The organism is Actinomadura sp. 9N215 (assembly GCF_044326345.1).
Taxonomy (GTDB): Bacteria; Actinomycetota; Actinomycetes; order Streptosporangiales; family Streptosporangiaceae; genus Spirillospora.
Genome location: NZ_JBIRBA010000004.1, coordinates 115,064 through 171,972, shown reverse-complemented (window position 1 = coordinate 171,972; position 56,909 = coordinate 115,064). Strand labels below are relative to the sequence as shown.

At 70.2% G+C, this 56,909-nt stretch carries 54 protein-coding genes and 1 pseudogene (2 of these 55 running past the window's edge); 31 read left to right on the top strand and 24 right to left on the bottom strand.

Going from position 1 to position 56,909, the window contains the following annotated elements; translation table 11 throughout:
- Both lanKC (ACH34T_RS09055) and lanKC (ACH34T_RS09050) read right to left on the bottom strand, forming a co-directional pair.
- On the bottom strand, positions 1-20 hold the 5' portion of the coding sequence (gene lanKC, locus ACH34T_RS09055) for a class III lanthionine synthetase LanKC (protein WP_395991543.1). It extends 2,623 nt beyond the left edge of the window; only the first 20 of its 2,643 coding nucleotides appear in the window; it begins with the start codon at positions 18-20; the stop codon falls past the left edge of the window.
- 185 nt (positions 21-205) lie between these two features.
- Complete coding sequence (gene lanKC / locus ACH34T_RS09050) at positions 206-2,770, bottom strand: class III lanthionine synthetase LanKC (protein WP_395991542.1); 2,565 nt, start codon at positions 2,768-2,770, stop codon at positions 206-208.
- A 178-nt stretch (positions 2,771-2,948) separates the two neighbouring features.
- Here lanKC (ACH34T_RS09050) and ACH34T_RS09045 point away from each other — a divergent pair, with 178 nt between their 5' ends.
- Positions 2,949-3,854, top strand: coding sequence for a response regulator transcription factor (locus ACH34T_RS09045; protein ID WP_395991541.1), 906 nt, complete (start codon positions 2,949-2,951; stop codon positions 3,852-3,854).
- A 15-nt stretch (positions 3,855-3,869) separates the two neighbouring features.
- Here the strand turns inward: ACH34T_RS09045 and ACH34T_RS09040 are convergent, their stop codons facing one another.
- The 11 genes from ACH34T_RS09040 to ACH34T_RS08990 all read right to left on the bottom strand — a co-directional run bounded on the left by ACH34T_RS09040 (position 3,870) and on the right by ACH34T_RS08990 (position 15,694).
- Positions 3,870-4,337, bottom strand: a complete 468-nt coding sequence (locus ACH34T_RS09040) for a hypothetical protein (RefSeq protein WP_395991540.1) — start codon at positions 4,335-4,337, stop codon at positions 3,870-3,872.
- Positions 4,338-4,497: 160 nt separating this feature from the next.
- The gene (locus ACH34T_RS09035; protein ID WP_395991539.1) at positions 4,498-4,683 is read right to left on the bottom strand and encodes a hypothetical protein; all 186 of its coding nucleotides are present in this window, start codon (positions 4,681-4,683) and stop codon (positions 4,498-4,500) included.
- Between the two features lie 213 nt (positions 4,684-4,896).
- Entirely contained in the window at positions 4,897-6,600 is a 1,704-nt protein-coding gene (locus ACH34T_RS09030) for a discoidin domain-containing protein (RefSeq protein ID WP_395991538.1), read from the bottom strand.
- A 2-nt stretch (positions 6,601-6,602) separates the two neighbouring features.
- The gene (locus tag ACH34T_RS09025; protein WP_395991537.1) at positions 6,603-8,114 is read right to left on the bottom strand and encodes an alkaline phosphatase D family protein; all 1,512 of its coding nucleotides are present in this window, start codon (positions 8,112-8,114) and stop codon (positions 6,603-6,605) included.
- A gap of 479 nt (positions 8,115-8,593) precedes the next feature.
- Complete coding sequence (locus ACH34T_RS09020; protein ID WP_395991536.1) at positions 8,594-9,346, bottom strand: CHAP domain-containing protein; 753 nt, start codon at positions 9,344-9,346, stop codon at positions 8,594-8,596.
- Positions 9,343-9,480 carry a hypothetical protein gene (locus tag ACH34T_RS09015; protein ID WP_395991535.1) on the bottom strand — a complete coding sequence of 46 codons (138 nt, stop codon included), beginning with the start codon at positions 9,478-9,480 and terminating at the stop codon, positions 9,343-9,345. Before ACH34T_RS09015 ends, ACH34T_RS09020 begins: the two co-directional genes overlap by 4 nt.
- A gap of 238 nt (positions 9,481-9,718) precedes the next feature.
- A complete protein-coding gene (locus tag ACH34T_RS09010) occupies positions 9,719-11,284 on the bottom strand; it encodes an amino acid adenylation domain-containing protein (RefSeq protein WP_395991534.1) in 1,566 nt (521 codons plus the stop codon).
- A 38-nt stretch (positions 11,285-11,322) separates the two neighbouring features.
- The gene (locus ACH34T_RS09005) at positions 11,323-11,595 is read right to left on the bottom strand and encodes an acyl carrier protein (protein WP_395991533.1); all 273 of its coding nucleotides are present in this window, start codon (positions 11,593-11,595) and stop codon (positions 11,323-11,325) included.
- A complete protein-coding gene (locus ACH34T_RS09000) occupies positions 11,588-12,754 on the bottom strand; it encodes an acyl-CoA dehydrogenase family protein (RefSeq protein ID WP_395991532.1) in 1,167 nt (388 codons plus the stop codon). The genes ACH34T_RS09005 and ACH34T_RS09000 overlap by 8 nt, the downstream gene beginning before the upstream one ends.
- Positions 12,755-12,773: 19 nt before the next feature.
- Positions 12,774-14,120: an NAD(P)/FAD-dependent oxidoreductase gene (locus ACH34T_RS08995; RefSeq protein ID WP_395991531.1), complete on the bottom strand. Its 1,347-nt coding sequence runs from the start codon at positions 14,118-14,120 to the stop codon at positions 12,774-12,776.
- Positions 14,121-14,266: 146 nt separating this feature from the next.
- A complete protein-coding gene (locus ACH34T_RS08990; protein ID WP_395991530.1) occupies positions 14,267-15,694 on the bottom strand; it encodes an NAD(P)/FAD-dependent oxidoreductase in 1,428 nt (475 codons plus the stop codon).
- 933 nt (positions 15,695-16,627) lie between these two features.
- On the opposite strand from ACH34T_RS08990, the gene ACH34T_RS08985 reads away from it, so the two are divergent.
- From ACH34T_RS08985 to ACH34T_RS08955, 7 genes are all read left to right on the top strand, one after another.
- Positions 16,628-18,073 (top strand): ATP-binding protein, encoded by a 1,446-nt coding sequence (locus tag ACH34T_RS08985; RefSeq protein ID WP_395991529.1) that lies wholly within the window; start codon positions 16,628-16,630, stop codon positions 18,071-18,073.
- Between the two features lie 4 nt (positions 18,074-18,077).
- Complete coding sequence (locus ACH34T_RS08980) at positions 18,078-18,500, top strand: roadblock/LC7 domain-containing protein (protein WP_395991528.1); 423 nt, start codon at positions 18,078-18,080, stop codon at positions 18,498-18,500.
- Positions 18,497-18,871, top strand: a complete 375-nt coding sequence (locus tag ACH34T_RS08975; RefSeq protein WP_395991527.1) for a DUF742 domain-containing protein — start codon at positions 18,497-18,499, stop codon at positions 18,869-18,871. The genes ACH34T_RS08980 and ACH34T_RS08975 overlap by 4 nt, the downstream gene beginning before the upstream one ends.
- Positions 18,852-19,463, top strand: a complete 612-nt coding sequence (locus ACH34T_RS08970) for a GTP-binding protein (protein ID WP_395991526.1) — start codon at positions 18,852-18,854, stop codon at positions 19,461-19,463. The genes ACH34T_RS08975 and ACH34T_RS08970 overlap by 20 nt, the downstream gene beginning before the upstream one ends.
- A 10-nt stretch (positions 19,464-19,473) precedes the next feature.
- Positions 19,474-20,928, top strand: a complete 1,455-nt coding sequence (locus tag ACH34T_RS08965; RefSeq protein WP_395991525.1) for a cytochrome P450 — start codon at positions 19,474-19,476, stop codon at positions 20,926-20,928.
- A gap of 99 nt (positions 20,929-21,027) precedes the next feature.
- On the top strand, positions 21,028-21,606 hold the full coding sequence (locus tag ACH34T_RS08960; protein WP_395991524.1) for a dihydrofolate reductase family protein: 579 nt from the start codon (positions 21,028-21,030) through the stop codon (positions 21,604-21,606).
- A 344-nt stretch (positions 21,607-21,950) separates the two neighbouring features.
- Positions 21,951-22,436: a hypothetical protein gene (locus ACH34T_RS08955; protein ID WP_395991523.1), complete on the top strand. Its 486-nt coding sequence runs from the start codon at positions 21,951-21,953 to the stop codon at positions 22,434-22,436.
- Between the two features lie 81 nt (positions 22,437-22,517).
- On the opposite strand, the gene ACH34T_RS08950 is transcribed toward ACH34T_RS08955, so the two are convergent.
- The 6 genes from ACH34T_RS08950 to ACH34T_RS08925 are packed head-to-tail and all read right to left on the bottom strand — an operon-like array spanning position 22,518 to position 27,885.
- Entirely contained in the window at positions 22,518-23,186 is a 669-nt protein-coding gene (locus ACH34T_RS08950; protein WP_395991522.1) for a flavin reductase family protein, read from the bottom strand.
- 8 nt (positions 23,187-23,194) lie between these two features.
- On the bottom strand, positions 23,195-24,028 hold the full coding sequence (locus ACH34T_RS08945; protein WP_395991521.1) for an ABC transporter ATP-binding protein: 834 nt from the start codon (positions 24,026-24,028) through the stop codon (positions 23,195-23,197).
- Positions 24,028-25,041, bottom strand: a complete 1,014-nt coding sequence (locus ACH34T_RS08940) for a branched-chain amino acid ABC transporter permease (RefSeq protein WP_395991520.1) — start codon at positions 25,039-25,041, stop codon at positions 24,028-24,030. The genes ACH34T_RS08945 and ACH34T_RS08940 overlap by 1 nt, the downstream gene beginning before the upstream one ends.
- Positions 25,038-25,916, bottom strand: a complete 879-nt coding sequence (locus tag ACH34T_RS08935) for a branched-chain amino acid ABC transporter permease (RefSeq protein WP_395991519.1) — start codon at positions 25,914-25,916, stop codon at positions 25,038-25,040. The genes ACH34T_RS08940 and ACH34T_RS08935 overlap by 4 nt, the downstream gene beginning before the upstream one ends.
- A 45-nt stretch (positions 25,917-25,961) precedes the next feature.
- A complete protein-coding gene (locus ACH34T_RS08930; RefSeq protein ID WP_395991518.1) occupies positions 25,962-27,119 on the bottom strand; it encodes a branched-chain amino acid ABC transporter substrate-binding protein in 1,158 nt (385 codons plus the stop codon).
- A 34-nt stretch (positions 27,120-27,153) separates the two neighbouring features.
- A complete protein-coding gene (locus ACH34T_RS08925; protein ID WP_395991517.1) occupies positions 27,154-27,885 on the bottom strand; it encodes an ABC transporter ATP-binding protein in 732 nt (243 codons plus the stop codon).
- Between the two features lie 363 nt (positions 27,886-28,248).
- On the opposite strand from ACH34T_RS08925, the gene ACH34T_RS08920 reads away from it, so the two are divergent.
- The 17 genes from ACH34T_RS08920 to ACH34T_RS08840 all read left to right on the top strand — a co-directional run bounded on the left by ACH34T_RS08920 (position 28,249) and on the right by ACH34T_RS08840 (position 47,467).
- The gene (locus tag ACH34T_RS08920; RefSeq protein WP_395991516.1) at positions 28,249-28,974 is read left to right on the top strand and encodes a GntR family transcriptional regulator; all 726 of its coding nucleotides are present in this window, start codon (positions 28,249-28,251) and stop codon (positions 28,972-28,974) included.
- A gap of 160 nt (positions 28,975-29,134) precedes the next feature.
- Entirely contained in the window at positions 29,135-29,611 is a 477-nt protein-coding gene (locus ACH34T_RS08915) for a (2Fe-2S)-binding protein (protein ID WP_395991515.1), read from the top strand.
- Positions 29,608-31,950, top strand: a complete 2,343-nt coding sequence (locus tag ACH34T_RS08910; RefSeq protein WP_395991514.1) for a xanthine dehydrogenase family protein molybdopterin-binding subunit — start codon at positions 29,608-29,610, stop codon at positions 31,948-31,950. The genes ACH34T_RS08915 and ACH34T_RS08910 overlap by 4 nt, the downstream gene beginning before the upstream one ends.
- Positions 31,947-32,909, top strand: coding sequence for a methylmalonyl Co-A mutase-associated GTPase MeaB (gene meaB, locus ACH34T_RS08905; RefSeq protein WP_395991513.1), 963 nt, complete (start codon positions 31,947-31,949; stop codon positions 32,907-32,909). Before ACH34T_RS08910 ends, meaB begins: the two co-directional genes overlap by 4 nt.
- Before the next feature lie 92 nt (positions 32,910-33,001).
- Positions 33,002-35,128, top strand: coding sequence for a hydantoinase/oxoprolinase family protein (locus tag ACH34T_RS08900; RefSeq protein WP_395991512.1), 2,127 nt, complete (start codon positions 33,002-33,004; stop codon positions 35,126-35,128).
- A 2-nt stretch (positions 35,129-35,130) separates the two neighbouring features.
- Positions 35,131-36,858 (top strand): hydantoinase B/oxoprolinase family protein, encoded by a 1,728-nt coding sequence (locus ACH34T_RS08895; RefSeq protein WP_395991511.1) that lies wholly within the window; start codon positions 35,131-35,133, stop codon positions 36,856-36,858.
- Positions 36,859-36,860: 2 nt separating this feature from the next.
- Entirely contained in the window at positions 36,861-38,270 is a 1,410-nt protein-coding gene (locus tag ACH34T_RS08890) for a (2Fe-2S)-binding protein (protein WP_395991510.1), read from the top strand.
- Entirely contained in the window at positions 38,263-38,544 is a 282-nt protein-coding gene (locus ACH34T_RS08885) for a (2Fe-2S)-binding protein (protein WP_395991509.1), read from the top strand. Before ACH34T_RS08890 ends, ACH34T_RS08885 begins: the two co-directional genes overlap by 8 nt.
- On the top strand, positions 38,534-39,733 hold the full coding sequence (locus ACH34T_RS08880) for an NAD(P)/FAD-dependent oxidoreductase (RefSeq protein WP_395991508.1): 1,200 nt from the start codon (positions 38,534-38,536) through the stop codon (positions 39,731-39,733). The genes ACH34T_RS08885 and ACH34T_RS08880 overlap by 11 nt, the downstream gene beginning before the upstream one ends.
- Before the next feature lie 10 nt (positions 39,734-39,743).
- A complete protein-coding gene (locus tag ACH34T_RS08875; RefSeq protein WP_395991507.1) occupies positions 39,744-41,273 on the top strand; it encodes a class I adenylate-forming enzyme family protein in 1,530 nt (509 codons plus the stop codon).
- Positions 41,270-42,904 (top strand): methylmalonyl-CoA mutase family protein, encoded by a 1,635-nt coding sequence (locus ACH34T_RS08870; protein ID WP_395991506.1) that lies wholly within the window; start codon positions 41,270-41,272, stop codon positions 42,902-42,904. The genes ACH34T_RS08875 and ACH34T_RS08870 overlap by 4 nt, the downstream gene beginning before the upstream one ends.
- Positions 42,880-43,335 carry a cobalamin B12-binding domain-containing protein gene (locus ACH34T_RS08865; RefSeq protein WP_395991505.1) on the top strand — a complete coding sequence of 152 codons (456 nt, stop codon included), beginning with the start codon at positions 42,880-42,882 and terminating at the stop codon, positions 43,333-43,335. The genes ACH34T_RS08870 and ACH34T_RS08865 overlap by 25 nt, the downstream gene beginning before the upstream one ends.
- Positions 43,332-44,510: a thiolase family protein gene (locus ACH34T_RS08860; RefSeq protein ID WP_395991504.1), complete on the top strand. Its 1,179-nt coding sequence runs from the start codon at positions 43,332-43,334 to the stop codon at positions 44,508-44,510. Before ACH34T_RS08865 ends, ACH34T_RS08860 begins: the two co-directional genes overlap by 4 nt.
- Positions 44,501-44,914: a Zn-ribbon domain-containing OB-fold protein gene (locus ACH34T_RS08855; protein ID WP_395991503.1), complete on the top strand. Its 414-nt coding sequence runs from the start codon at positions 44,501-44,503 to the stop codon at positions 44,912-44,914. The genes ACH34T_RS08860 and ACH34T_RS08855 overlap by 10 nt, the downstream gene beginning before the upstream one ends.
- A 3-nt stretch (positions 44,915-44,917) precedes the next feature.
- On the top strand, positions 44,918-45,838 hold the full coding sequence (locus tag ACH34T_RS08850; protein WP_395991502.1) for an aminotransferase class IV: 921 nt from the start codon (positions 44,918-44,920) through the stop codon (positions 45,836-45,838).
- A gap of 4 nt (positions 45,839-45,842) precedes the next feature.
- Entirely contained in the window at positions 45,843-46,613 is a 771-nt protein-coding gene (locus ACH34T_RS08845; protein WP_395991501.1) for an SDR family NAD(P)-dependent oxidoreductase, read from the top strand.
- An 8-nt stretch (positions 46,614-46,621) separates the two neighbouring features.
- On the top strand, positions 46,622-47,467 hold the full coding sequence (locus tag ACH34T_RS08840) for an FAD binding domain-containing protein (protein ID WP_395991500.1): 846 nt from the start codon (positions 46,622-46,624) through the stop codon (positions 47,465-47,467).
- Positions 47,468-47,733: 266 nt separating this feature from the next.
- Here the strand turns inward: ACH34T_RS08840 and ACH34T_RS08835 are convergent, their stop codons facing one another.
- On the bottom strand, positions 47,734-48,000 hold the full coding sequence (locus ACH34T_RS08835) for a hypothetical protein (protein WP_395991499.1): 267 nt from the start codon (positions 47,998-48,000) through the stop codon (positions 47,734-47,736).
- 35 nt (positions 48,001-48,035) lie between these two features.
- A complete protein-coding gene (locus ACH34T_RS08830) occupies positions 48,036-48,545 on the bottom strand; it encodes a MerR family transcriptional regulator (RefSeq protein WP_395991498.1) in 510 nt (169 codons plus the stop codon).
- Positions 48,546-48,596: 51 nt separating this feature from the next.
- Here ACH34T_RS08830 and ACH34T_RS08825 point away from each other — a divergent pair, with 51 nt between their 5' ends.
- Complete coding sequence (locus tag ACH34T_RS08825; RefSeq protein WP_395991497.1) at positions 48,597-49,487, top strand: aldo/keto reductase; 891 nt, start codon at positions 48,597-48,599, stop codon at positions 49,485-49,487.
- A gap of 216 nt (positions 49,488-49,703) precedes the next feature.
- Here the strand turns inward: ACH34T_RS08825 and ACH34T_RS08820 are convergent, their stop codons facing one another.
- Together ACH34T_RS08820 and ACH34T_RS08815 are read right to left on the bottom strand one after the other, a co-directional pair.
- Positions 49,704-51,134 carry a WD40 repeat domain-containing protein gene (locus tag ACH34T_RS08820; protein ID WP_395991792.1) on the bottom strand — a complete coding sequence of 477 codons (1,431 nt, stop codon included), beginning with the start codon at positions 51,132-51,134 and terminating at the stop codon, positions 49,704-49,706.
- Positions 51,025-53,295, bottom strand: coding sequence for a protein kinase (locus ACH34T_RS08815; RefSeq protein ID WP_395991496.1), 2,271 nt, complete (start codon positions 53,293-53,295; stop codon positions 51,025-51,027). The genes ACH34T_RS08820 and ACH34T_RS08815 overlap by 110 nt, the downstream gene beginning before the upstream one ends.
- 435 nt (positions 53,296-53,730) lie before the next feature.
- Here ACH34T_RS08815 and ACH34T_RS08810 point away from each other — a divergent pair, with 435 nt between their 5' ends.
- From ACH34T_RS08810 to ACH34T_RS08790, 5 genes and pseudogenes are all read left to right on the top strand, one after another.
- Complete coding sequence (locus ACH34T_RS08810) at positions 53,731-54,306, top strand: DUF6221 family protein (RefSeq protein ID WP_395991495.1); 576 nt, start codon at positions 53,731-53,733, stop codon at positions 54,304-54,306.
- Positions 54,303-54,671 (top strand): hypothetical protein, encoded by a 369-nt coding sequence (locus ACH34T_RS08805; protein WP_395991494.1) that lies wholly within the window; start codon positions 54,303-54,305, stop codon positions 54,669-54,671. Before ACH34T_RS08810 ends, ACH34T_RS08805 begins: the two co-directional genes overlap by 4 nt.
- A 40-nt stretch (positions 54,672-54,711) precedes the next feature.
- Positions 54,712-55,155 carry a hypothetical protein gene (locus ACH34T_RS08800; RefSeq protein ID WP_395991493.1) on the top strand — a complete coding sequence of 148 codons (444 nt, stop codon included), beginning with the start codon at positions 54,712-54,714 and terminating at the stop codon, positions 55,153-55,155.
- 89 nt (positions 55,156-55,244) lie between these two features.
- Positions 55,245-55,547: pseudogene (locus tag ACH34T_RS08795) on the top strand (hypothetical protein); the annotation flags it as partial.
- Between the two features lie 12 nt (positions 55,548-55,559).
- On the top strand, positions 55,560-56,015 hold the full coding sequence (locus ACH34T_RS08790) for a hypothetical protein (RefSeq protein WP_395991802.1): 456 nt from the start codon (positions 55,560-55,562) through the stop codon (positions 56,013-56,015).
- Between the two features lie 224 nt (positions 56,016-56,239).
- Here ACH34T_RS08790 and ACH34T_RS08785 read toward each other — a convergent pair whose 3' ends face one another.
- Positions 56,240-56,909, bottom strand: the 3' portion of a protein-coding gene (locus tag ACH34T_RS08785) for a helix-turn-helix domain-containing protein (RefSeq protein ID WP_395991492.1). It continues 137 nt past the right edge of the window; only the last 670 of its 807 coding nucleotides appear in the window; its start codon lies off the right edge, out of view; its stop codon occupies positions 56,240-56,242.

The window sequence follows — 56,909 nt, the reverse complement described above, 5'->3', positions numbered from 1 at the left end:
AGGAACAGTTCGGCCAGCATTTCCCCTCCGTGGCGATTGGCCGGTGCCGGCCGGCGCGGTGAGAGCACCGGCCGGCACCGGGGTCGGCTATCTGACGCCTAGCGTCAGAAGGCGGTGTTGCTGGACGTCCAGCTCACGCAGTTGGACGGAAGGAAGACGGTGTCCTCCTCCAGCTCCTGCAAGGCGAGGATCTGCTCCACGGTTCTCACCTCCCTCCCTCGGCGGTGGCGGTCATTGCGGTCCGCGAATCGAGGTGGGGGAGGAGCCCCGTGCACTCCCCGAACGCGGCGTTGAGGGCGAGCAGCACGCCCGCGGATCCGGTCGCCAGGTCCATGGCCAGCCGGCGCATGCGGAAGCCGGGGAAGGCGAGGTGCCCGCGGTGCCGCCTGGCGTGCCACGCGAGCCGCCTGGCCTGGTCGGCGATGGCCGGGCGGTCCGCGGCGAAGCCGAGCCCGGCCAGCGTCGCGATCATGCCGGCCCGGCCGCGGAACAGCCCCGCGTTGTGGACGCAGGCCGGCCTGCACGCGCGCCGGACGCCGTCGAGCGCCGCGCGCAGGACGGGGTCCGGACGGTGCCGGAGCCGGTTCCGCAGGACGAAGGCCAGGCCGTTGCTCCCGCCGTGCAGATACGTCAGGTAGCGGACGCCGTCGAACAGGTGCAGCGTCCCGTCGGGACGGGTCACGCACCGGTCGAGGTCGTGCCGCAGGGCCGCGTCGGCGAGGTCCAGGTAGCGGGACTCGCCGGTGTCCGCGTGCAGGTGCTGGAAGAGCAGGGCGGGCCCGGTCGGGCCGTGCAGCAGGCCGAACGGCTCCGGCCCGCCGGGGGCCGCGGTGAGCCCGTCCCGGACGCGTCCGGCGACGTCGTCGCCGAGGCGGACGGCCCGTGCCCGCATCTCCTCGTCACCGGTCACCCGGGCGAAGTGGAGGAGGTTCAGCGCGATGCCCGCCACACCGCCGTTGAGATCCGCCGAGCGGGCCGTCTCGTCCAGCGGACGCGAACGGTCGAGGACGGTGAGCGCCGCCTCACGGTGGCCGAGGTGGTCCAGGACGAACGCCACGCCGTGCAGCCCGTCGTAGAGGCCGGGCGACGGCGCGGGATCGTCGAGGGCCGCCTTCGCCAGCCACTCGACGTACTCGTCCGGGATCTCGGCGCCCGCCTGGGCGAGGGCGTAGAGGACCCCCGCCGCCCCGTACCCGAGCGCGTGGCCGCCGATCGTCGTGGGCGTCGTCGGCGTCCCGGGGAACAGCCGGTCCCGCCGGTCCGGGCTCGCGACCGCGTGGATGCCGCCGATGAGGGAGGCCCGGATCTCCGGCCAGTTCGCCTCCGGCCTGGCCAGCGCGTCCCCGGCGGTGTCGGGTTCGGAGGACCCCAGCACGCGCACCAGGTTCGCGCCGAAAGCGGGCGCCACCGGGTAGTGCTCGACGACGGCCTCGGCCAGCGTCCGCACCTTCGCCCGCTCGTGATACGGCAGCGGGAGGAACAGCCACAGCCCGAGCCTGCTGATCAGATGGTCGTGCGCCGCGCCTCCGCGGACACCCGCGGGGACGCAGAACTGCGGGTCGTCGGCCGCCGGCGCGCGGTCGTCGCTGAGCGAGGTCGCCGATTCGAGATCGACCAGCGCGACGCGCCCGTCCGGGCGGAGCAGCACGTTCTCGGGATCGAGCTCGCCCAGCCGGATGCCGAGGGCGAGCAGCTCGTCCATCGCGTCCCGCAGCTTGTCCAGGACGTCCATCGCCCATTTCGTGTACGTGGCGGCGTTCCCGGAATCGTGTACGGCCTCCTGGCGGGTGAGCAGCGGGAGGGTGGCGAGCGCGACCTCCGTCAGCGACGTCCCCTCGACGAACTCCTCGATCAGGAACCGGTGCCCGCCGAACGACCGGTGGCCGAGCAGTTCCGGCACGCAGTCCAGGCCCGCGGCCCGTTCCAGAGCGGCGCGGTGCCGGTCGAGCCGGGTGACCGCGTCCTCCGCGCGGTCGTCCAGGCCCGCGTGCGGCCGCGCCTCGCGCAGCACCACCCGCGCGCCGGTCCGCCGATCGGCCGCCAGGTAGGTGCCGCCCGCGTTGCCGATGGCCAGCGCCCGTTCGATCCGGTACGGGAACGCGTCTCGCGGAGCCTCCCGCATCGCGCGGAGGTCGGCGGTCAGCACGTCCGGAACCGGCGCCCAGTCCGGTGGGCGGAACACGGGGGCACGGTCTTCCGCGACCCGGCGGCCGTCCGGGCGGCCGAGCATGCGCACCCGCTCGCCGTGCGCGCCGGTTCCGGTGGCCTGGCCGAACGAGCCGTACCGGGCGTAGAGCGGGCCGGATCCGTGGCGCAGCGCGCCGAGGACGTAGGGGCCCGGCATGCCGCTCAGCAACGCGTCCAGGTCACGCAGCACGGTCGTGAACCGGGCCTCGTCGACCGGATGGATCGTGATCAGCCGGCCGCTTCTCCCGCGGTCGGCGCGCTTGGCGTTCAGCGCCCGGGCGGCCGGTCGGCTGCGGATGCCCTCGAACGCGATCGAGTGCTTCAGGCAGTACCCGCAGGCGATCTCGACGGCGCGCCCCACCAGGGGCTCGACGACCGACACGTGGATCATCCACCCCTGCTCGGGATCCGGCCCGGCGGCCGGACGCAGCCGGACCCACCATCCGTCCTCGTCCCGCCGCCAGCCCGCCGGCGCCGCCGACAGGAGCGGAAAACGGCCGTGCCCATCGCTGATCCTGTCCGGCGTCTCGAAGAAGTCGGGATCGGCGACATAGAACGGCTCGTAGTCGTGGATGTTCTTCACAGTTCTTGAGACTGGCCGAACCGGGCGGTGCGGTTGTATCCCCAAGTTTTGGGATGGCCGGCGCCGCGGCCGGCCGGTAACGGCGGCCCGGCGGCCTGGTATTCCGTTGTGATCTTGGCCGGGGAGGTGTCAGGCTGGGGCCGTGACGGTTACTGTCAGTGAACGGTTATTCGGTGAGTTGAGTGAGGCCGCCGACCCCGGCGCGAGCGCGGCGGACCTGGGAGAGGCGCTGTCGCGCGCCATCGCGCCCCTCGTGGCCCACGATGCGGTGAAGCTGCTGGGCACCAGCCCGAACGCGGGGTCCGCGCTCTGGTCCTTCGGCTTCTGGCACGCGTACGACCCCGACTTCTGCCGACCCCGGCCACGCACCGGCACCGGGCCAGGAAATGGCACCGGGAGCGAGATGCGGCTGCTGCTCCGGGACGCCCGCGGCCGCTGGGGACAGCTCGGCCTGGTCCGGGCCGAACGCGGCAGGCCGTTCGACGAGACCGACGTCAAGCGGGCGGCCCAGCTGGCCCCGACGCTGATCGCGTTCCTGCGCGCCTACGTCACCGCCGGCCCGCTGGCCCCGTCGGTCCCCCCGCCGCCGCCGGGCGTGTTCGTCATCGGTCCCGACGAGGCGGTCCGGACGGCCACCCCGCAGGCGTACCAGTGGCGGCAGCAGCTCGAAGACCACGCCAGCGCCCCGCGCTTCACCAGCGACGCGTCCACCACCGGGCTCGCGGCGCAGACGCGCCGGCACGCCCGCGACCCGAACGCCGATCCGCCGCTGATCGTCGGCCCGTCCGCCGTCTACGGCCGCTGGGTCGCCGCGCACGGACAGGTCCTGGACGGCACCGACGACGTGGCGGTCATCATCCAGGCGGCGAGCACCCAGCAGCTGCTGCCGGCCTTCTGCGGCTGGTACGGCATCTCCGCGCGCGAACGCCAGATCATCGCCCAGCTGCGCGAGGCCAGGGCGCCCAAGCAGATCGCGCGGTGTCTCGACCTGTCCGTGCACACCGTCAACGATCACCTCAAGGCGGTGTTCCGCAAGACCGGCGCCAGCGGCCGGGACGAGCTCCTGGCCGCCTTCACCGCCTGACCCGGCCGTGCGATGTCAGCAAGGCGATGGAAGGACCACTTCCGACCAGTCGCCCGTGAACGTGGGAATCGTGACCTCTCCTCGCTCCCGGGCGTCCTGCCCACACGACAACGCACGCGGCGGCGCGAAATACGACTTCTCCTCCCCCGCCTCGATGGTGTCCGAGTCGGTGGTGTCGGGCGCCCAAGCACCGGCCGCATAATCCCAGCGCTCCAGCGTGAGGGAGAAGTCGGCTTCACTTATGCCCCGGTTGGACGCGAACAGGATGCCCTGTGCGCTGTACTGGTCGCCCGGTCCCGTCCAGGTCACTTCGCTGCACGCTTTGTAGACCACTGGGCCGGCCTCCAATTCCGGCCCGCACGCATAGTTCACGACGGGGGCCGGGCCGGCGGCCGCCGCCGGCTGCGCGGCGAAGCCGAGCATTACTACGGCGCCGGCCAGCGGCATGACCCAGCGATTGCGGCGTGAGCTCAGAAAATTCATGTCGTCCCCTTTGCTTCCCCTGGTGCTACGCGATCACCGGTGGATGATCGTTCGTATCGACGGTAGAAGCCTCGGGCCGCGGCGGACGATCCAGCCCACGCGTCCATTCTTGGTGCAGCAAGCCGTACCACGCCGCGCCTCTGCAAAGGGGGACGCCAGCTCACGCGATTGTCGAACTGACGGCGGCGACACGATGGGCCAGATCGCCGGCCGGGATGTCGATGAGCTCGTAGCCGAACGCGCGATAGCTCTGTTCGTGAATCCTTTCGAATACCAGCGACTCCAGGAAACTGATCCGCCGGGCCGGGGTGGGCTCGCAGAAACCCAGATTGCGGATGAAGAGCACCTGCCGCTCGTAAATCCCCCTCGGAGACGATCCGTTCGAGTTCGGCCGCCAGCGCCCGAGACACCGGCCGTCCCAGGTAAGTGGCGAGCGCATGAGTGCAGACCGCCGCACTATTCAAAGCCTTTCGTGGGTGCTTCGAGCCGCCGGCCTGGGACCAGGGTATGTGGCCTGGCCCGGGGCACTCGGAAGTGCTCCGGGCCAGTTCAGGTGAGGTCAGCGGACGGTGATCTCAGCGGCCGAGGCGTACGCTCCGCCGCCCGACCGGCTTGAGGTGAGGCGGACGAGTTCGGCGTCGACGGGGTCGAAGGTGACGGTCTTGGCGGCCTTGTCCGCCGCCCAGGTCCCCTTCGCCACCTCGGTGAAGGTGATTCCGTCGGTGCTCACCTCGATGGTGTGGTCGAGGATGTCGCCGTTGGGGCTGCCGTCCTGCCTGGGCAGGTACTGCAGCGAGCTGATCTTCCGGACCCCGTCCAGGTGGACGGTGATCGACTGCGGCAGGGTGACCGGCGGGCTCCATTCGGTGTGCCAGAACGTGCCGGGGTTGCCGTCCACGGCCTTTTCGGGCTCGTTGCCCAGGTGCCAGCTGGTCGCGAACGCCGGGGCGTAGTGGCACTCCTTGGGCACCGTCACCGGCACCTGGACGGACTGCTCGCCGAAGAACACCGTGACGCGGTAGTCGGCGGGCGGTGCCGTGATCGGCGCGGTGATCGGGATGTACAGGTCACGTGCCTCACCTGCGGGAACGGTGAGGTCGCGTGCCTTGCCGTCCACCCGCAGCGGAGCCTGGGCCTCGGCGCGGACCGCCGTGGTCGTCTCCTTGCCGGACGCGTTGACGGAACGGGCGGCGACCGCGGAGACGCGGCCGGTGCCGGGCTCACACTGGTCCAAGGTGATCCGGGCCGGGAACACCGACTGGCGTGATTGCGCGTCGGGTTGCAGGCGTGCCCAGGTGAAGGGCTGGTCGGCGTAGTAGTTGCCGCAGGCGGCCCCGGCCCTGCGCGAGTCGCCCCGGTCGTATGCCGCCTTGCAGGCAGCCAGGTTCGGCACGGCGGTGTCGTACTCGACGTCCATCGCGGCCTCGGCCACGCGGCCGCGCGCGAACAGGAAGTTGGTGTACTGACGGTTGGAGACCCGGGCGTCTCCGATGAACGCGGCTTCGTCGTAGGCGCTGGTCTGGGTCAGGTACGACCAGAAGGGCGCGAGCGCACAGCCGAACTTCTGGGCCTGTGCGCAGCGGAGGGCGGAGAAGTCCGCGCCCAGGACCGCCATCCCGCTGTCACCGGCGCGCTTGCGCAGCGCGGTGTCGAGCTCGGCGGCGGCGGCCTGCGCGACGGGCGCGGCCACGGCGCCCACGCGGCCGCTCAGCAGGTGGGTCTCCTGGGACGAGCCGCGGCCCACCACCGTGAGCTGCGCCTGGTCCTCGCCCTGGACGCGCACGAAGCCCGCGCCGCCCCGTGCACTGACGGTGTCGGAGTTGATCAGGATCGCGCTGGCACGGACGCCTCCGTCGTCGAGGAACGGGGTGCGCCCGGGCGAGACCGCGACACGGTAGTCGTCGCGGGTGCTCCGGCTCAACCGCCTGGCGAGGTGGACGGCGCCCGGTCCGAGAACGTCGGTCAGCAGCAGGACGTCGGGCGCCTTCGGAGTGCTCTTGACGACGCGGCTCGCGAAGTGGTCGAGGTCGGCGGTGTCCGCCGCGTCGGCGGGACGCATCGCGTCCTGCAGGTTCGCCTGGACGACCACCAGGCCCGTGGAACGTTCCCCGGGCGCGGCGAACGCGGGCGCGGCGAACGCGGAACGTTCGTTGCCGAAGGCGCCTGCCGTGAGCAACCCGGCCAGCAGAGCGCCGACCATGAGCGTGACGACCGTCGCCATCGCCGGGACGGGCCCCGGGCGGCCGATCAAGTTCTTCGCCATGTTCATGCTCCCGCTCCCGCTCCCGCGTCCTGCAGGCCGGGACGGCCCGCCTCCACGGCGAACCGGCGGCGCACCGACACCACGCCGCTCTGGTCGGTGATCTTCGAGATCACGTTGTAGTCGGTCTCCCAGGTCTTCGCGGCCACCCGGCAGGCGACGTAGCCGCGCAGGTTGTTGACGAACTTCAGATGCGGGTTCGCCCGCAGCTGGAGACGGCTGCCCTCGGTCATGTCCACGCCGTTGCCGCCGCTGGTGATGGACGTGCCCATGAACTCGACCCCGATGGTGGGCGAACCTTGGTCGTTGAAGTCCGCCTTCAGGTCGGCGGCCGCGCTCCAGTGCGCGTCACCGGTGATCACCACCGGGTTGGCGACCCGCCGCCGCTGGATCCCGCCGAAGAGGCGCCGCCTGGCCGCCTCGTACCCGTCCCAGATGTCGGGGTGGAACTGCTCGATGCCGCCGTCGGCGGTGAAGCGGTTCTGCTGGTACATCTCCACCTGGTTCGCCAGCATGTTCCAGGTGGTGCGGGACCTGCCGAGACCGTCGAGCAGCCAGCGCTCCTGCCCGGACCCCAGCATGCTGCGGTCGGCGTCGAAGCGGCGCGCGAAGTCCTGCGCACTGCGGTACTGGCGGCCGTCCAGGACGAAGAAGGACGCCAGCCTCCCGTACCGGAACCTGCGGAAGATCTGCATGTCGGGCCCCTGCGGCATCGAGGACGGCCGCAGCGGCAGGTTCTCGTAGTAGGCGCGGAAACCGGCGGCCCGCATGCGCAGGACGTTCTCCGGGCTGATCCCCGGCACGCTCTCGTCCGCCCAGTCGTTGATGATCTCGTGGTCGTCCGGGGTCACGATCCACGGGGCGATCCTGTGCGCGGCCTGGAGATCGGGGTCGCTGTTGGTCAGGGAATAGCGGAGGCGGTACTGCGCAAGGGTGAACAGCCTCGCGTTGTGCGCGGCGGACAGGGGCGTGTTGCGGGCGCCGCCGGTGGGACCGTAGGCGCCCTCGTAGATGTAGTCGCCGAGGTGGAAGATCACGTCCAGGTCCTGGGCCGCCATGTGCCGGTAGACGGTGTAGAAACCGTCCACCCACTGCTGGCAGGAGGCGAACGCGAGGGTGAACGGGACGGCCGCCGACGGGTCCGGGGCGGTGCGGGTGCGCCCGATCGGGCTCTCCTCCCCGCCCGCGGAGAACCGGTACCAGTACTCGCGGCCTGGCCTGAGGCCCTTGACCTCGACGTGCACGGAGTGCGCGAGCTCCGGCGCGGCCAGGACCGAACCGCGCTTCACGACCCGGCGCATCGCGTCGTCCTCGGCCACCTCCCAGCGGACGGGCACGTCCTTGCCGGGCATGCCGCCCAGGCCGTCGTCGGCCAGCGGGGTCGTCGCCAGCCGCGTCCACAGGACGACGCCGTCGGGCCACGGGTCGCCTGAGGCCACACCGAAGGTGAAGGGGTATCCCGCAAGCCGGGGGGACGCCTGCGCGGGATCCGGGGTCAGCCGGCTCAGGGCCACCATGCCCGCCACCCCGAGGCCTCCACCAAGGAGGCCGCGGCGGCTGACGGCGAATCCACTGCCACGTGCATTCACTTTTCTTCTGCTCCTCTGTCGGGGGAACACGTGCCGGGCCCGAGCACTCGGTAATAGAATCGGGTCGGCGATGCCCGCCGCGCCCTCCAGATGGCAGCACGAAATCAGCCCGGCAGCCCCGTCGTGGATCGGCGATCGGCCGTACTTGACGAGAACTGCCGGTTAACGTGTCACGAAATGCGAACGGCCGAATCGGAGAGCACCTGGAGAGCACTGGCCAGGGCACAGATCGAGATTAAAGATCGCACCGCCGGGGGTACAGGTACAGGCCGATGGCCGCAAGATGAAGATCATCGATTGGCTCGATGAATAATCCGGCCGGAATTGCGCGCGATAAATGCGGCCCGGCATGACCGCGGCCCGCCACCGAGGGGGTGGCGGGCCGCAGGGTAAGGACGCCCGTCCGTTCACTTGCCTCCCTGCACGCGGGCGATGGCCGTGAACAGCTGCGCGTAGGCCCAGCCGTCCACCTGGTCCCCGAACCCCGGCTTCGCCGACGAGCCCACGGACTTGCGCACCAGCCGCAGCGCCTCCGCCGTCTTCGCGCCGTACTCGCTGTCCGTCTCCCCGAGCGCCGCGCCCTGCCCGGCCGCCCGGATCAGCTCCTGGAGCGCCTTGACGGCCTCCCCCTTGTCGCCCTTCTTCAGCCCGATCAACGGATCCTCCTCCTGCGACGACGACCCGTCGGACGACGAGCCGTAGGCCGGGCGCCCGTACCCGGCGATCACACCGGCGGCCCGGACGCGCCGGCGCACCGCGTCCCCCGTGTTGGCCTCGATGGTCTGCACCCGCCCACCGCCGAGGACCTTCTCGACCACGCCGACGTGGTCGATCGCCCCGATGGAGTCCGTCGCGCCCCAGTCGAAGAACACGATGTCGCCGGGCTTCGCCCGGTTGACGCTCGCGGCCGAGCCGCCGTGCCAGCGGCCGATCTTCTGGAAATCCTGCGCGTGCCACACCGTGAAAGCCCTGTCCCCGCCCGGCAGGACGGACCCGGCGTTCCCGCTGTGCCGCGCCCAATACGTGACAGCCATATCGCACCACTCGGCACGAAGAAACGCGTTCCCGTGCCGGGACGAGTACTCGCGGCTAATCGTGTTGGGACGGCCCGACATCCCGATCGTCTTGCGCGCCTCGGCGATCATTCCCGCGGCGCTCATCCAGCGTCCGTCCCGTGGAAGAACCCATCGGCGTCAGGCTCGCCGTACAACTCCTGGAGAACCTTCTCCTCATCGGCCTCAGTCACGCCGGCACCGTTTTTCGGCACTGGCGGCATCGGCTCCGTCTCGTCCATACAACCCCTCTCGACTGGTCGCCGCGGTCGGCCGCCCATTGAGCCGCCCACCCCATCCCGCCACACTGCACCGCTCCAACATCGAAATCCCGGAGTTCGACGACCGTTTTCCCACCGTCCCACCCCCCTTCATCCGGCTTTCTTCGCGCGCGTCCATTAGGAGCGAGTAAGGGCGATCGGCGTCCTATCCGCCGCCCCCGATCGACCGTCTGGCCCTGCCTCGCCCTGGCCGCCGACCTCAACGGGGCTCGGCTGCCGCGGCCAAGTCCCGCAGGGCGCGGCGGTCGGTCTTGCCGGTGGAGGTCTTGGGAAGTGAGTCGAGCAGCTCGAAGCGGTGCGGAACCATGTAGGGCGGCAAGCGTCGCGCGCAATGCCTGGCGAGTTCCGCCGCCGAGACCCCGGGAGCCACGACGGACCCGACGATCCTGTTGGTGATGTCCGGGTCGGGGACGGCCAGGACCGCGCATTCCGCGACCGAGGGATGGCCGTGGAGCACGATCTCGACCTCGCCGAGCTCGATCCGGTGTCCGGCGCTCTTGACCTGGTCGTCGCGCCGTCCGTGGAAATGGTGGACGCCGTCGCCGTCCACCCGGACGAGATCGCCGGTGGCGTAGAAGACGCCTTGGGCGCCCGGCAGGCGGACCAGGGCCCGCTCCGTGCGGTCCGGATCGTTCCAGTACCCGCGCATCACCGTGGGACCCCGTACGTACAGTTCGCCGACCTCGCCCGCCCGCACCGGCGTTCCGTCATCGCCGATCACGGTGGTCGACACGCCTGGGACGGGCCGGCCGATCGGAACGGGAGTGCCCGGGTCGATCGGCCGCCGGACCTGCGTCCATGTGCACACGTTGGTCTCCGTCGGCCCGTACAGGTTCGCCAGGCGGGCGTGTGGCGCGAGGTCCGCCAGCTCCGCCAGACGCGGCGCGGGGAACACCTCGCCGGCGAAAAGGATCACTCTGAGCCCGGCCAGGTCGCGCGGGACGGGACGGCCGTGCCGCAGGAGCAGGGTCAGGGCCGACGGCGTCGAGTACCACACCGTGATCTCCCGGCTCCGGACGAAACTCGCCAGCTCGGCGGGGAAGACCGAGACGCGGCGTGGGACGAGGACGAGGGTGGCCGCCGCCGCGGCCGAGGCGAAGACGTCGAAGACCGACAGGTCGAAGTGCAGCGGGGCGAAGGAGGCCACCCGGTCGGCGCCGGTGACGGCGAACTCCTCGGCCGCCCAACGGACGAACGCCAGCCCGTTGCGGTGGGTGAAGGCCGCCCCTTTGGGGACCCCGGTCGAACCGGACGTGTAGAGGATGTAAGCGAGGTCGTCCCCGCCCGCCTTCGCCCGCACGTGGTCCGCGGACACCGATTCCGCGGACGCCGAGGATGTCGCGGCCTCCCCGGCGCACACCTCCGCGACACTGAGGACGCGTGTGTTCCCGGCCGGTTCCCCTCGCGGCGTCCCGGCCGGTTCCTCGCGTAGCGTCTCGGCATCGTCCGGGTCCCGGCACAGCAGCAGGCGTGGGGAGCAGTCCGTGATTATCCGCCGTCGCCTCGCGGGCGGCGCCTGCGGGTCGAGCGGCACGTAGGCCGCGCCCGCCGCCAGCACACCGTAGATCGAGACGATCGCCTCGGCGGACTTGTCCAGCAGGATGGCGACGCGGTCACCCCGCCCCACCCCGGCTTCGCGCAGGACGCGGGCGAGCCGGTTCACCGCGCGGTCGAGTTCGGCGTAGGTGAGGACACGGTCGCCGTCGACGAGCGCCGCCTTGCCGGGATGGCCGGCGGCGGCCTCGCTCAGCAGCCGGTGCAGCACAGGGCCCTCCTCACGGCGTACTCCTCACGGCGTGCTCCTCATTGGGTCTGGGCCTCGGCCTGGTTCGCCAGCTTGCGCGCCACGAACCCGGCGATCTTGTTGAGGGTCTCGAAGTTGTCGGCGACCAGCTCCGCCGGGTCGACCTCGATGAGGAAGCGCCGCTCCAGGAACGAGGCGACCTCCAGGACCCCGAGGGAGTCCAGAACCTGCTCGTCGATGAGCGAGCCGTCGGCGTCGAGGCCCTCCCGCAGGCCCGGCCGCCTCATCCGTCCGAGGATGAAGTCCCGCACCACGGTGGCAACGTCATTCATCGTCATGCCGTCCTATCTGCGTGCCCACGCCCATCAGGCGGGCGATCTCGTCACGCATGATCTCTGAGGTACCTGAGTGCAGCCGACCGGCCACCGCGTCGCGCAGGTCGCGTTCCAGCCCGTACTCGGTCAGGTAGCCGTAGCCGCCGTGCAGCTGCACCGCGTCCAGCCCGGACGCGACCATGCTCTCCGCGAGGTGGAGCTTGGCCATGGCCGACTCCAGCCGGGCCGGCCGGCCCTGGTCGATCAACCACGCCAGGCGGTACAGGAGGAGGCGCGCGGACTCCTGGCGCAGGCGCATGTCGACCAGGCGGTGCGCCACGCTCTGGAACGCGCCGATGGGCTGCCCGAACTGCCGGCGTTCCCGCGCGTGGACGAGGCACCGCTCCAGGTTCCGGCGCATGGTGCCGACCGGTCCGGCGAGGATGAAGGCGCGCTCGCGCTCCATCGCCCAGGTGAAGATCGGCATTCCCGCCCCGGCGGGGCCGAGGAGCTCGGCGGGGCAGCCGTCGAACGAGACCTCGGCCATGGGGGAGGTCCGCAGTCCCATCTTGGCCAGGGGCTCGCCGACGTGGACGCCCGGGGCGTCCCCCTCGACCAGGAACGCCGAGACCCCCGCGAAGCCGCGGCCGCGGTCGGTGCTCGCGAAGACGAGGAACAGACCGGCCATCGGCGCGTTGGTGACGAAGGTCTTGCTCCCGTCCAGGCGGAAGCCGTCACCGTCCTTGCTCGCCACGGTGCGCAGGGCGAACGCGTCGGAGCCCGATTCGGCCTCGGACATGGCGTGCGCGGTGATCAGCGACCCGGCGCAGATCGGGGGCAGGTACCGTTCGCGCTGCTCGGGGCTGCCGAACCGCGCCAGGGGCGCGGTGCACGCCCAGAGGTGCGCGTTCAACGAGAAGATCAGGCCGTTGTCCCGGCAGCCGTAGCCCAGGGCCTCTAGGGCCACGACGATGCTCGTGGCGTCCGCCTCCGAGCCTCCGTAGACACGCGGGACCGGCAGTCCCGTCAGACCCAGTTCGGCGCATCTCACCCAGTTGCGCGCGGAGAACAGGCTCCGCTCCTCGCGGGATGCGAGGTCGTCGTTCAGCTCCGCCCGCGCGAACTCGGCGATCGACTCGCGCAGTTCGCGCTGTTCCCCGGAGAGTTCGAAATCCACCGGCTCTCCCGTCCGCCGCTCAGAACCCGGGTTCCATCGCGGGAGCGCGCAGGCTGCCGAGATGGCGGTGCCACAGATGCCGGGGGTTCTCCTCGACCTGCCGGGTGACGGCACGCATCTTCGTCAGCGCGGCGGGTTCGTCCTCCTCGTAGAAGCAGCCCTGGAGCATCTGGATCACGTCCAGGCGGTAGCGCGGGTCCTGGACGAACGCCGTGTACAGGACGTTGAGCCGGTAGTAGATGGAGATGAACTCGTACCAGTTGCGCATCGCGCGGCGCATCAGGGTCTCGTAGTTCGCGAAGCTCCGCTTGGTGAAGCCTCCCGTCTCCGCCGCCGCGATGATGTCCTGAGCGGCCAGCCGGGCGCCGTTGAGGGCGACGCTGACGCCGCTGGAGAAGATCGGATCGACGAACCGCGCCGCGTCGCCGACGGCGACCCAGCCGTCGCCGCAGATCTGCCGCACCCCGTAGCTGTAGTCGCCCTCATGGCGGAACGGGCGGACCCGCTCGGCGCCCTTCAGCGCTTCGAGGAGTTCGGGCCGGCTGCCCACGCATTCCCAGAAGAACGCCTCCCGGTCGGAACGCGAGGCCGCGAACCGGGACTTCTGGGTGACCACGCCCACACTGGTGATCGTCTCGGTGATCGGGATCTGCCACACCCAGGTGTCGATCAGCGGAAGGAAGTGGATGAAGATGAACGTGGCCTTGTCCTTGGTGACGGCCACCGCGGTCCGGTCCAGCCCGTCGAACCAGGTGTGGATGGCGTACTGGTTGAAGACCGGGTCCGGGACCTTGAGCCGGAGCCTGTTGCCCAGGAACGTGTCGCGGCCGCTCGCGTCGACGACCACGCGGGCCGTGAGGTCGACGTCGCGGCCGCCGCCCATGGCGACCTTCAGCCTCTTGCTCGTCCCGGACAGGTCGACGCCGCGCACCCGCGCTCGCTGGTGGACCTTCGCGCCGAGCGAGGCCGCGTGTTCGAGGAGCAGCAGATCGAAAGCGCCGCGGTCCACGTGGTAGGTGTAGTCCTGATGGACGCCCGGCTGGTCGCGTTCGCTGAACCGGGTGCTCGCCTCACGGAACCCGTGCGGCAGGTCGAAATCCAGGGTCGGCACGTCCTGGGAGACCGCCGAGGTCCAGGCGGCCCCGTACTTGCGGGGGAATCCGGCCGTGTCCACGGCGGGCAGCGCGCCGATCTCGTCCAGCACCGGGGTGGTGGCCGGCACCAGCGACTCCCCGACGTGCGGCCGGGGGAACTCCGCGCTTTCCAGCACCGTGCAGGACAGCCCGGCCTTGGCCAGGTACGAGGCGGTGGTCGAGCCCGCGGGCCCCCCGCCGATGATCGCCACATCGAAGTCGGTCGTTGCCATGGCGCCCTCCTGGACGTGTCACGGTTTCGGACGAGCTTGGATCCGGGGGAGGACGCCGATTCGGGCGCCCGTCCCGTCTGGACGACGCGCGGGAGGCGACGGGATCGAGGCCATGTCGAGCGGGATCAAGGCCATGTCGAGGAGGCTCATGCCGGATCGGTGCGAGCCAGCCCGAGCCGCGGGTCCGTCACCAGGCGCAGCCCCGTGGCCGGATCGAAGATGGACCGCACGGCGGCGCCCGCGTCATGCCCCTGCGCCGCCGGGTCCTGCGCCGCCGGGTTCTGTGCCGCTGGGCCCGGTGCCGCCGGGTCCGGTGGGGCCGGGTCCGGTGCCGCGGCGACGTTGTCCGGCCCCGCCCAGCCCGGGGTGTAGCCGGTGTCCTGCAGATCGCTGAGCCCGGAGATGATCCGTGCGAACGCGCCGACCGGCGCGTGGTATCTCTCGCCGTCCTTGACCAGCCGCTGGGCCTGCCAGAAGTAGGTCTCCTTGCCCCGATACTGCTGGTACATCAGCGACACCAGCCGCAGGAAGCGGTCGTAGGCCCGCCGGTAGGAATGGTCGAAGAAGCCGAGGGCCTCGTCCTCCGGCACCGTGCCGTCCAGCGTCGCGGTGACCGCGGCCGCTCCCATCAGGGCGCTGAACATCGCCAGGTGCGTACCGGTGGACAGCAGGGGATCAAGGAAGCATGCCGCGTCCCCCAGGACGACATGTCCTGGCCCGCAGAAGCGGTCCGCGACGTAGGAGTAGTCCTGCTCGACCCTGGCCGGTGCCTGAAACCGTCCCATGGACACGAGCTTGCTGACCGTGTCCGACTCCCGGACGAAGGCCAGCAGCAGTTCCTCAAGCGTCGGGTAGTCGCGCCTGCGCGTCTGGAAGATGTCCCGGTGGGTTACGAATCCCACGCTGAGCCGCTTGCCGGCCAGCGGGATCACCCAGTACCAGCCGTCCGGGGAGGAGATGGCGTTGAGCCCGCCCTCCGGCGATCCAGGCAGGGTCTCACCGCCCTGCCAATACCCCCAGATCGCCACGTTGCGGAACACCTCGTGCGGTGTGCGGTCCCGGTGGTACCGGGTCGACAGCAGCCCGGCCCTGCCGGAGGCGTCGACCAGGAAGTCGCCCTGGGCGGTCATCTGCTGGTTGTCGCCCTGGCGCGTCCAGACGAGTCCCGTCGGCCGCGGCCCGTCGAACAGCACCTGCCGGACGTGCGCCCCCTCGATGACCTCGACTCCCTGAGCTCGGGCGTTGTCCAGCAGCAGCCGGTCGAATTCGCCGCGGTCCACCTGCCACGAATAGACCTGCGTGCCGAAGTTGCCGGACCAGTCCACGCCCCAGTCCTCGGCGCCCCACCGGAACAGGCCGCCGCGTTTGATCTGGAATCCGTGATCGGCGACCGCGGGCCCGGCCCCGGACAGTTCCAGAACCGCACGGCACGACGGGGCGAGCGATTCTCCGATGTGATAACGGGGGAAGGCCTCGCGCTCGAAGAGGCGGACCCGCAATCCCGCCCGGGCGAGCAGCGCCGCTGCGGTGCTGCCGGCGGGGCCGCCACCCACGACCAGCACAGTCTTGCCCATGTTCCCGACCTTTCAGCATGGCCGCCGCCAGCACGGCAAGGACGCGGGACCGCACGAACGTGCACCGATCGAATCCCACCAGAAGGGTTAAATCAGGCACTTCGGGCTTGGTGCTGTCACATGCTGTCGTAGCACTTTAAACCCGCCTATATCCGGCTGGTGACATCCCTGAGCAGTCTCGTCAGCATCCCCTGTGGTCGGACGGAACTCAGGCGTCCGGGATGCGGACCCGGGCGCCCCACCACCCTGAACCGCGCTTCAGCCCCCCGCGTCCCGACCGGCCAGAGTTTCCCCTGCTCATCACGGTGACCGCTGCACAGAACGGCCCCAGCAGCCGCCCAGTCCGTCGGTCAGGCACCGCGCAAGCCGGCGGGCCCGGCCGAGGTGAAGGATCTTCTGCTGACGAACGTTCAAGCATGTCCTAATACCACTGGGACCCGGTGCGAAGACTTCCCTTTATCCAATTAAACGCCGACCGAATCGGTCGCGCGTCGCCTCATCGAACGCAAGTCCGAACACTCGTGATCTTCGTCGGCGTCGCCGACCCGCCCGCGGCCGCCGACCCGCCCGCCGGCGCGTTGATCAAATGGTGGCGGCCGCATGATATTCGGGTGGACGGCACGTGATCGATCGCCTAATGCAGGTGGTCGAGTCAATTACCACCACAAAACGCCGCAGACCGCCCGCCATTGAAGGGATACGATCGCTTGCGTAGTGTTCTGCTCGCAGATAGGATCCATGCCCGATTACAGGCGTCATGGGAGCCCCCGGGGAATGGCGCTTGCGAAATGCTTATGTAAGCATTTGCGCCTCTATGTCCTATTCAGGGCGTTATTTTCTTCCACAGCGACTGAGGATGTGTCAATGGCACGATCCGGTTCATCGCCAGGAAGCTGGCCTTCCACCACTTCCCTCTGGCTGTCTCCTGTACTCGTGCTCCTCGTGGGCGCGGTCGCGGTGTGGCCGCTGGCGGGCGATGCGCAGGCGATCGGCGCGGTCTGCTGCGTGGCGGCCTCCTGCCTCGTCCTCTCGGCGGAGATCCGCAGGGAACGCGCGGTCTCCCGAGTTCGCCGCGACCACGCGGCCAAGGAGGCGGCCCTGCAGAGACGGCTGGCCGCTCAGGAGAAGGAGAGCCTCCTGCTGGCCACGGAGCTGCTGCCCGCGGCGATGGAACGCCTCCAGAAGGGTGCGCTCGCGGGGGAGGCGCTGAGCGGGCTGAGCCACGACCCCCGGTTCAGCCGGGAGCTGGGAGCCGCCCACGAGGCGGTGCTGAGTTCGGTGATCGACGCCGTGGAGGCTCAGGAGAGCCTTCGCGACTCCGCCCAGCGCGCCTTCGTGAACATCGCCCGCCGCGTGCAGGCGATCGTCCACCAGCAGGCCGCCGACCTGCGGGAGATGCAGGACAAGCACGGCGGGAACCCCGACGTCTTCGGCGACCTGCTCCACGTGGACCACGGCACCGCGCTGATCGGCCGGCTCGCCGACAGCATCGCCGTTCTGGGCGGAGCGCGGCCGGGACGCCAGTGGCTCCAGAATGTGCCGCTGTTCAACGTGTGCCGGGGAGCCATGTCGCGCATCACCGACTACAAGCGCGTCGACCTGCACTCGGTGGCCGAGTTCGCGATCGTCGGGGCGGCGGTGGAGCCGCTGATCCACGCGCTCGCCGAACTCCTGGACAACGCGACCCGCTACTCGCCGCCGCAGACCCGCGTGTACCTGACCGCGATCGAGGTCCAGTCCGGTGTGGCGGTCGAGATCGAGGACGCCGGGATCGGCCTGACCGAGGAGGCCCGCGCCCGGGCCGAGGAGGCGCTCGCGCAGGCCCAGGCGCCGGCGTCGGCGAACCTGGACCTGGACGACCTCGGTGAGACACCGCGGCTCGGCCTGGCCGTCGTCGGGCGGCTCGCGCGGATGAACGGCTTCACGGTCGCCCTTCGTCCCTCCGTCTACGGGGGTGTCCGCGCGGTGCTGACCGTCCCGAAGGAACTGATCACCGTGGCCCCCGATTCCGGCGGCCGGATCGCACGCGCCGCGACCCTGCCGCCACCGCGGTCGGGCGCGGCGGGCCTCACCGGCCCGAGCAAGGCCGTCGGCATGGACGCGCAGGCCGGCGAGTTCTCGCGCAACGCCAACGGCCTGCCCCAGCGCCAGAGCAGGCGCAGGGCCCCGGCGCCCGCGGGCGCCCAGCCCACCGGCACGCCTCCCGCCCGGGCGCCCCGGCGGTCCGAGCAGCCTGCGACGCCGCCGGAGGGATCCGCGGCGGCGCCGGTGGAACCCGGAATGTGGCTGGCCGCGTTCCAGGACGGCATCTCCGGAAACTCCTCCGCGGGAGACGCCGAGAGTCCGAAGAGTGACACGTCACTGGGCAAGGACGAATGAGCGCATGACACAGCAGCGGCTGAACCTGGACTGGCTCCTCAAGGACCTGGCGACCAGCGTTCCTCAGACACGCCACGTCGTCGTGCTGTCGTCCGACGGGCTGAGCATCGCGGAACTGGGCGCGGTGAAGGAGCCGGACGGCGGCACGGACACCGCCGACCGCGTCGCGGCGGCGTGCGCCGGGCTGCAGAGCCTGGCCGCGGCGATCGCCCTTGAGTTCCCGCACGGCGAGGGCCGGATGCGCCTCGTGGTGATCGAGCTTGACGGCGGCTTCTTCTACCTGATGGCGGCGGGTCAGGGCGCCTACCTGGCGGTGCTCGCCGACGAGGGGGTCGACTCAGGGCTGATGGGGCAGCGCATGCGAGATCTGGTGGCCCGTATCGGGGAGCATCTGAGCAGCGCGCCACGGTCGGACGAGCCCATATGAGCGGACCCGACGGGAAAGCCTGGCAAGACTGGGCCAAGGGCAGCCCGGAACGGCTCTACGTGGTCACGGCCGGCCGTACCCGCCCGGCCGCCGAGCACGCCCTGTTCGATCTCGTCACATTGATCGTGTCGCGAAGCGGTCCAGGGCCGGGCATGCATCCGGAACACGCGGCCATTCTCGATATCTGTACCAATCCACTGTCGATAGCCGAGATCTCCGCCCACCTGTCCCTGCCGGCCAGCACGGTCACCGTGCTCGTCGGGGACCTGGTGGACGGCGGACACGTGGAGGCTCGGGCCCCCGTACGGGCCACGACCCACCCCGACGTCGCACTTTTGGAGGCGGTGATGGATGGGCTTTCCAGCATCTGACACCCGGGCCGGGCCGGCGAAGCGGGACGCCCTGCCCGCGTCGACCTCGGCGGCGGTCAAGGTCGTGATCGTCGGGGGTTTCGGGGTCGGGAAGACGACCCTGGTCGAGGCGGTGAGCGAGATCCGGCCGCTGACCACCGAGGAGACCATGACCCAGGCCGGTGTCGGCGTGGACGACACCGTCGGCGTCGAGAACAAGACCGTGACCACCGTCGCGATGGACTTCGGCCGGATCACCCTGAACAAGGAACTGGTGCTCTACCTGTTCGGCACACCTGGGCAGGAGCGTTTCTGGTTCTTGTGGAAAGGGCTGTTCGAGGGCGCGCTCGGGGCCGTGGTCCTGATCGACACCCGGCGGCTGGAAGCCAGCTTCGACGTCCTGGGCCGGCTTGAGGAACTCGATATGCGGTTCATCGTGGCCATCAACCGCTTCCCCGACTCGTCGCCCCACCCGGTGGACGAGATCCGCGCGGCCCTGGACCTGCCCGAGTCCGTCCCCATCGTCGAGTGCGACGCCCGTGACCGGGCATCCAGCCGCGACACCCTGATGGCGCTGATGCGCTACCTGTACACGCTCAGCACCGTGACCTAGGAGCGAACCAGTGACCCCGGACCCCCACACCGCCTCAGAGCTGAACGCCGACGCCGCCGTCCCGCCACCCCAGTGCCCGGCGCATGCGGCCCACGGAGAAACCGGCCTCGTGAACCTGTTCTCTCCCGAGGTCGTGGCGGACCCCATGCCCACCTACGAGCGGCTTCGGGCAAAGCACGGGCCCGTGGCGCCGGTCCTGCTGGACGGCGATCTCCCGGCCTGGCTGGTCCTGGGCCACCGGGAGAATCTGGAAGTCGCCCGTACGACCACCCGCTTCAGCCGGGACTCCCGGATCTGGACCCTGTTCAAGGAGGACAGGGTCCCCGCCGACTCGCCGTTGCTGCCGACGACCCAGTGGAGCCCCACCGTCCGGTTCACCGACGGCGACGAGCACCGCAGGCTGCGGGCCGCCTTCAACGACAGCCTGGGCCGTCTGAACCGCCGCGGCATCCGCCGTCACGTCACCCGGATCGCCGACGACCTGATCGACGGGTTCTGCGCCAAGGGAGAGGCCGATCTGGTCCTCCAGTTCGCCCAGCACCTGCCCATCTTCGTCATGGTGCGGCTCCTCGGCATGCCGGACGGGGCAGGTCCGCTCCTGGTCAAGGCCACAGAGGACATCGTGACCGGCGCGAAGACGGCGGTCGAGAGCAACAAGCAGATCGTCTCGGTGCTGACCCAGGCCGTGACGGCCAAGCGGTCCGCCCCCGGCAACGACATCATTTCCTGGTTGCTGGGCCACTCCGTCGGTCTCAGCGACGCGGAGGTGATGCAGAACCTGCGGCCCACCCTCATCATCTCGAACGAGACCACGGTCAGCCTGCTCGCGAGCACGGTGCGGATGGTGCTCACCGATCCCCGTTTCCGCGCCTCCCTGGCGGGCGGCCACATGACGCTGTCCGACGCCGTGGAGCAGATCCTGTGGGACGAGCCGCCGTTCAGGGTCGTCCCCGGACGGTGGGCCATCGCCGACACGGAGCTGGGCGGACAGAAGATCAAGGCGGGGGACATGCTCCTGCTCGGCCTGGCCGCCGGCAACAGGGACCCCGCCGTCCGGCCCGATGTGCTCGCCCCCCTGTTCGGCAACCGCTCCCACCTCGCCTTCGGCGGCGGCTCGCACGAGTGCCCCGGCCAGGAGATCAGCCGGGCCATCGTCGAGACGGGGATCGACACCCTGCTCACGCGCCTGCCCGATCTGAACCTCGCCGTGCCCGAGGACGAGCTCCGCTGGGACACGGCCTGGATGACCCGCCGCCTCGCCGGGCTTCCCGTCACCTTCACTCCCCGGCGTCCCTCGTCCGGCAACCGCCCGGCACCGGAAACGGCCGCCCAGCCCCCCATCACCGAGCCCGCGACCGGGGCCGGGGAACACACCGCCGACCTGCCGGACAGAGGCCCCCGGCGCCCCGCCGGGAAGTCCTGGTGGGCATCACTGCGGCACCGTGTTCTGCGCCGCCTGCGGTGACCTGCAACTGCCGGCTGAAGTTTCTCCGGTGGGCTGTCGATTTCTCCGGTGCCCGTACGTCGGTGGGGTGACCTACCAACGAACGCCAGGAGGCGTGGCATGCGCAAACTCATCGCGGCGATGAAGATATCCATCGACGGCAAGACGGAAGGCCCGGACGGCAACGCGGACTGGGTGGCGGCCTGGTCCGAAGACTACGACCTGACCGCCCAGGTGGACGCGTGCGTGCTCGGCGCAAAAATGTACACGGGCTACGAGTCGTACTGGACCGCGATCCAGAACGAGCCCGAGGGAGACCACTGGATCACCGGCAAGCCGCCCACGCCGGGTGAACTGGAGTGGGCGCGCTTCGCCGCGCGTACCCCGCACTACGTGCTGTCGAGCACCATGGAGTCGGCGCAGTGGCCGAACACGTCGTTCCTGCGCGGCATCGACGAGATCGCCGCGCTCAAGGAAAAGCCCGGCAAAGACATCTACCTGATGGGCGGCGCTCAGACCACCGCCACCCTGATCGACGCCGGACTGGTGGACGAACTCCGGCTCATCGTCTACCCGGTCATCGCCGGGAAGGGAACGTCCCTCTTCTCGGGGACGCAGCAGCGCCACGGCCTGGACCTCCAAAAGGTCGAGCAGTTGCCCGACGGCCTAGTAAGCCTCATCTACGCCTCAGCCACCTGAACACATCAAGGAAAACACACACCCCATCGGCAACTCACTGACAGACCACACCTACCGGCCCGGCCGGGCCGGCCCAGCCCGGTCCTGCCGGGTCGGCTCCGGCCGCGTGCGGGGACGACCCGACCCGCCGCGTGGCCCCCTGACGGCCGCCCGCAGGCACCGGCGGCGCGCTGGCCCGCCCGGGCGATCGTAGAGTCCACACCCACCTCCAGGTGGTCATTTCCTGCCGCGGGCCCGCACCCTCCACGGGATTCCGTCGATGAGCCGCCGTTCGCTCCACTTCGACGGCAGACCCAGCCCCTTTGACCGCCGGCAGCAGCGTCTCCAAAGAGGTGATACCGAAGATGAACGCGTTGATGGAGCGGTGGGTGCAGACTTGCCGCCGTGAGCTCCTAGACCGCACGCTGATCTGGAACCAGCGTCCCCGCTCCACGCCGAGTATGAACATGCTGCTTGACCTGAGCGGACGTAGGTTCGGCAAGTGCACCGTCGAGGTGTGCGAACGCGCTCTCGCCACTCCCGGCGTGAGCGATTCGCAACGGCGAGACCTGTTGTCCAGGCTCGGCGACTGTCGGCTGGTCTACTTTCCGGCCGAGGGCGGTCTCGACGATCTAGCGACCAGCGTCCGATACGCCGAACAGGCGCTCGACGGACTGGACATGGACGATCCGGAGTGGTCCGACTTCGCCGGAAGCCTTGCGGGCGCACTGCTGCATCGGCACGTGGTCGACGCTCTCGGTGGGCGAGAGCCCGATCCTCGAGACCTCGCCCAGGGGATCAACACCGCGGAGCGGATGCTGGCCGTGGGTACGGGCGTGAGGACGTGGTAGTCCGCCTGGCGGCCCAGGTCGAGCGGGCCCGCCCATGGGCGGGCAATGGCCCCCCGGCGTTCGCGGGCTGAACCGGGGGCGTCATCGCGGCCGGGTTTCCGCCGTGGCCCACGGTGGCACCGGGAATTCGTCCTGCCCGCACTTCGGCGGGGACGGAGCGCGGCTCACCCGGTTCAACTCGGTGCAGAATGTCGGTCCGGGCATCCGGCCCACCGGCCGCAGCCGCTCGACGCGCATGGAGAAGTTCTCGTCGAGCAAGTCGGGATGGAAATGGGCGTGCAGTGCTTTCCCGATGACCAGCATGCTCTCTCCGAGGTCCACGACCGTGTGCAGCGTGCATTCGAAGCTCACCGGCGCCTCGAGGATGCGGGGCGGCGTGACGGTGACGCTCGGCGCCGGAGTCAGGCCGGTGACTTCGAACTCGTCCACGGCGCTTGGGAACTCCAAGGATGAGGTGACCAGCGGTTCGAGCAGGTCGACGGTGGCGATGTTGACGACGAATTCCTCGGTCTCGGTGATGTACCGCAACGTGTCCTTCTGCTCTTGGCCGCTCGTCTTGGTCTTATCTATCGAGACAGCGAGCATCGGAGGAAAGGAGGACACCACGTTGAAAAAGCTGAATGGCGCGATGTTGCGCGTTCCGTCCGCCGCGGCGCAGGACACCCACGCGATCGGACGAGGAATCACGCTGCCCACCAGTAGCTTGTAGATATTCGCTCGGGAAAGGTCGGAGATATCGACTGACGGCATGGGCGGTCCTAGGCGCGGAACGCGGAATCCGGGGTGTCATGCCCGGTTTCCGCTGGTGGCATTTCGGGCGTGGCCGGTGGTTCACCGTCGTCCTCCTCGCCGAGATAGGCGTCGATGACGTCCGATCGGCGCATGATCTCCCCCGGCGGCCCTTCGGCCAGGATCGCGCCGAGGCTGAGCACGGTGACGCGGTCGCAGATGTCCGTCACGACCCGGACATTGTGCTCGACGATCAGCACGGTCAGCCCGGATTCGCGCAGCCGCTCCAGCCGGGCGAGCAGGATGTCGATCTCCTCGTCGTTCATGCCCGACGTCGGTTCGTCCAGGGCGAGCAGCCGGGGGCGCGCCATCAGCGCCCGCGCGATGTCGATCATCTTCAGGTCGCCGCTCGCGATGGTGCCGAGCTCCCGCTCCAGCAGCCCGGGGTCGAGCCCGAGCGACGTGAGCATGTGCTCGCACCGTTCATTGAACTGCCGCTGCTCCTGTGCGGCTTTCCACGGCCGGAACGCGACCGTGTGCCACGGCAGCGTTTTCACCCCGTGTTCGCCCAGCCTCAGCAGATCGGCGACGGTCATGTCCTCGGGCGCCTTCGGATTCTGGAACGTGCGTCCGAGTCCCTTGTTCGTCCTCCGGTGGGCGGCAAGCCGGTTCAGCCGCCCGCCGTCCAGTGTGATCGTCCCGGTGCAGGGGACGAATCCGCTGATCGCGTTCAGCAGCGTGGTCTTGCCGGATCCGTTCGGCCCGATCAGCCCGTGGATCTGGCCGCCGGCGACCGCGACCGACACGTCTCTGAGCACGTGGGCCCCGCCGAAGCGGACGTTGATGTCGGTGAGCTCCAGCACTACGACTCCTCACGCGCGTTCCGCAGGCCGCCGATCCGGCGGGCCGCGGCTCTGCCCACACCCGCGACGCCACCGGGCAGCAGCAACAGCAACAGCAGCGTGGCCAGCCCGTACACCAGGCCGCTCGCCTCGGCGAGATCGAGCATGCCGTGCGATGCGTAGGTGAGCACCAGTGCCGCGACGACCGTTCCGATGCTCGACGAGGCCCCGCCGAACACCACGATCAACAGCAGCAGGACGGCGGCGCCGAGCCCGAAGTCCTGCGGGCCGATGTAGCCGTTCAGCATGGCCATCAGCGCACCGGCGAGACCGGCGAAGGCCCCGGAGACGACCGTGGCGAGGATCCGGGCGCGGTTGATGGCGACACCGGCGGCCTTGGCCATGTATTCGTCGCTCGCCGCCGCCTTCAGCGAAAGGCCGAACCGGGACTTCCGCAAGCAGTGCACCAAGTAGGCGCACACGGCGACGACCGGGATGGCCAGCTGGATGAACAGGTAGGGGTCGACCAGCCGCAGGCCGAGGAGGGAGGTCGCGGCGACGGGATGACCGTTTGAACCGCCGGTCACCGAGCTCTCGTTGACGACCAGCAGGCGCACGCCCTCGGCCAGCGCGAGCGTCGCCAGGACGAAGTAGTGCGACTTGGCCCGCGTCCCGATGACGCCGCTCAGCCCGGAGACGGCCGCGCCCGCCACGATGGCCAGCAGCAGCGTCGGCAGCGGGCCCAGCTCGTCCCCGGCGATCAGCGCGACGGTGTAGCCGCCGACCGCCATCACCGCGGCCTGCGCCAGCGACAGCATCCCGGCGAGCCCGAACACCACCGTGAGGCCGAGCGCCGCGATCGCGTAGACGCAGGCCAGCGAGATCGTCACCAGCGTGGTCTCGGCCGTGCCGCTCACCGCGACCAGGAAGACGGCCGCCGTCGCGGCGAAGCCAAGGGGGCTCAGCGCCGGCCGGACCGGCTCGACGCGCCGATGCCGGCGACGGTAGGAGACCGGGCGATCCATCGAGCTCATACCTGGCGCACCGCCTCGATGTCGTCGCCGAGAAGCCCGCGCACCCGGACCAGGAGGACGAGGGCCATGATGAGATAGGCGACGCCGAGGCCGTACCCGGCGCTGAGGTAGACCTGTGTCAGGCTGATCATCACCGCGATCAGGAATCCGCCGGCGAGTGCGCCGGGCAGGCTGCCGAGGCCACCGAGAACGGCGGCGGTGAACCCGATCGTGCTGAGCTGGAGACCGCCCGTGGGGGTGAGTCCGGTGACCGGCGCGATGAGTGTTCCGGCGAGGCCGGCCAGTATCCCGCCCAGTACGAACGACAGCAGGTACATCCGGGACGGGCTGACCCCGAACAGGGTCACCACCTCGGGGTCCTGCGCACAGCCGCGCATCGCCCTGCCCACTTTGGTCGCCGCGACGAGCCAGAGCAGCGGCAGCACGACCGCTCCGGTGATCCCGATGATGACGACCTGGTACGGGGTGATCGACAGCCCGGCGACCTGCCACGGATCGGTGGAGGCGAAGCTCTCGAGGTAGAGCGGCTGGCTTCCCCAGACGAGATTGATCATGCCTTCGATCACGATCGCGGTGGCGACCGTGGCCAGGATCGGCACGCTGATGTGCCGGGCGCGCAGTGGCGTGAGGACCACCCGTTCCATCAGGAAGGCGAACGCGGCCGCGGCGATGATGCCGCCGAGGGCGGCGACGGGCAGGGGCAGGCCGGCGCGCAGGAGACTGTAGGCGACGTACGGCGCCAGTAGCGCGATACTGCCGTGCGCGAAGTTGACCAGCTTGGTCGTCCGGTAGATCAGCGAGAACCCGATCGCGATGAGGGCGTAGACCGCCCCCGTCGCGACGGCGCTGATGATCGTTTGTCCGAAGATTGTCATCGCAAACCTGCTCGAAGGGAGTGCCGCCGGAAGGGCAGGAACGGGTCAGCCGGCGTTCTGCGGGAGAAGGATGTCGACGAGCTTGCGCTTTCCGTTCTCCCAGGTCCCGGTGATGACGAGTGGATTGACCGGGTCGCCGTTCTCCTGGAAGGCGAAGTCGCCCATTGGCAGGGCCCGGACCTTGACCTTTCGGTAGGCGGTGTTGAACGCGTCCGCGGAGCTTCCCGAGTCGGGGTCGTCGCGCAGGGTGGTCAGCATGGTGGCCGCCATGGTGTAGAAGGACGCGCAGTCCGCGTTCGGTTCGTAGCCGAAGCGGTCCTGCCACTTCTTGCTGAACTTCCGTGCGGTGTCAGACCATTCGGGAAGGAACGGGGTCGAGTAGACGACCTTGTTCGCGATCTGGGTCCCGGCGGTCTTGAGGAAGGTGTCGCTGGAGGCGGTGGTCGGGAAGTAGAGCTTGGCGTTCAGGCCGAGTTGGTCGGCCTGCTTGGCGAGCCGGGCGGCCTGGAGATCGTAGCCCTCCATATAGGCCACACCGACGTTCGCGCGTTTGAGCGCGAGCAGCTGGCCGGCGTAGTCGGTCGCTTCGTATTCGTAGGTCGACTTCGCGACCGGTGCGTTGCCGGCCTCGGTGAATCCGGCGCTTATCGTCTCGTAATTGGCCTTGCCGTAGGGGGTCGTGTCGGTGAGGACGCCGAGCCTGGGGCTCTTGCCGGACTTGCCGAGGATCCATTTCGCGTAGACCTTGTTGGTGACTCCGTCGTGCGTGAGCGTCCGGAAGATGTACTTGTTGCCTTCCGCGGTCAGCGACGGGTCGTAGCTGCCCGAGACGATGGACACCTTCTTGGCCTGGGTGAGGGGAATCGCCGCCCGGGTGTCGCCGGAGCAGACGGTGATCACCGCGATCGGGTTCTTCGACAGGACCTCGCGGGTCGCGGCGACCGCGGCGGAGGGCTCGCACCTGGCGTCGGCCTTGGTCAGCTCGACCTTCCGGTCCCCGGCCTTGCCGCCGAACTCCGCGAGCGCGAGCTCCCATGCGTCGTCGAGCCATTCACCGTAGTAGGCCGATGAACCCGAGTAGGGGGCCGCCAGCCCCACCTTGATCGGACCGCCTCCACCGCTCTCGGCTCGGCCGCATCCGGCGAGGGCGAGTGCGGTGACGGTGCCGCCGGCTATCAGCTTTGTGACCGTGCTGGTTCGCATTGTTCTTTTCCGATCTCATCCGGAATTTCGGCGGTCATGGCCTGCGCGCGTCGCCGATGCCGAGGTAGCCGGCTTCAAGCCGATCCTCGGTCAGCAGTTCGGCGGCGGTTCCGGTCATGACCAAGCGTCCCTCGTCGAGCACCATCCCCCGGTCGGCAACGCGCAGGCTTCTGCGGACGTTCTGTTCCACGAGCAGAATCGCGGTGCCGCGTTTCGCTATCTCGGTCAGCTTTTCGAGTACGTCCAGTTGGTAGGCGGGTGACAGGCCGGTGAGCGGCTCGTCGAGCAGCAGCACCGAGGGCCGTGGCATCAGCGCCCTGCCGATCGCGAGCAGTTGCTGTTCACCGCCGCTGAGGGTGCCGGCGCGCCGTCCGACCCAGTTCGCGAGTGCGGGGAGCATGGTGAGCACGTCGTCCAGTGCCGATGCCAGCGCGTTCGAGCCGGTGAGCTGATACGCGCCGAGTTTCAGGTTGTCCAGGGTCGTCATCCCGGGGATCACCCGGCGACCGGCGGGAACGTGGGCCATTCCGCTGCGGGCGACCCGTTCCGGAGGCAGACCGGCGACCTCCCGGCCCTTCAGCCGGACGCTGCCCCGCCTGCACGGAAGCAGGCCCGACAGCGCACGCAGAAGCGTGGTCTTGCCCGCTCCATTGCGTCCGACCACGGCGAGGATCTCGCCCGATTCGACCGTCAACGACAGGTCGTGCACAACGGCCGGGCCCCGGTGATAGCCGACCTCGATGTCGCTGACAAGCAGGTCCGTCATCGCTGGCTCCACCTCCGCGGTCGGCCCTTTAGTCGGAGTACAATACATTTTATATTCCATAAGTCAAGGAAACTCCGCAGGTCGCCCACAGGAGGAGCCGGTCGTTGGAGCGCGTCGATGCCCGTGAGGGTCGCGCCGACGACGAGTGAGTGGAGGGCGGCCCGGTTGACCTCGAGCGCCAGGTGAACCCGGGCGCGCCGCGCGGGACGAGGAAGCCCCGGACGCCGTCGTCGGTGCGCGCCCGGACGACGGCGATGCCGGCGACACGAAGGCGCGGTCATGACCCGTCCAGGTGGTACCGGATGGCATCCGCCACGCTGTTGACTATAGACTGTAAATTATGAAGCTAAGCATGAGAGTTGTATGTCTGGCAACCCGGCCCAGCAGGGGACGATCATGAACCTGTCCGATCTCACCTCGGGGGAGAAGGTGCGGCGCCCGCGCCTCACCGCTCGTGACGTCGTCGCGGAGGAACTGCGGCGCGGGATCGTGAGCGGGCGGCTGACGCCCGGTACCAAGCTGAACCCGCAGGAGGTCGCCAAGCTGCTCGGGGTGAGCCAGACGCCGGCGAGGGAGGCGATCCAGCTTCTCGCGAGCGAGGGCCTCATCCAGAACGACCCGTTCCGCGGCGCCCAGGTCTCCCCGCTGACCGTCGAGGAGTACGAAGAGCTCTACCTCATGCGGACCGGGATCGAGGGGTTCGCGGCGCGTCTCGGCGCCGAGCGCATCTCCGCTGAAGGCGTCGAGCAGATGGCCACGCTGCTCGCCGAGATGGAGAGCGCGGCCAAGGCGGACGACATCGACGGCTTCTATGAGAACGATCGTCGTTTCCACGAGCTGCACTACCGCGCGACCGGACGCGAGTCGCTGGTCCGCCGCATCATGAACCTGCGTATCGCGACGGAGCGGTACGCGCGGGTCGCGTACCGCATGCCGAAGGTGAACATGGAGGACACGCTGGCCACCCACGGGTCATTACTCGAGGCTGTCCGCGCGGGTGACGGTCCGCGATGCGAAGCCGTCCTGCAGGACGACCTTCGCCGCACTCTGGAGGTCTTCGCGACGGGCTTTCCGAACAACAGGCAGTAGCCGGGCGGTCCCGGGGCCGCACCGGCGCGCATTGACTTTGGCGCGACATGAGGCTTACGCTCCCAAATTATACTTTATAGACTGTTCGATACTACGAGCGACCGCCGTGCCACGAGGAGAACAGGGGAGCGCGTTGCCTGGCGTCTGGGACTCTGACGGCGTGACCCGCATCCGGTGCAACGGAGCGGAATATCGGGTCGACCGGGCCGGTGACCGGTTGCTGATCGACGTGCTGCGCGAGGACCTCCGGCTCACCGGAACCAAGCTCGGCTGCGGCACCGGCGACTGCGGCGCGTGCACCGTGCTGCTGGACGGCCGTCCGGTCAACTCCTGCCTCGTCTACGCGGTCGAGTGCGCCGCGAGCGAGGTCGAGACGGTGGAGCGGGTGTCGCGGGACGGCGCGGGACGGGTGCTCGCCGAGGAACTCGCCGAGGCGGGCGCCGTCCAGTGCGGGTTCTGCACGATGGGCATCCTCGTCATGGCGACCAGCCTGATCGAGTCGAATCCCGCACCCGACCGCGCCGAGATCGAGACCGCGTTGAGCGGGAACCTGTGCCGCTGCACGGGCTATCTGCCGATCGTGCGGGCCGTCGAGTCCGCGGCGCGGCGGGTCGCCGCCGAGCGGGAGCCGGCATGACCTCGCAGGGTTCGACGCCGCTCGTTTCGTCGCTGCTCGGTTCGTCCCTGCACCGGCCCGACGCGGCCGCCAAGGCCGGCGGCCGCGCGCGCTACACCGAGGACTTCCGCCCCGACGGCCTGCTGTACTGCGCGGTCGTCCGCTCGCCGGTCGCCTCGGCGCGCCTGCTGCGCGTCGACACCGGCCGTGCGGTGAAGGCCGCCGGTGTGGTGCGGGTCCTGACCGCCGAGGACCTGCCGGACCGGCGGTGGGGCACGGTGGTGCACGACCAGCCGGTCCTGGCCCGTGATGTCGTGCGGTTCGCCGGTGAACCGGTCGCGCTCGTCGCGGCCGAGACCAAGGCCGAGGCGGAGCGGGCGGCGGCGCTCGTGGAACTGACTCTCGACCCGTCGCCGGCGGCGGTGACGCTGGCCGACGCGTTGCGCGAGGACGGCTGGCAGGTGCACGAGGGACGGCCCAACCGCCACGAGGCCGCGCGGATCCGCCGCGGTGACGTCGACGCGTGCCTGCGGGACGCGCCGTTCGTCGTGACCACGCGCACCGAGTCGCATCGGGTGCACCAGGGCTACCTCGAACCACGGGTGACCCTCGCCGAACCGGACGGCGCCGGTGGGATCGCGGTGACCACCGCCTCGCAGGCGCCTTACGTCGTCCGCCAGGGGCTCGCGGCGCTCCTGGCCCTGCCGATGTCGAAGATCACCGTGCGGGTGCCCGCGCTCGGCGGCGGGTTCGGCGGGAAACTCCATCTCGGGCTCGCCGCGCTCGCGGCGGTCACCTGCCTCGCGACGGACCGGCCGGTGCGGGTCGTCAGCTCCCGCGCGGAGGACATGCGGGCGGGCAACCCGCGGGAGAACTCCATCGTCGAGCTGACCAGCGCCGTCGACCACTCGGGCCGGATCCTCGCACGCCGCGCGATGGTCTACCTCGACTCCGGCGCCTACGCCTTCGACACCCCGATGATCGCCTCGATCGCCGCGCTGCAGGGCGCCGGGCCCTACCGGGTGGACGCCGTCGATCTCGCCGCCGTCCCGGTGGCCACGAACACCTGCCCCACCGGGTCCTTCCGCGGGCCGTCCGGGCCGCAGATGGTGCACGCCGTCGAAACGCACATGGACGAGATCGCCACCGTCGTCGGGCTCGACCCGGTGGCGATCCGGCGGCGCAACCTGCTGCGCTCGGGCGATCGCGGACCGTCCGGGGAGCTCGTGCCCGACGTCGCCATGGGCGAGTGCCTCGACATCGCCGCGCAGCGGCTGGAGACGTGGCGCCGGGACGCGCCGCGGGTCGGCCCGGGACGTCACCGAGGCTACGGCCTCGCGTGCGCGTGGTGGCTGACCTCCGGCGCGCCGTCGAGCGCGACGGTCACCATGAACGAGGACGGCACCGTGACCGTGGCGACCGGCGGAACCGAGATCGGCACCGGAGCCGTCGTCGTCGGGGTGGCCGCCCTTGTCGCGGACGTGCTCGGCGTGCCGTTCGAAACGGTCACCGTGCGCTCGGGCGGTACCGGCGACGGCCTGTACGACTCGGGTTCCAAGGGCAGCCGCACCCTCTACGGCGTCGGCAACGCGGCGGTGATGGCGGCGGACGCGGTCGCGGAGCGGTTGCGCGCGGAGGCGGCGGAACGGCTGGAGGTCGCGCCGGCGGATCTCGTGCTCGCGGGCGGGCGGGTCGGTGTCCGCGGCGTGCCGCAGGCTTCGCTCGCGCTCGCCGACGTGGTGTCCGGCGCGATCAACCGCACCGGCCCGGTCGCCGCCACCGGGCGGTTCCGTGCCGAGCGACCCGTGCTGGAGGGCTCGAGCCTGGAGAACCTGCGCTTCGACGTGTTCAACGAGGCCACTTTTCACTGCCATGCCGCTGAGATCGAGCTGGACACGGAGACCGGCCGGATCGAGGTCGTGCGCTACCTCGCCGTGCACGAGATCGGGACGGTGCTCAATCCCGACGGCGCCCGTGGTCAGGTGGAGGGAGGCGTCGTGCAGGGTCTGGGTTACGCGCTGAGCGAGGTGCTCGACGTCGGCGCGGACGGTGCCGTCCGCAACGCCGACCTCGTCGACTACCGGATGCCGACGATCGCCGACGTCCCCCGGGAGATCGAGACGGTGTTCGTGGAAGGGCATCCGGGGCCGAGCGGCCCGAGGGGAGCCAAGGGCATCGGTGAGCCACCGGTCATCATCCCGGCCGCCACGGTCGGCGCCGCCCTGGGCGACATCCTGGGCGCCACGCCGCACGAGCTGCCCTACGATCCGATCCGCGTGGCGGCGTTCCTCGACGGCATTGACGGTATGGACATTGACGGTAGGGACATTGACGGTAGGGACGAGGCGCGGCGGCCATGACGCTGCTGCGCAGATTGCTCGCCGGTGAGACCCGCGCGCTGGCACGCGCGATCTCCCTGGTCGAGCGCGGTGACCCGGCAGGCGGCGAGCTGGTCGCCCGCGTGCGCGCGCACACCGGCAAGGCCGCGATCACCGGCGTCACCGGCCCGCCCGGAGCGGGCAAGTCCACGCTCGTCGGCGCGCTCGTGGGCGAGCTCCGGACCCGGGACGAACGGGTCGCCGTGCTCTCGGTCGACCCGACATCCCCGTTCACCGGTGGCGCGCTGCTGGGCGACCGGATCCGCATGGTGGACCATTTCCTCGACGACGCCGTGTTCATCCGCTCGCTGGCCAGCCGGGGCAGCGTCGGCGGTCTCGCCGCGGCGGTCCGTCCGGCGGCGCTGCTGGCCGACGCCGCGGGCTACCCGCACGTGCTGATCGAGACCGTCGGGATCGGGCAGGCCGAGGTGGACATCGCCGGTCAGGCGGACACCACCGTGGTCGTGCTCATGCCCGGCGCCGGCGACACCCTCCAGGCGATCAAGGCCGGGATGATGGAGATCCCGGACGTCCTGGTGGTCAACAAGGCCGACCATCCGGGGGCGGACCAGCTCGTCCGGGAGCTCAAGCGCACCGCGGCGCTGCGCGCCCGGCCCGTGCCCATCGTGCGCACCAACGCCCTGACCGGGGACGGGGTCGCCGAGCTGGCCGACGTCCTCGCCGGGCGCCCGCGACGGCGCGCCGACGATGAACAGAGCAGTGCAGGCCGCCGGGACGCGACCGAACGCGAGGTCGTGCGCCTCGCGCTGGACGAGCTGCGGGCCCGGGCCGAACGGGTGCTGCGGGACCGCGACGAGGGCCGGGCGGCGCTCGCCGCCGTGGACGAGGGGCGCCGCGCCCCCGAGGCCGCCGCACGCTGGGTGGTCGCGGAGCTGACCGAGCCCGGGCTGACCGAGCCCGGGCTGACCAAGCCCGGCTGAGAGACCGAGCGGCGCGGCACCCCAAGGGTTTTCACAGCGCCTAGATTATATTATAATATGCAGAATATAGCCTGGTAGGGAGGTGGCGATCGGTGTCGCGGTACCGCATCGGTTTCGACATCGGCGGCACGTTCACGGACTTCGCGCTCCATGACGGCGAGACCGGCGCGTTGCACGTCTGGAAACGGCTCTCCACGGGATCGGACCCGTCGGTCGGCGCCCTCGCGGGCATCGACGACCTGCTCAGACAGGTCGGTGTCTCGATGGACGAGGTCGGCCAGGCGGTGCACGGAACGACGATCGGCGCGAACACCGTCATCGAGCGCAAGGGCGCGAGGACGGCACTGCTCGTGACCGAGGGGTTCCGCGATCTGCTGATCATGCAGCGGCCGGCCCGGTACAGCACCTACGACCTGTGGTTCGACAAGCACGAGCCGCTCGTCCCCCGGCATCACGTGGTGCCGGTGCGCGAGCGCCTCGCCCATGACGGGGCCGTCGTCCGCGAACTGGACGAGAACGAACTGCGCGCCTCCCTCGACGGGCTGCGCGGCACCGGGATCGAGGCGGTCGCGGTGTCGCTGCTGCATTCCTACGCGGCCGGCGACAACGAGACGCGCGTCGGCAAGCTCGTCTCGCAACTGCTCCCCGGGGTGTCGGTGTCGCTCTCGCACGAAGTCGCGCCGATCATCGGCGAGTACGAGCGCACCAGCACGACCGTGGTCAACGCCTATATCCGGCCCGCCTTCGAGCATTACCTCGATTCCTTGCAGCGGGCGCTGGCCGAGCGCGGTTTCACCGGCCAGTTCCTCGTCAACCAGGGCAACGGGGGGCTGACGACGCCCGCCGAGGCGGCCGGTCTGCCGATCCGCGCCCTTGAGTCGGGCCCGGCGGCCGGGGTGTCGATGGCCGCCTGGATCGGGCGCCAGTACGGGCGCGGTGACCTCGTCGCCTTCGACATGGGCGGCACCACCGCGAAGGCCTGCCTGGTCGAGGGAGGCGAACCGACGATGGAGCGGGTCTTCGACGTCGACCAGACCCTGATGCGGGTGGGCACCGGGCTGCCCGTGGTGACCCCGTCGGTCGACCTCATCGAGATCGGCGCCGGTGGCGGCAGCATCGCGCGCGTCGGGCTCGGAATCGTCGAGGTGGGGCCGGAGAGCGCGGGCGCCGAGCCCGGCCCGGTCTGCTACGGGAACGGCGGCACGCGGGCGACCGTCACCGACGCCAACGTCGTCCTCGGGTACCTCAACCCGGACTACTTCCTCGGCGGCAGGATGAGCCTGGACGTCGGCGGCGCGCGCGCGGCGATCGGCGCCCAGATCGGCACCCCGCTCGATCTCGATCCCGGTGATGCCGCCTGGGGCGTCCACGAGGCTGTCACGTCCAACATGGAGCACGCGATCCGCGCGGTGTCCATCGAGCGAGGCCGCGACCCCCGGGACCTCACCCTCGTGGCCTTCGGCGGCGCCGGCCCGACGCACGCCACGCGGCTGGCCCGCAACCTGGGCATCGGTGAGGTGATCTTCCCGGCGGCGGCGGGCATCGCCTCCGCCGTGGGGTTGCTCCAGGCCGCGCCCCGGGTCGACCTGACCCGAACCTTCGTGTCACTCGTGGACGATGAGGGAATGGCCGTCCGGCTCAGGTCGGAGCTGGCCGAGCTGGACGCCGCCGTGAACCAGTTGCTCGACAACGTGACGCCGGGCGCCCGGCGCTCCGCCGTCTACAAGGCGGACATGCAGTACGTCGGCCAAGGCCACGTGATCGAGGTCGAGGTCCCGCGCGACACCGGGGACGAGCTGGCCGCCGCCTTGCGGGAGCGCTTCGAGGCGGACTACGCCGCGATGTACGGCTACCACTATCCGGGCGCGAGGGCCCAGGTCACGTCGATCACGGTCGTCGGAAGCGCCGAGCCCACCGCGTTCGACCTTCCGCGCAACACCGCCACCGGAAGGCCGGGCGCGGCGGAGACCCGGCGCGTCTACTTCCCCGAACTGTCCGGCTACGTGGATTGCGCGGTGCACCGGCGGGACGAGCTGTCCACCGGCACGCGGGTCGAGGGCCCCGCGGTCATCGAGGACGGCCAGTGCGCGATTCTCCTGCTCCCCGGTGACGCGGCCACTGTGGACGACCACCGCAACGTGCTGGCCACGATCGACCAGCACACTGACGCCCCCGACGCCGTCGACGCGGCCGTCCCGAGCACCAACGGAAGGGGCTGAGCATGGATCCGCTCACGCTCGGCGTGGTCTGGCGCGGCCTGGTCGCGCTGACCAACGACGCGGGTGTCGTGCTGCGGCGCACCGCGTACTCGGAGGCGGTCCGCGAGGGCCGCGACTTCTCGGTCGGGCTGTTCGACCGGCGCGGCCGGATGATCGTCCAGGGCGACTTCAGCCCCGGCCACCTCGGGTCCATGCCGTCCGCGGTCACGAACTTCCTGCGCTACTACGAGGCCGAAGAGCTCCGGCCCGGCGACTGCCTCATCCTGAACGACCCGTGGATGGGATCCGGGCACCTGCCCGACTTCTTCATGCTCAGCCCGTGCTTCCTCGACGGCGCGCTCGTCGGCTACGCCGTGAACTGCACGCACATGATCGACGTCGGCGGCGCCGCGCCCGGGTCGCAGCAGGTCGAAGGGATCAATGACCAGTTCCAGGAGGGCCTGCGCCTGTGGCCGACACGGGTGTGGAGCGAGGGCGAGCCGAACCAGGAGATCCTGCGGATCATCGAGGCGAACGTCCGGATCCCGGACAAGCTGCTCGGCGACCTGATGGCGATGCGCAACTGCAACCGGATCGTGGAGCAGCGGCTCGCGCAGCTGATCGGCAAGTACGGGATGAGCCGCTACGACGAGGCGTGCGACGAGATCCTGGACCGGTCCGAGGCGGCGATGCGCGCCGCGATCGGCGAGATGCCGGACGGCACCTATCGCGCGGTCGACCACTTCGACGACTACGGCCCGGGAACCGACCCGCTGCGCATCGAGGTCGCCGTCACCGTGGACGGGGACTCGGTGACCATCGACTTCACCGGGTCGAGCCCGCAGACCCGGTCCGGCATCAACGCCGTGCTGACCTACGTCCGCGCGTTCTGTTACTACACCGTCAAATGCATCACCAGCGGCGCGACCGTGCCGCAGAACGGCGGCTGCCTGCGCCCGATCACCTTCGTGGCCGAGCCCGGATCGGTGGTGAACGCCCAGCCGCCGGTCGGGTCCGGCGCGCGGGCGATCATGCAGCAGCGCTTCGTCGACGTGCTGATGCAGGCGTTCTCCGAGGTGCTGCCCGACCGGGTCATCGCGCCCAGCTCGCACTGGGCGAACCCGAACCTCGGCGGCACGGACCCGCGGACCGGCCGCCGGTTCGTGCACTACGACATCGTCATCGGAGGGTTCGGCGGCCGGCCGAACTCCGACGGCATGGAGGCCACCCCGAGCGCGTTCAACATCGACGGCATCCCGGTGGAGGTCAACGAGAACTCCTATCCGGTGCGCGTCGAGCGGCTCGAACTGATCCCCGACTCGGCCGGAGCGGGCCTTCACCGCGGTGGCCATGGGATCCGCAAGGACGTCAGGATGCTGGGTGAGCACATGACGTTCGCGAATCTCACCGACCGCCAGCGGTTCGCGCCACCGGGGATACTCGGCGGCGAGCCCGGCGCCACCGGCCGGACGATTCGCGTCGCCGGGGACGCGGAGCCGGTGCCGCTGGCCTCCAAGGGCACCTACCAGCTCGACCACGGCGACCTCATCAGCACCCGCCTGTCCGGCGGCGGCGGATACGGTGACGCGCTCGACCGCCCGGTCGAACGCGTCAGCGCCGACGTCGTCGCCGGTCTGCTGAGCGTGGCGAAGGCAGCGGAATCGTACGGGGTGGTCCTGGACGCCGCCGGTGACGTCGACGCGGCCGCCACGCGGTCCCTGCGCGCCGAGCGGCGGGCGGCGAGGCGATGAGCATGGCCGACGACATCGAGTTCTCCTTCAACGGCAAGAAGATGAACGCCCGGCAGGGCCAGTCGGTAGCGGGCGCTTTGCTGGCGGGCGGCAGGGAAGTGCTGAGCCGGAGCCCCAAATACCGGCGTCCCCGCGGCGTCTACTGCGCACACGGCCACTGTCCGAACTGCCTGGTACGGGTGGACGGGGTGCCGCACGTCCGCTCGTGCCTCGTCCCCGCGCGTCCGGGCATGCGCGTAGAGACCGAAGGCGGCACGGGCAGACGCGTCGACGTCTACAGGTCGCTCGGCCTCATCGGCAGGTTCTTCCCGGTCGGCTTCCAGTACCGCTGGTTCAAGCGGCAGAATCTGGCCTGGCGGCTGTGGGAGGGCCGGCTGCGCAAGCTCGCCGCGGAGACCGAGGTCCCGGCCCCCTTCGACGTCCCCGAGGCCGAGCGCCTGCGCGCCGATCTGCTCGTGGTCGGCGCCGGTCCCGCGGGCATCGCGGCGGCGGCGACGGCCGCGCGGGCGGGGCTGCGGGTCGTCCTCGCCGGAAGGCGGGCGCGGCTCGGCGGCTCGGCCGCTCCCGCGCTGGCGGACGGCACCGCGGGCGAGCGGCTGCGCCAGGCCCTCGAACTCGTCCGCGACGCCGAGAACGTGACGGTGCTCGCACCGGCGACGGTGGTCGCCGGTTTCGGTGAGCAGTACGTGATCGACCGGGGCGATCGGGTGGTCGAGGTGACGGCCAAGGCGAGCGTGCTGGCCACCGGCGCGTACGAGCGGGCCGTGGCCTTTCCCGGCAACGACCGGCCGGGCGTGCTGCTGACCGGCGGCCTGCACCGGCTCGTCCTTGAGGAGGGCGTCCTCGTCGGCGCGCGGGCCGTGCTCGTGACGGCCGACGACACCGCGTACCGCCTGGCCGCCGAGCTCGACCGGGCCGGGCTCCGCGTCCAGGCCATCGTGGACGGCCGCCGGGACGGGCCGGGCCCGTCCCTGAAACCGCCGCCGGGGGTCGAGGTGCTGACCGGAGCGCGGGTCAGCCGGGTCCGCGGACGGCGCCGCATCACCGGCGTGGTCGTGGAACACGCCGGTACCCGGCGGACGATCAAGTGCGACGTGGTCGGGATGAGCGGCGGCCGGCAGCGCGCCGACGAGCTGCGCTACAGCGCGACCAGCGCCGGGGACGCCGTGGTGCAAGGGCAGCGCGCGACCCGCATCGACCCCGTGGGTTGGGAGCAGGCCCCGCTGCCGCTGCTGCAAGGGGTCGGCGCGGTCGCCGGGACGATCGACCCGGCCACAGCCTTCGCCGAGGGCGCGGCGGCCGGAGCGTGGGCGGCCGGACGGCTCGCCGGTGACACAGAGCTGATCGCCGGTGCCATGACCGACCTTGCCGCGCTGCGCAGCGCGAACGGTGCGAGAGGAAGCCATGGCTGACAAGACCGTGCTCTGCCTGTGCCTGGACGTCACCGAGCACGACCTCGACCGCGCGATCGCGGAGGGCTTCACCGACGCCGAGACGCTCAAGCGCTACACCGCCGGCTTCATGGGCCCCTGCCAGGGAAAGTCCTGCATGGACACCATCCTCGAACTGCTGGCGGAAAAGACGGGGACCGACCCGGAGTCGCTGCGCCGCCCGACCCTGCGGCCCCCGGCACACCCGATCCGGCTGGGCCTGCTGGCCGGTCTGGGAGGCCCCGATGCCTCCTAGGGTCCTCCCGGCCGCGCAGCCGCCGCGCGACTGCGAGATCGCGATCGTCGGCGGCGGTGTGCACGGCCTCTCGCTGGCCTACAACCTGGCGAAGTCCGGGCGGAAGAACATCGCCGTGTTCGAGCGGTCCTATCTCGGCGCGGGCGCGAGCGGGCGCAACCTCGCGCTGATCCGCAGCTCCTGGCAGCAGCGGGCATGGGCGGAACTGGTGTGGTACTGCCGCCAGATCTGGAGCCAGATCTCGGTGGAACTGGACTACAACGTGATGCTGACCGAACGCGGCTCCTACCTGTGCGTCCGCGACGAGCGTTCGATCTCCGTCGCCCGCGACGCCGTGGCGATGCAGAACTCGATCGGCATTCCCACCCGGTTCGTCACGCCGGACGAGCTCGCCAAGGCGGTCCCGCAGTTGGAGACCGGCGGGATGCTCGGCGCCGTCCACGATCCCACGGCCGGTGTCTCCCGGCACGACGCGCTCGTGTGGGGCTACGCGCGCGCGGCCGGCAGGCTCGGCGTCGCCGTGCACACCGAGACGGCGGTGACCGGCATGCAGGTGGCCGGGGGCAGGGTGAACCGGATCGTCACGAACCGGGGGACGGTCGCCGCGGACATCGTCGTCAACTGCGCGGGATCCGGCTCGGCGGAGGTGGCGGCGATGGCCGGTGTCACGCTCCCGATCCGCAAGCTGGCGCTGGAGATGTTCGTCACCGAGCCCTACAAGGCCTATCTCGACCCGATCGTCTCCGTGATCGAGGATCAGGCGTACATCATGCAGACGTCCCGGGGGGAGTTCGTCGGTGGCGCCGAGCCCACCGGCCACATGCGCGTCCCCAGGCTGACGACGAGCTACGCGGCCCTTCGCCAGTCGGCGGCCGTCATCGCCCGCCTGTTCCCCGCGCTGCGCGGGGTGAACATCCTGCGCGCCTGGGCCGGGCTGATCGACATGACCGCCGACGGGGCCGGTCTGGTGGGGGAGACCGACGAGCGCCCGGGGTTCTTCCTGGACTGCGGGTGGGGCGGGGAGGGCTACATGGTGTCGGTCGGCACCGGCCGGCTGATCGCCGACTATCTGAACACCGGCGTGCTGGACCGGCGGTTGCGGCCCTTCCACTTCAGCCGGTTCGCCACCGGTGACCGGCTGGACGACGGGCTGCTCGTCGTGGACGCGTCCGGCGAGACCCGGTCTTGATGGGAGCACGATGTACTACCGCCATTTCATCGAGCGGGCCGTCCGCATGCACGGTGACCGGGTGGCCGTGGTGTGCGGTGACACGGCACGGACCTTCGCGGACGTGCACGAACGCGCCAAGCGTCTCGCGAACGCGCTCGCCGCGCGGGGCTGCCGGCCCGGTGACCGGGTCGCGGTCCTGCTGCACAACTGCCCCGAGTACCTGGAGCTCGACCTCGGGCTCGCGCTGGCCGGGTACGTCCGGGTCTCGCTGAACACCCGTGCCCCGGCACGGCAGCAAGTGGACGTGCTGACCGACTCCGGCGCGAAAGCGCTGATCTACGCCGACCGATTCGCCTCGGCGGCCGAAGAGATCCTCCGTTCGGTCGACGTGCCGACAGTGCTGTGCCTAGGCGAGGACACGTCCACCGGCGAGATCCTCGACTACGACGCCGCGCTGGCCGCCGCCCACGACACCCCACCCCCCGCCGACCCCGAGCCGGGCGCGCTGTACTGCCTCTTCTACACCTCGGGCACGACCGGCCGCCCGAAGGGCGTCATGCTCACCTACGCGGCCTATCTCGCCGTGGCGCACAACCTGCTGCTCGAATTCGGCCCCGTCCACGCGGGGGACAAGATCGTCCTGACCCAGCCGCTCAGCCACGGCGGCGGGTTCTTCCTGCTGCCCTGGTTCCTCAGCGGCGCGACCTGCGTCGTCATGGAGCGCTTCGATCCGATCGGCTGTATAGAGCTCACCGAACGCCATGGCGCGCAGACGCTCAAGGTGGTGCCGACCATGCTCCTGCAGATGCTCTCGGCGGGCGTCACCGCGCCCGACCTGCCGGCGCTGCGGCGGATCGTCTACGGCGCCTCGCCGATGCCGGCGAGCCGGCTCGGGGAGCTCATCGACGCGTTCGGCGACGTCTTCGTCCAGCTGTACGGGCAGGCCGAGGCGCCGATGTCCATCACCGTGCTCGACGAGCGGGACCACGCCGCCGGCGGACGCCTGCTGTCCTCGGCCGGACGGCCCTGGCGGGGTGTGGAGGTACGGGTGGTCGACGCGGACGGCCAGGACGTCCGCCCAGGCGAGCCCGGCGAGGTGATCGTGCGCGGGCCGCATCTGATGACCGGATACTGGGAGCGGCCCGAGCAGACCGCGCAGGTGCTGCGGGACGGCTACGTCCACACCCGCGACCTGGCCGAACAGGACGATCGCGGCTACCTCTACCTGCTCGGCCGCACCGACGAGATGATCATCAGCGGCGGCTTCAACATCGCCCCCCGCGTCGTCGAGGACGTCCTCAACCGGCACCCGGCGATCCTCGAGTCGGCCGTCGTCGGCGTCCCGCACGACACGCTCGGGCAGGAGGTCGCCGCCTTCGTGAGCCTGCGCCCCGGCCGGGACGCGACCGCTGACGAGATCATCAGCTACGCCAGGGCCGAGCTCGGCTACCAGAGGCCGCGCCGGGTCGAGGTCCGGCAGGGCCTGCCCCGCAACGCCTACGGCAAGATCTCCACGCCCGACCTCCTCGCCGGCCTCAAGGGGGTGGACACCCGGTGACCGGCGAGCAGCGGCCATGGGGCGCCCCGACCGACGAGGAATTCTTCCGGCTGGACGCCGGCGCCGTCGTCCAGCCCGCCTACGACCAGGACGACCTGCTCAGGCGCAGTGTCGACACCGAGCGAACCGGCGCACCGGGGGAGTTCCCGTTCACCCGGGGAATCCACCCGGACGGCCAGCGGACCGCGCCGACCCTGGTGAAGATCTACACCGGGCTGGGGACGCCGGAGGACACCAACCGCCGGGTGCGCAAGCTGGTCGAATGGGGAGTGGAGATCCCGCAGCTGGCCGTCGACCTGCCGGCGCAGATCGGCTACGACCCGGACCACATCATGTCCGCCGGGGAGGTGGGGCGCTCCGGGGTGTCGATCGCCTCGCTGCGCGACCTGGAGCGCGTCTTCGACGGCGTGCCGCTGTCCCGGCCGCGGCGGGTCGGCATGCTCGGCAACTCGATCGGGCCCATCGCGCTGGCGCTGTTCGTCGCGCTCGGCGAACGCCAGGGCTGCCCGATCGACGGCTACAGCGTCGACCTGCAGAACGACCCGCTCAAGGAGTACGTCGCCAGGGGAACGCAGTTCCTGCCGATCGAACCGGCGGTGCGGCTCTCCGCCGACGTGGTCGAATGGTGCGCCCTGCACGCGCCGCACTTCTATCCGCTCGACGTCTGCGTCAACCACCTCAACGCCGCGGGAGCGGGATCGACCTGGGGCACCGCGTTCGCGCTCGGCAACGCGACGCACTACATCCAGACGCTGATCGACCGCGGCCTTCCCGTCGACAGGTTCGCCTCCCGGATCCAGCTGTTCCTGGACGAGCGGGAGGACTTCTTCGCCGCGATCGCCAACGTCCGCGCGACCAGGCGGATCTGGGCGGAGCTGCTGCGCGACCGGTTCGGTGCGCGCGATCCGAGGTCGATGGCGCTGGAGGTCACCGCGTACGGGCACGGCAGGGAGACCCGCAGGGAGCCGCTGAACAACATCGTCCGGATCACGCTCGGCTCGCTCGCCTACTACCTGGCCGGGGTGCAGAGCCTCTACACCGCCTCCTACGACGAGGTGATCCAGACGCCGTCCGACGAGGCCGTCAAGATCGCGGTGCGGCTCCAGCAGATCATGAGCCTGGAGCAGGGCCTCGGCCTCACCGCGGATCCGCTCGGCGGCTCCTACTACCTCGAGTCGCTCACCAGCGAGCTCGAGACCGGCATCCGCGAGGGGCTCGCCGCGGTCGAGGCGGAGGGCGGGGCGGTGGCATGCATCGGCTCGGGCTTCATCCGCGAGATCATCGGCGATGGCGCGGTCAACCGGCAGGAACGCTTCGAAGCCGGGATGCGGCCGATGGTCGGCGTCGACCGGCTCACCGCGTCCGACGACGATTCCTGGGCGGTGCGCCCCACCTCGGTGATGTCCGAGGCCGCAGAGCAACGGCGGCGCGCGGAGATGGCCGAACTGCGGCGCGGCAGGGAGAGCCGGCGCGTGGCCGACGCGCTGCGCGAGGTGGAAGCCGCTCTGCGCCGCGGGGACAACTCCGTCGCGACGGTGCTGGACGCCGTGCGGGCGTACGCCACGATCGGCGAGATCTCCGATGTCTTCCGGGAGGTGTTCGGCGAATGGGCGCCGGATCAGACATTCTGACAGGGCGGACGGCGGTGCGCGTCGTCGTCGCCAAGGTCGGCCTCGACGGGCACGAGGTGGGCGCGCGGGTCGTGGCCCGCGGCCTGATGAACGCCGGCATGGAAGTCATCTACACCGGCCTGCGCCGAACGCCGGAACAAGTGGTGTCGGCCGCGCTGCAGGAGGATTCCGACGTCATCGGGATCAGCATCCTCTCCGGCGCGCACGTCCCGCTGCTGCGCCGCGTCTGCGCGCTCATGGCGGAACACGGCCTTGACGACGTCCTGCTCATCGTGGGCGGCGTCATCCCCGACGCCGACGTCCCGGTGCTGCGCGAACTCGGCGTCGCCGAGGTCTTCCACCCGGCGACGAAGATCGACGAAATCGTCCGGTTCATCCACGACAACGTCCGCTCCGACCTGGGCGCCCCGGAAAAGGATGAGACCTCATGACGGAGCAGGTGGCGGTAGCCGGAGTCGGCATGCACGAATTCGGCCGGTTCCCCGGCAGCTCCCTGAAAGATCTGGCCCGCGTGGCGATCGTCCGGGCGCTGGACGACGCCGGGCTCGGCGTCAAGGACATCGAGTGCGTGTACTCCTCGAACGCGCTCGCCGGAGTACTCCAGGGCCAGGAGCAGATACGCGGCCAGAGCGTCCTGCGCGACGTCGGCATCGAGCGAGTGCCGGTGATCAATGTGGAGAACGCCTGCGCCGGTGCGTCGACGGCGTTCGCGCAGGCCGTCCTGGCGATCCGGGCAGGCGCCGCGCGCGCGGTGCTCGTCGTCGGCTTCGAGAAAATGTTCGTCGGCGACACCGCCCGATCTCTCGACGCGCTGGAGAGCGCCGCCGACATCGAGGTCGTGGCGGGCCTGGGATTGCAGTTCACCGCGATCTACGCGATGCGCGTACGCAAGCGGATGGACGCCGGCGCCCTTACCCGCCGACACCTGCTGGACGTCGCCGTGAAAAGCCATTCCAACGGCGCGCTCAATCCCTACGCGCAGCACCGGAAGGTGTTCAGCGCGCAGGAGATCGCCGACTCACCGCCCATCGCCGACCCGCTCACCCTGTTCATGTGCAGCTCGATCTGCGACGGCGCCTCGGCGGCGGTACTGGTGGCCGCCGACCACCCGGCGGCACAGCGCCACCCGACCGTCATCGTCCGGGCCTCCGCACTGGCATCCGGCTACGCGCACGTCGAACCCTCAGAACCCTCCATCGTCACCCTGTGCGCGCAGAAGGCCTACGAGGAGGCCGCGATCGGCCCCCAGGATCTCGACGTCGTGGAGGTCCACGACGCGATGGCCCCGGGTGAGCTGCTGTACTACGAACAGCTCGGACTGTGCGCGGACGGCGAGGCGGGCGCGCTGCTGGACAGCGGCGCGACGTCGTTGACGGGCCGGACCCCGGTCAACCCGAGCGGCGGCCTGTGCTCGCGAGGCCATCCGGTCGGCGCGACCGGCCTGGCACAGCTGGCCGAGATCGTCTGGCAGCTACGCGGGCAAGCGGGCCGGCGCCAGGCCGGGCGACCGCGAATCGGGCTCGCCCAGAACAGCGGCGGCTGGCTGGAAGGCGACCCCGCCGCCGTGAGCGTCCACATCCTGGAAAGGACCCCGGCGTGGGACTGAACAGAGCCCTGGAGGCCACCCCGTTCCCCGCACGCAGGCGCATCGATGAGGAGAAACAAGCGCTGGTCGGATCCCGATGCGCCGACTGCACCGCCCGATCCTGGCCGTCACGCGCGATCTGCGCACGGTGCGGGTCGGACCGCCTGGCGGAAACGGCACTGCCCACAACCGGGCCGCTGACCTCGTTCACCACCGTCCGGGTGCCACGTGCCGGCTTGCCGACGCCCTACGTGCTCGGACAGATCGATCTCGGTGCAGGCGCCATGGTGTTCGCGCACATCCGCGAACTCCCCCCCGATGCGACCGTCCCGGTCACGGTGCGCCTGACGCTGAACCCGGAACCGGCCGGCGAACCGCGATTCTGGTTCGAACCCCAGATCGTGTCGGACAAAGAGGAGGACTGACCGATGTCTGAGATTGCCGAGTACAAACGTGGTTTCGCTTGCGTGGACGGTGAGTTCGTACCCGCCGCCACGGCATCGGTGTCGATCTTCGATCACAGTTTCCTTTATGGCGACGGGGTGTTCGAGTCGATAATCTGCCGCAACGGAAAGCCGTTCGCCCTGCGTCCGCACCTCGATCGCCTATGGGCGTCCTGCCGGTACCTGCAGATCACGCCCCCCTTCGACCAGGAGCAGATCTCCGCGTTCATCACAGAACTACTGCACCGCAACGAACTCTCCGAAGGCTACGTGCGCGTAGTGATCAGCAGAGGTGAGGGATATCCAGTATCTGACCCCCGCAGGGCCCGCAACCCCACATTGGTCATCTCCGTCCAGGGTTCCGCCGCGACAGAGCGTTCCTCCGACCTCGGAGTGAAGCTGGCGATCGCCTCCACCCGCCGGACGCCGCCGATCTGCCTCGAACCCAGGGTGAAGTCGAACAACTACCTCAACCACATCGTCGCGAAACTCGAGGCGATCGCCGCGGGAGCCGACGACGCGCTCATGCTCGATCTCGACGGCAATATCGCGGAACTCCCGGTGGCGAACATCTTCGTGCGACACGGCGACGTACTGTCGACGCCGCCGTCCAACGGGATCCTCGCCGGCATCACCCGGGCGACGATCCTTCGCCTGGTCGCCGAGGGCGCCGCCGGCCCGGGAATGCGGGTCGCCGAGCGGGTCATGGCCGCCTATGACCTGTTCACCGCCGAAGAGGCCTTCATCGTGGGCACCGGAACCGGCGTGGCCTTCGTGGAGTCGATCGACGGCCGCCGCATAGGGGACGGCGCCGCGGGCCCGGTGACCAAACGCCTCATGGACGCCTACACCGAGCTACTGGCCCGGGACGAGTTCGACTCGCAACCGACCACCCAAGGAGCGTAGCCAGGTGCTTTATCCCGAACTCCGCGGCAAGAACGTCCTGGTCACCGGCGGCTCCCGAGGGATCGGCGAGGCGACCGTCCGCGACTTCGCCGCCACCGGCGCGAACGTCTTCTTCAACTACCGCGCAAGCGCCCAACGCTCCCACGACATCGTGGCCGAACTCGGCGACGCCCACGTGGCCGCGACCCAAGCCGACCTAGCCGACGTCAATGACGTCGAACGCCTCTGGCAGGAAGCGGTGGCCTGGAAGAACGGCATCGACATTGTCGTCAACAACGCCTCGATCCGCGAACCCATCGGCCTGGACGCGCCAACCCCCGAATGGGACCACCACTGGATGACCGCGCTGCGAGTCAACCTCCTGGCCCCCGCACACCTGTCCCGATTCGCCATCAACCACTTCCTCGAACGCGACTGCCAGGGCGTCATCATCGGCCTGACGGCACGCATCGCGGTGCGCGGCGACTACCCGGACTACCTGCAGGACGGCGCCGCGAAGGGCGGCATGAACTCCCTGCTCCGCGGCGTGGCCCGCGGCTTCGCGAAGAACGACATCCTCACCTACCTGATCTCGGCGGGAATCATCGAGACCGACCAGGCCCGGGCACAGTTCGACAGCCACGGCGGCACCGACCAGTATCTGGCCGACATCCCGATGGGAGAGTTCGGCACGCCCAAGGACATCTCAGAACTGATCCTCTTCCTCTCGACCGGCCGGGCCCGATACTCGACCGGCGCGACAATCGACGCCGGCGGCGCGTCGTTCCTCCATTAGGCGCCCTCATGACAGCCGAGTACCGACGACCGTCCACGCTGCCCGAGTTGCTCACCGACATGGCCGAACCGGGAGCATTCGCACTCGCCGGCGGCACCGACCTCATTCCCCTCCGCACCGCCGGCGCGGTATCTCCCACCCTTCTGGTCGACGTCAAGCACGTCAGCGAACTCAACGGCATCACAACCGAAGCCGACACGACCCGAATCGGCGCCGCGACCACACTGGCCGACTTGGCCAAGCACCACGACCGCTCCCTGGACGCGATCCTCGACGGAGCGAGAATCGTCGGAGCCCCCCAAACCCGTAACCGGGCCACCCTGGGCGGCAACCTCTGCCGCTCGTCCCCAGCGGGCGACACCCTGTGCGGCCTCCTGGTCCTGGACGCGATCGCGGAACTGCACTCCCTCAACGGCGTCCGCCACGTCCCAGTCCGGGACTTCTTCACCGGCCCGGGCCGCAACGTCGCGACACCCTCAGAGGTACTGGTCTCCATCCGCCTCCCGACAAGGCACGCTGGTTCGGCCTACCACCGCTTCACCTACCGCCGTTCAATGGACCTGGCGATAGTCGGCGTAGCAGCCCGCCTATCCATCAAGAACGGCACCTGCGTAGACGCAGCAATCGCCATAGGCGCCGCCGCACCCACCCCTCGCCTAGTCCCAACCGCCGCCGAAACCCTGATCGGCACCCCCTGCGACGACAAAACAATCGCCCACGCCTGCGAACAAATAATCGCCGCCGCCACCCCAATAGACGACGTAAGAGGCACCCGCACCCACCGCCTCCGCGTCCTAACCCCCCTAGCCCGCAACACCCTGCAAACCGCAAGGACCCGGGCCCTGCACACCTAAACCGGGAGTACGGGCGGGCGTTCTACGGCAATCAATTCGCCCTGATGGCGCCGCTGTTCGATCATTACGGGGTGCAGTTGTGGAGACACGAGATCGACGGTCTGATCGATTTCACCGCCGAAGCGCACGAGCGGTTGATGATCATCCTCGGGATCCAGTCCAAGCGGGAGATCACTCGGACCAGGATCCGAGTCTCCACGGCGATGGCGGCCGGGTTCGTCGTCTCTACCGGCGTGGTGACGTACTCGCCTATGGAGAGACCAGGCTTACTCATTGAACATGATGAGTTCCCAGACCGGCGGGTCCACGATCCCACGCTCCGAGCGGGCATTCAGTGCCTGGGCCGGCTTCTTGCGCTCGCAGGCGGACACGCTGTCGGCGCGCGACTTCCTGGAAGCGGTCGCGCGGTCGGAGCGTGGCTGTATGCGCTGGCGTTGATCGAGCACCGCACCTGTCGGATCAGGGGGCTGGGTGCGACCGCGCATCGAGGTCGTGCTCGCCGGTATCCGATTGCCGCGAATGAACGCTGTCATGCAAGCGACGGTGCCCGGGTCGCCAACCCGCGGACTCATGGCCTGCCCTCACGCTTCCGCGGGCGGACGACCCCGCTCTGAGGGTTCTCGCTGGCAGACGGGGGAGATGAGCCGTCCCGGCGGGGTTGGTCTGGCAGGCCGTTCAGGGCCCGGTCGATTCGGTGGCTGAGGATCTCCTCGACGACCGGGCAGGTTGCGGGGTCTTCGCTGGTGCAGCTCAGGAAGTGGTCCAGGGCGTCCTTGGCCGCGCGCAGGTGTTCGATCTGCTGTTCGAGGTCGTCGGCGCGGGTGGCGAGGGTGTTTCTCCAGCGGGCGGGGTCCGGCGCTGTCATGAGCGTCGTGGTGTCGTCCAGGCTCATCATGCCGTCGAGATGCCACAGCTGCAGCAGCGCAAGGGAGCGGAGCGCCGCGCGGTCGTAGTAGCGGACTCTGGCCCGCCGGCAGGTCGGGCGCAGCAGGCCGCGTTCCTCGTAGTAGCGCAGGGCCGAGACGCGGACTCCGAACGCGCGCGCGACCTCGGTGATCGAGTACAGCTCGTCACTCACCGGCGTCTCCAGGTTGCGCTCAAGTCGGCTTGAGAGGCCAGCCTATGATGCATGAATCACCGGCAGACGACCACAAGTCCTGTCCAGCGCCCCGCGCATCTGAGCGGCACCATCGAGCTCGGGGACCTGCGTGTGCATCGCCTCGGCTACGGCGCCATCCGGTTGACCGGTCCCGGGACCTGGGGAGACCCCTCCGACCGCGACGGCGCGATCGCGGTTCTGCGCAGTGCGGTTGAGCTCGGGATGGACTTCATCGACACGGCCGAGGCCTACGGGCCGTTCACCAACGAGGAACTGATCAGGGACGCCCTGCACCCCTATGACGGAGTCGTGGTCGCCACCAAGGGCGGCGGCGTCCGGCCCGGGCCAGGCCGGTGGGAGGCGGTGGGCCTGCCGGAGTTCATTCGCCAAGGCGTCGAGACCAGCTTGCGCCGGCTCGGCGTGGACTGCCTGGACCTCTACCAGCTGCACCGGATCGACCCGCGGGTGCCGCTGGCCGACACCCTGGGCGCGGTCAAACAGCTGCAGGAAGCCGGGAAGATCCGTCATATCGGCCTGTCGGAGGTCGACGTCGCCGACATCCAGGCGGCCCGCGAGATCGTCGACATCGTCTCCGTGCAGAACCACTACAACCTCGCGACCCGGCACTGGGACCACGTCCTGGACCACTGCGAGCAGCAGGGCATCGCCTTCATCCCCTGGGGACCGCTCGGCAGCGGAGACCTTTCCACCCTCGGCACCTTCACTCACATCGAAGGGCTCGCCGACCACACCACCGCCCAGATCGCGCTGGCCTGGCTGCTTCGACGCTCCCCGGTGACGCTCCCCATCCCCGGCACCGCCACGCTGCACCGCCTGCAGGAGAACGCGCACGCGGCCGCCATCAAGCTCAGCGACGAGCAATACCAGCGGCTCACGAAGCGGAGCGGCGGCCCTGCATGACCGTTCTCCTTACCCGCTCAAACACAAGACCGTGGCGCCGAGTGAGAAGCGGACCCGCACGCTGATCCATGCCGGACAGGTCGCCCGGATCCATCGCGACGTCTACGCCCTGACCGGCCAGCGGGTGTCCGAAGAGATCGTCCACGCTGTCACCAGACTGTCCCCACCGACCTGGCCGCACTGGGATGTTCGTCATTGACGGCACCCGTTGATTCATCACTGGGAGAGGTCGAACTCCCAGTCCAGTTCCCAGACGCGTGCGACGCCGTTGTGGTCGAGCGAGACGACGATGCGGCCGTTGGCGCTGAGAGCGAGAGCCTCCACGGAGGCGTTGTGGCGGCCCAGCACGCGCAGGCACTCGCCGTCGCCGGTGTCCCAGACCCTCACCTGATCGTCCACGCCGTCGGTGACGGCGAAGCGGCCGTCGTCGCTGACCACGACGGACCAGGCGTCCACGCCCACGTCGCCGACGGCACGCCGGCCCTCCCCGGAGCGCAGGTCCCAGACGCGTATCGTCGAGTCCTCGCTCAACGAGATGGCGGTTGTGCCGTCGGCGGAGACGGCGACCTCCCGTACGGGTTCGTCATGGCCGGACATGGTGTGGAGTGTCTCTGCGGTCCGGACGTCCCATACCCGCACGGTTCCGTCCATGTGGCCCGACAGGAGCACGTCGCTGTCACGGCTCAGGGTCAACGTCTGAGCGACCAGCCCGCCGCCGAGGTCTCGCGGCAGAACGTGCAGAAGGCGTCCGGTCCGCGCCTCCCAGATATGCGGGGCCCAGTGAGCCGGGGCGGCCGAGACGATCCGGCTCCCGTCGGCGTTCAGCAGGATCCGAAGGGCGTGGGTGGTGCGCCGGCCGGTGACTTCCGCGAGAGGTTCGGCCGTCTCCAGGTTCCAGACGCGGATGTCCCTGTTCCCCCCGCCCGACACGCCGACGCGACCATCGGCGCTCACCGCCACGTCGACCTCGCCCCCATGGCCGTCCAGCACGTGCAGGCAGCGGCCCGACTCGACGTCCCAGACGCGCGCGGTGCCGTCCTCACCCCCGGACAGCGCGATCGGGCCGTCGCCGCAGAGGGCCAGGCTGTGGACGCGCCCGTCATGCCCCGGCAGAGCGTGCCGCCGCGTGCCCCGGGCCAGATCCCAGACCAGCACCGTCCCGTCCTCGGCGCCGGTCAGCACCAGCGAGCCGTCGCGACTCGTCACGGGAGGGACGCGGAAACCGCCCACGATCGACGGGGCGTCGCGAGCCCATGCGTCGGACAGGGCGGCGCGCCGTCCGGTTCGCGCCACGTCCTGCCAGCGGTCGAGCAGGACGCGGTGCCGCCGATAGCCGGGGACGGCCCGGGCCCGGCGGATCTCGTCGGCGGCCGCGGCGGAGCGGCCCTCGGCGATCAGCTCCGCCGTCCGGCCGAGCGCGCGGTCCACCTCCTCGTCCTCGTGGAGCCGGTCTGCCGCCTCGCGCGGGAGCGGGTAGCTCCAGGGTGCCGCGGGGCCCGGAACCGGCATGTCCCACAGGGCGACCTCGCCCTCGTCGTCACCGATGAGGGCCCTGCCGCCGTCGGGGCTCAGCGCCGCCACCATCGCCCGTTCCGGCGTCGGCCATGCGCGCAGGCGCCGGCCGGTGCCCAGTTCCCACAGCTCCATGGCGTTCACGTCGCAGGAGATCGCGGAACGTCCGTCGCCGCTCACGGCGAACTCGTCTCCCATGCCGCCGGGGCGGTTCAGGGTGTGGACCTCCCGGCCGGTCTCCCGGTCCCAGATCCGTACGCGGGCGTCGTGGCCGTATCCCTCCTGCGTGACGACGGTCTCGCCGCCGGCGCTCATCGCCGCCATGGAGGAGCTTCCGCCGAACGTGCGGAGCACCCGGCCGGTGCGGACGTCCCACGCGTGCGCGACGCCGGTCGCCCGGACGCGCCCGAACGGGGGTGAGGACGACACCGCCGTCCGCGTCGACGTGCACCGACGCGAAGTGGGCGTACGCGCTCCCGTGCCCCTCCGCCAGCAGCCGCAGGCAGCGGCCGGTGACGGCGTCCCACACCCGGACGGCTCCGTCGCCGTGCACCGTCAACGCCAGCAGCCCGTCCCCGCTCAACGCCACGTCCACGGTCCCGTACACGCTGAAGACGTCCGTACCGGTGAGCTCGTGCAAAAGCCGACCGGCGTGCAGGTCCCAGACCTGTGCGGGGCCGTCGTGCCCGCCGAAGACCGCCCGGGCGCCCGCCGCGTCGACCGCGATCGCCCGGACGCCGTACTCCGCTCTCGGTGGCTTCAGCGTCCGCACGCGGCGCGGGCCACCGCGGCCCCCAAGCCGGAACCGGTGCCGAGCGAGATCCCAGACGCGCACCTTCCGGTCCTCGCCCGCGGAGAGGCCGAAGCGGCCGTCCCCGCTGAAGGCGAGGGCGTTCACCGGCCCGTCGTGCCCGGTCAGAACCCGCGGCGGTCCGGGCCGGGACGCGGCGCCGGCCCGTTCGATCGCGGCGGTGATCTCGGGGACGCCCCTCTTCCGCCGCCCGGCGTCCCGCAGTGCCTCCAGTGCGGCCTCCGCGTCACCGCGCTCCAGATGCACCAAGCCCAGCAGGTATTCCGGCTCCCAGTCCCCGGGGTGGGCCGAGCGGGCCCCGTCCAGATCGGCGACCACCTCGGCGTCGGTCCGCTTTCCGGTGCGCCAAAGATGGAGGCTGCGGTTGTAGGTCACGTGCGGATTTCGGGGGTCGGCCTCGGCGGCCCGCCGCCACAGCGCGTCGGCCTCGTCGTCCCGTCCCAGGTCCAGCATCGACAGGGCCTGGTTGGACAGTTCGTCGGCCAGGCGCACCGCCGTCAGCGGTTCCGGCCTTGGATAGGCCTCCCCGAGTGCCTCGGCGTAGACGTCCGCGACGGCGTCCGCCATCCGGCCCATGTCCCTGGGCCGCTCCGCCGGCTCTGGAGCCAGGCAATCTCGCAGCAGGGCCACCAGGCCGCCGGGCATGGCGGGGATGGCCGCGAGCCGTTCGTCCTCTTCCCCTTCGCCGGCGAACGTCTGGGCGGCGGCCCCGGCGTCGACGAACGCGGCGAACACCTCGGCGCCGGTCTGCCCGGCCAGGCATGGCGGATGCCCGACGAACATCTCCAGCACGGTCAGCGCCCACGACCACGTGTCGGTCGCCCGCGTCAGATCCGGCCGGGACGTCCCCGTCCCTGCGGCTGCCTCCGCCTGCTCGGGAGAGCAGTACGCCGGGGTCATCCCCGCGTATCCGGCCAGCAGGCTCGCGCCGGGCGGAGCGGTGTCGCCCTCCCCGGCCGCGGCACGCGCCCCGGCCAGCCCGAAGTCGGTCACCTTGGCCGTCCCGTCGCGGTCCAGCAGCACGTTCGCGGGCTTGACGTCCTGGTGGACGTGGCCGTTCCGGTGCGCGTGCTCAAGCCCCCGCGCGGTCTGCGCGGCGACATCGAGGACGCGGCGCAGGGCCGCGCGCCTCCCGCCGGCGTAGAGGCGCCCGTCGCGCACCGCGTCGGCCAGGCTGCCCCCGTCCAGCCACTCGGCGAACACTCGGGGAACGCCTCCGAGGGTGCGCACGTACACGCACTTCACGGCGTTCGGATGCGCGCCCAGACCGACCCACATCGCCGCCTCGGTCTCGAACTCCCGCACGCCCCTTCCCGTGGCCACCAGGTCGGGCCGCGGCACCTTCACCGCCAGCTCCACGTTCCACCCGCGGTGCAAGACCCGGTAGACCACTCCCATCCCGCCGCTGCGGATCACATCGCGGACCTCGTACAGCCCGAGGATCACCTCGCCGGGCCGCCATACCAGGGCAACGTCCTCATCCACCACCGACCCGCTCCCGTCCAGCCGAAGTCGCCACCGAACCCTCCAACAGAGTGCACCCTCGACGCCGGGACCCCCGCCAAGGCGATCCCGCCTCGGCTGCCGCCACCGCACCGCTCGAAGCGGCGGCCTTTGGCATCGACAGCCAGCCGTGCCACCGTGAACTGCCCGGCCCGCTCGTTGCGCAAGGTGACTTGGGTTCCATCGAGCTCCACCACCTGGACCGGGTCTCCGCCGAAAACAGCCGGGCCCCAGGGCAGGCGCTGAGTTGCTGCCGGTCCACAGCACCTTCCTTTCAGGCGGCCCGCACGACGACACCGGCGCCGACGTCGATGAGCACCTGGACCAGTTCGCCGGTGGGGTGGGCCAGATCCGCCGCCATCGCGGGGCAACCGGCACGTCATCGGCGGGCTCTCCGACCACGGCATGATGAGACGCATGACGGACCCGGCGGACCTCAGCCCCGAGCAGCTGATCGCGGTCATCACGCGCGGCCTGGACAAGGACGAGCAGGCGGCGCGGGCGACGACGGGACCGTGGAAGTTTCACCGCGAAACCGCTGGCGTCGTCCTGTCCACGGCGGGTCAGATACCGGAGCCGAACGAGATCGTCGGTACGCCACGCGAACCTGCTGACGCCCGCCACGACCCGTCTCGCGTCCTCGGCGACGTCCAGGCCGCGCGGGCTGTAGTGGCCGAGCTGGAGCGCCTCCCGCACTACGCCTGGGAAGGCCACGACGAGTACGGCTACCCGAAGGTCACCGACGCCGAGACGGGGGCCGAGGTGATGGGAGGCGCCGAGCGGGCGTGCACCTGCGGACGTGACGCGCACGTCGCTCGGATGCGCCAGGCGCTACCTCGACCGGCGAGGCACCGTGAGGTGGCTCTGGCGCCGCGTCCGTGGCCGCCACTGCGGACACTGCGAGCGATGCGCTTGGAACCCGGCCCGGACCGCGGACGCCGCGAGCACCCCCGCTACGCGAGGTGCGGACACTGCCAGGGACGGTACGCATGAAGGAGCTGATCCTTACCTCGGATTCCCTGCTGTCGAAGTGGGGGTTCAATGACGGAGACGAGCCGGACGCGCTGCTCGACCACCTCGACGGGCTTGGCCGCACTGGTCGCGACGGCTACCTGCCGGGCGACGTCTGGCACCGCGTCCTGTGCCGCCTCGTCCGAGAACACCTGATCCCGCAGCTTGTCCAGGACGTCGAGGTCGACGTCCTGGTCACCAGTCACAACCCCATCCGAGCGCGCACAGTGGACGGCGTCGACGTCACCCGGCCTCCATTCCCTCAGCCGGATCTCACGCCCGAGTCGGTCAGCGTCCCCATCGACGTGGTCATGGCCGCGATCGACGACGAGATAGCAACGCTGTGACCTGCGACCGGTCACCCTCCACTGACTGACAAGAACGATCATGAGCGTGCTGGAGAGCCTGTTCCTGGTGGACATCGACGAGACGGTCGCCGTTCGCCCCACCGCCCCGGACGTCCGCGGTCCGTTCGACTGGCACCGCGTCGGCGAGGACCACCCCAACTGGCCCGTCATCACCGGCGTCCGGGCGCTGCACACGGCAGGGCACCGCATCACCTTGGCCGTGTTAGAGGCGCTTGAACTTCAGCTCCGGGGTGGGCCCCCATGCTCACCCCTTCTATCGGCGGCCACCCGATGGCCGTCGAAATCAGTTCGTCCTCACCCCGAACTTTGGCCGGTCACCAAGGGGCGGCCCGACCGTGTTGAGCACGCCAAACGTCGCGACCCCAGCGCCTCATATGAACCGGATATCAGTTCCCGCCGCGCCTCCGTCTCCAGCCGGTCCGGCGCCAGCACGAACGCCACCAGCCGTGGCGCTGGCAGATGAGTGACGCTCGGGACTCCTCCCGGGAGCGGGTTGTAATATCCCAGCGACCGGTCATGCGTTCTGACTAAGAGGGCCTTGTTTTCTGACGCATGGTTGGGTTGTGCTTCTGGCCGGGCAGAACCAAAGCACCAAAGATACATCGTTGGAGGTTCAGGCTGATGGGTACTGATTGGAACGAGGGGGAAGATGAAACACGGCTAGCAAGGTTCTTCCGTGGTGAAGCTGGGTCGGCTGGTCACCTCTATCTGGGTTCGAGTTTCCTCCATTGCGGAGAGTGTGGCGCCGCCATGAATGCACATCGGTACTACGCCAGTCAGCACACGAGGGCACGGGTCGTCTATAGGTGTCGCCGGGACGGTTGTGGGCAGGTCACCGTCGATGCGGCCATCGTTGACCCCGAACTGATGAACTTCGTGGTCACCCGACTCTCCGATACTCGTTTCGCCCCTCAGCGCGCTCGTATGCGTATAGAGCAGATCGAGAAGGAACAGAAGAAACTGGCAGACGGGCTTGACTTTAGGGAGAAGGAAGCTCGCAAGAGCATGCGCCGATTCTTGAGGAATCGGCATGCCATTTCGCGGTCAACGGCTGACCGATGGATAGATGAGATGATCGAGAGCCGGAATCAGAAGATCTCGGCACTTGCCGCCGAGAAAGAGCTCCTGGTCAAGGGGGGTGAGAGTGCGCGTTCAGAAACGGTGCCCTTGGATGCGATCATCGCCATGTGGGACGCTGCGAACGTGCATGAACGCCGCGACATGCTGACCACCGCGCTCGGAACGGATCGACTGCTCATTGACCCCGCACCTGACGATCGTTCGCGGCACGCGGTGCTACGAGTGGAAATCCATCCCGGCTAGCTGGGGGATGTCCCCTGGCGGCCGCCCCGGAGCGGATCACGGCAGCGGGCGTGATTGCAGCCACCGGGTCTCCGCTCACGGCCGGTCGGCGGACGGCTGTGCGGTGGTCACCTCGTGTCGAATCGTTTGGTGCTCCGGTCGCGGGCGACCGGCAAGGTGCGGATGGTGATGCACGGCGGGGTGTCGTCGCGCGCCGATGCCCAGTTACCCCCAGGACGGCCTGGTCAGGGTTGTGTTCGCGGCTGCCAGCGGTGGGCGGTCTCGTCGTCGGACGGGAAGAACGCCTCGACGCGGAGTTCCTGCGCGGTGACGTCCGCGGGCGCGCCGATGCTGGACACCATCGAGAAGAACCGCAGATATTCGCCGTCGAGGCGGAAATGCACGTCCACGACCGGGATCAGCGGCTCGATCATGCGGGGCGCCGTGATGAGGGACTCGACCTCGGGACGCGCCCGCAGTTCCTGCACCAGCTCGGCGGTCGCCAGGTCGAGGACGCCGCCCACGGCTTCGCGGCGGGCGCGTTCGAGCAGCGCCGGTACGACCTCCGCCCAGTTGGCGATGCCGTCCCGGACCGGGCTCGGTTCAAGGATCAGCCGCAGGACGTTCGCGTCGTCGGGGATCGGATCGGGAGCGAACAGCGCCCCGAACAGCCGCGCCGCGCCATGGTTGGCGCGGACGAGGTTCCAGCCGCGGTCCAGGACGACGGCGGGAAACGGGTCGTGCCGGTCGAGCATCCGTCCGATGGCCATGGTGACCCGGTCGAGCGCCGGGTCCTCAAGCCCGCGGTGCGGGAACAGCGGAGCGAAGCCGGCCGACAGCAGCAGGCCGTTCCGGTCGCGCAGCGGGACGTCGAGCGCACCCGCCAGCCGCAGCACCATCTCGCGGCTCGGATTC

Coding starts and splice junctions, on each gene's coding strand:
- ACH34T_RS09040 (WP_395991540.1), bottom strand. CDS start 4,337: ATGAATTTTCTGAGCTCACGCCGCAATCGCTGGGTCATGCCGCTGGCC.
- ACH34T_RS09030 (WP_395991538.1), bottom strand. CDS start 6,600: ATGGCGAAGAACTTGATCGGCCGCCCGGGGCCCGTCCCGGCGATGGCG.
- ACH34T_RS09025 (WP_395991537.1), bottom strand. CDS start 8,114: ATGGTGGCCCTGAGCCGGCTGACCCCGGATCCCGCGCAGGCGTCCCCC.
- ACH34T_RS09020 (WP_395991536.1), bottom strand. CDS start 9,346: ATGAGCGCCGCGGGAATGATCGCCGAGGCGCGCAAGACGATCGGGATG.
- ACH34T_RS09015 (WP_395991535.1), bottom strand. CDS start 9,480: ATGGACGAGACGGAGCCGATGCCGCCAGTGCCGAAAAACGGTGCCGGC.
- ACH34T_RS09005 (WP_395991533.1), bottom strand. CDS start 11,595: ATGAATGACGTTGCCACCGTGGTGCGGGACTTCATCCTCGGACGGATG.
- ACH34T_RS08995 (WP_395991531.1), bottom strand. CDS start 14,120: ATGGCAACGACCGACTTCGATGTGGCGATCATCGGCGGGGGGCCCGCG.
- ACH34T_RS08990 (WP_395991530.1), bottom strand. CDS start 15,694: ATGGGCAAGACTGTGCTGGTCGTGGGTGGCGGCCCCGCCGGCAGCACC.
- ACH34T_RS08980 (WP_395991528.1), top strand. CDS start 18,078: ATGACACAGCAGCGGCTGAACCTGGACTGGCTCCTCAAGGACCTGGCG.
- ACH34T_RS08975 (WP_395991527.1), top strand. CDS start 18,497: ATGAGCGGACCCGACGGGAAAGCCTGGCAAGACTGGGCCAAGGGCAGC.
- ACH34T_RS08970 (WP_395991526.1), top strand. CDS start 18,852: ATGGGCTTTCCAGCATCTGACACCCGGGCCGGGCCGGCGAAGCGGGAC.
- ACH34T_RS08960 (WP_395991524.1), top strand. CDS start 21,028: ATGCGCAAACTCATCGCGGCGATGAAGATATCCATCGACGGCAAGACG.
- ACH34T_RS08955 (WP_395991523.1), top strand. CDS start 21,951: ATGAACGCGTTGATGGAGCGGTGGGTGCAGACTTGCCGCCGTGAGCTC.
- ACH34T_RS08950 (WP_395991522.1), bottom strand. CDS start 23,186: ATGCCGTCAGTCGATATCTCCGACCTTTCCCGAGCGAATATCTACAAG.
- ACH34T_RS08940 (WP_395991520.1), bottom strand. CDS start 25,041: ATGAGCTCGATGGATCGCCCGGTCTCCTACCGTCGCCGGCATCGGCGC.
- ACH34T_RS08935 (WP_395991519.1), bottom strand. CDS start 25,916: ATGACAATCTTCGGACAAACGATCATCAGCGCCGTCGCGACGGGGGCG.
- ACH34T_RS08930 (WP_395991518.1), bottom strand. CDS start 27,119: ATGCGAACCAGCACGGTCACAAAGCTGATAGCCGGCGGCACCGTCACC.
- ACH34T_RS08925 (WP_395991517.1), bottom strand. CDS start 27,885: ATGACGGACCTGCTTGTCAGCGACATCGAGGTCGGCTATCACCGGGGC.
- ACH34T_RS08920 (WP_395991516.1), top strand. CDS start 28,249: ATGTCTGGCAACCCGGCCCAGCAGGGGACGATCATGAACCTGTCCGAT.
- ACH34T_RS08910 (WP_395991514.1), top strand. CDS start 29,608: ATGACCTCGCAGGGTTCGACGCCGCTCGTTTCGTCGCTGCTCGGTTCG.
- meaB (WP_395991513.1), top strand. CDS start 31,947: ATGACGCTGCTGCGCAGATTGCTCGCCGGTGAGACCCGCGCGCTGGCA.
- ACH34T_RS08895 (WP_395991511.1), top strand. CDS start 35,131: ATGGATCCGCTCACGCTCGGCGTGGTCTGGCGCGGCCTGGTCGCGCTG.
- ACH34T_RS08890 (WP_395991510.1), top strand. CDS start 36,861: ATGGCCGACGACATCGAGTTCTCCTTCAACGGCAAGAAGATGAACGCC.
- ACH34T_RS08885 (WP_395991509.1), top strand. CDS start 38,263: ATGGCTGACAAGACCGTGCTCTGCCTGTGCCTGGACGTCACCGAGCAC.
- ACH34T_RS08880 (WP_395991508.1), top strand. CDS start 38,534: ATGCCTCCTAGGGTCCTCCCGGCCGCGCAGCCGCCGCGCGACTGCGAG.
- ACH34T_RS08875 (WP_395991507.1), top strand. CDS start 39,744: ATGTACTACCGCCATTTCATCGAGCGGGCCGTCCGCATGCACGGTGAC.
- ACH34T_RS08865 (WP_395991505.1), top strand. CDS start 42,880: ATGGGCGCCGGATCAGACATTCTGACAGGGCGGACGGCGGTGCGCGTC.
- ACH34T_RS08860 (WP_395991504.1), top strand. CDS start 43,332: ATGACGGAGCAGGTGGCGGTAGCCGGAGTCGGCATGCACGAATTCGGC.
- ACH34T_RS08850 (WP_395991502.1), top strand. CDS start 44,918: ATGTCTGAGATTGCCGAGTACAAACGTGGTTTCGCTTGCGTGGACGGT.
- ACH34T_RS08840 (WP_395991500.1), top strand. CDS start 46,622: ATGACAGCCGAGTACCGACGACCGTCCACGCTGCCCGAGTTGCTCACC.
- ACH34T_RS08835 (WP_395991499.1), bottom strand. CDS start 48,000: ATGACAGCGTTCATTCGCGGCAATCGGATACCGGCGAGCACGACCTCG.
- ACH34T_RS08825 (WP_395991497.1), top strand. CDS start 48,597: ATGAATCACCGGCAGACGACCACAAGTCCTGTCCAGCGCCCCGCGCAT.
- ACH34T_RS08820 (WP_395991792.1), bottom strand. CDS start 51,134: ATGGAGCTGTGGGAACTGGGCACCGGCCGGCGCCTGCGCGCATGGCCG.
- ACH34T_RS08810 (WP_395991495.1), top strand. CDS start 53,731: ATGACGGACCCGGCGGACCTCAGCCCCGAGCAGCTGATCGCGGTCATC.
- ACH34T_RS08805 (WP_395991494.1), top strand. CDS start 54,303: ATGAAGGAGCTGATCCTTACCTCGGATTCCCTGCTGTCGAAGTGGGGG.
- ACH34T_RS08800 (WP_395991493.1), top strand. CDS start 54,712: ATGAGCGTGCTGGAGAGCCTGTTCCTGGTGGACATCGACGAGACGGTC.
- ACH34T_RS08790 (WP_395991802.1), top strand. CDS start 55,560: ATGAACTTCGTGGTCACCCGACTCTCCGATACTCGTTTCGCCCCTCAG.